At 72.2% G+C, this 55,841-nt stretch carries 55 protein-coding genes (1 of these 55 running past the window's edge); 35 read left to right on the forward strand and 20 right to left on the reverse strand.

Annotated elements, in window-relative coordinates; genetic code table 11:
- The first annotated feature begins 119 nt into the window (after positions 1-119).
- Both ABZY33_RS18650 and ABZY33_RS18655 read left to right on the forward strand, forming a co-directional pair.
- Positions 120-455, forward strand: a complete 336-nt coding sequence (locus ABZY33_RS18650; RefSeq protein WP_356492684.1) for a hypothetical protein — start codon at positions 120-122, stop codon at positions 453-455.
- A gap of 112 nt (positions 456-567) precedes the next feature.
- Positions 568-1,692: an amidohydrolase family protein gene (locus tag ABZY33_RS18655; protein ID WP_356492685.1), complete on the forward strand. Its 1,125-nt coding sequence runs from the start codon at positions 568-570 to the stop codon at positions 1,690-1,692.
- A gap of 30 nt (positions 1,693-1,722) precedes the next feature.
- On the opposite strand, the gene ABZY33_RS18660 is transcribed toward ABZY33_RS18655, so the two are convergent.
- The 3 genes from ABZY33_RS18660 to ABZY33_RS18670 all read right to left on the reverse strand — a co-directional run bounded on the left by ABZY33_RS18660 (position 1,723) and on the right by ABZY33_RS18670 (position 4,505).
- Positions 1,723-2,727: a COX15/CtaA family protein gene (locus tag ABZY33_RS18660; protein ID WP_356492686.1), complete on the reverse strand. Its 1,005-nt coding sequence runs from the start codon at positions 2,725-2,727 to the stop codon at positions 1,723-1,725.
- A gap of 90 nt (positions 2,728-2,817) precedes the next feature.
- Positions 2,818-3,585 (reverse strand): ABC transporter permease, encoded by a 768-nt coding sequence (locus tag ABZY33_RS18665; RefSeq protein ID WP_356492687.1) that lies wholly within the window; start codon positions 3,583-3,585, stop codon positions 2,818-2,820.
- Positions 3,582-4,505: an ABC transporter ATP-binding protein gene (locus ABZY33_RS18670; RefSeq protein WP_356492688.1), complete on the reverse strand. Its 924-nt coding sequence runs from the start codon at positions 4,503-4,505 to the stop codon at positions 3,582-3,584. Before ABZY33_RS18670 ends, ABZY33_RS18665 begins: the two co-directional genes overlap by 4 nt.
- A 212-nt stretch (positions 4,506-4,717) precedes the next feature.
- Between ABZY33_RS18670 and ABZY33_RS18675 the strand changes: the two genes are divergently transcribed.
- The 12 genes from ABZY33_RS18675 (at position 4,718) to dapD (ending at position 14,946) form a co-directional block, all read left to right on the forward strand.
- Positions 4,718-5,506 carry an ArsR family transcriptional regulator gene (locus ABZY33_RS18675; protein ID WP_356492689.1) on the forward strand — a complete coding sequence of 263 codons (789 nt, stop codon included), beginning with the start codon at positions 4,718-4,720 and terminating at the stop codon, positions 5,504-5,506.
- Positions 5,503-6,927, forward strand: a complete 1,425-nt coding sequence (sufB, locus tag ABZY33_RS18680; protein ID WP_356492690.1) for a Fe-S cluster assembly protein SufB — start codon at positions 5,503-5,505, stop codon at positions 6,925-6,927. Before ABZY33_RS18675 ends, sufB begins: the two co-directional genes overlap by 4 nt.
- Positions 6,928-7,075: 148 nt before the next feature.
- The gene (gene sufD, locus ABZY33_RS18685) at positions 7,076-8,209 is read left to right on the forward strand and encodes a Fe-S cluster assembly protein SufD (RefSeq protein ID WP_356492762.1); all 1,134 of its coding nucleotides are present in this window, start codon (positions 7,076-7,078) and stop codon (positions 8,207-8,209) included.
- Complete coding sequence (locus ABZY33_RS18690; RefSeq protein WP_356492691.1) at positions 8,209-8,535, forward strand: non-heme iron oxygenase ferredoxin subunit; 327 nt, start codon at positions 8,209-8,211, stop codon at positions 8,533-8,535. Before sufD ends, ABZY33_RS18690 begins: the two co-directional genes overlap by 1 nt.
- A 7-nt stretch (positions 8,536-8,542) precedes the next feature.
- Positions 8,543-9,307, forward strand: a complete 765-nt coding sequence (gene sufC, locus ABZY33_RS18695) for a Fe-S cluster assembly ATPase SufC (RefSeq protein WP_356492692.1) — start codon at positions 8,543-8,545, stop codon at positions 9,305-9,307.
- The gene (locus ABZY33_RS18700; RefSeq protein ID WP_356492693.1) at positions 9,304-10,572 is read left to right on the forward strand and encodes a cysteine desulfurase; all 1,269 of its coding nucleotides are present in this window, start codon (positions 9,304-9,306) and stop codon (positions 10,570-10,572) included. Before sufC ends, ABZY33_RS18700 begins: the two co-directional genes overlap by 4 nt.
- A 19-nt stretch (positions 10,573-10,591) precedes the next feature.
- Positions 10,592-11,050, forward strand: coding sequence for a Fe-S cluster assembly sulfur transfer protein SufU (gene sufU / locus ABZY33_RS18705; RefSeq protein WP_356492694.1), 459 nt, complete (start codon positions 10,592-10,594; stop codon positions 11,048-11,050).
- Positions 11,047-11,385 (forward strand): metal-sulfur cluster assembly factor, encoded by a 339-nt coding sequence (locus tag ABZY33_RS18710; RefSeq protein WP_356492695.1) that lies wholly within the window; start codon positions 11,047-11,049, stop codon positions 11,383-11,385. The genes sufU and ABZY33_RS18710 overlap by 4 nt, the downstream gene beginning before the upstream one ends.
- A gap of 286 nt (positions 11,386-11,671) precedes the next feature.
- Positions 11,672-12,994, forward strand: coding sequence for a hypothetical protein (locus tag ABZY33_RS18715; protein WP_356492763.1), 1,323 nt, complete (start codon positions 11,672-11,674; stop codon positions 12,992-12,994).
- 46 nt (positions 12,995-13,040) lie between these two features.
- On the forward strand, positions 13,041-13,361 hold the full coding sequence (locus tag ABZY33_RS18720) for a multidrug efflux SMR transporter (protein WP_356492696.1): 321 nt from the start codon (positions 13,041-13,043) through the stop codon (positions 13,359-13,361).
- Positions 13,361-13,897 (forward strand): TetR family transcriptional regulator, encoded by a 537-nt coding sequence (locus ABZY33_RS18725; RefSeq protein WP_356492697.1) that lies wholly within the window; start codon positions 13,361-13,363, stop codon positions 13,895-13,897. Before ABZY33_RS18720 ends, ABZY33_RS18725 begins: the two co-directional genes overlap by 1 nt.
- Positions 13,898-13,956: 59 nt before the next feature.
- Entirely contained in the window at positions 13,957-14,946 is a 990-nt protein-coding gene (gene dapD / locus ABZY33_RS18730) for a 2,3,4,5-tetrahydropyridine-2,6-dicarboxylate N-succinyltransferase (protein ID WP_356492698.1), read from the forward strand.
- A 64-nt stretch (positions 14,947-15,010) separates the two neighbouring features.
- Here dapD and ABZY33_RS18735 read toward each other — a convergent pair whose 3' ends face one another.
- Positions 15,011-15,385 (reverse strand): cupin domain-containing protein, encoded by a 375-nt coding sequence (locus ABZY33_RS18735; RefSeq protein ID WP_356492699.1) that lies wholly within the window; start codon positions 15,383-15,385, stop codon positions 15,011-15,013.
- 70 nt (positions 15,386-15,455) lie between these two features.
- Between ABZY33_RS18735 and ABZY33_RS18740 the strand changes: the two genes are divergently transcribed.
- Positions 15,456-15,896 carry a MarR family transcriptional regulator gene (locus ABZY33_RS18740; RefSeq protein ID WP_356492700.1) on the forward strand — a complete coding sequence of 147 codons (441 nt, stop codon included), beginning with the start codon at positions 15,456-15,458 and terminating at the stop codon, positions 15,894-15,896.
- Positions 15,897-15,955: 59 nt separating this feature from the next.
- Here the strand turns inward: ABZY33_RS18740 and dapA are convergent, their stop codons facing one another.
- Positions 15,956-16,849 (reverse strand): 4-hydroxy-tetrahydrodipicolinate synthase, encoded by an 894-nt coding sequence (dapA, locus tag ABZY33_RS18745; RefSeq protein WP_356492701.1) that lies wholly within the window; start codon positions 16,847-16,849, stop codon positions 15,956-15,958.
- A 75-nt stretch (positions 16,850-16,924) separates the two neighbouring features.
- Positions 16,925-18,775 carry an endonuclease/exonuclease/phosphatase family protein gene (locus ABZY33_RS18750; RefSeq protein ID WP_356492702.1) on the reverse strand — a complete coding sequence of 617 codons (1,851 nt, stop codon included), beginning with the start codon at positions 18,773-18,775 and terminating at the stop codon, positions 16,925-16,927.
- Positions 18,776-19,014: 239 nt separating this feature from the next.
- Here ABZY33_RS18750 and ABZY33_RS18755 point away from each other — a divergent pair, with 239 nt between their 5' ends.
- Together ABZY33_RS18755 and ABZY33_RS18760 are read left to right on the forward strand one after the other, a co-directional pair.
- On the forward strand, positions 19,015-20,445 hold the full coding sequence (locus ABZY33_RS18755) for a hypothetical protein (RefSeq protein ID WP_356492703.1): 1,431 nt from the start codon (positions 19,015-19,017) through the stop codon (positions 20,443-20,445).
- Between the two features lie 316 nt (positions 20,446-20,761).
- Entirely contained in the window at positions 20,762-22,222 is a 1,461-nt protein-coding gene (locus tag ABZY33_RS18760; protein WP_356492704.1) for an alkaline phosphatase PhoX, read from the forward strand.
- Between the two features lie 11 nt (positions 22,223-22,233).
- Here ABZY33_RS18760 and ABZY33_RS18765 read toward each other — a convergent pair whose 3' ends face one another.
- Positions 22,234-23,667 (reverse strand): amino acid permease, encoded by a 1,434-nt coding sequence (locus ABZY33_RS18765; RefSeq protein ID WP_356492764.1) that lies wholly within the window; start codon positions 23,665-23,667, stop codon positions 22,234-22,236.
- 189 nt (positions 23,668-23,856) lie between these two features.
- Between ABZY33_RS18765 and ABZY33_RS18770 the strand changes: the two genes are divergently transcribed.
- Positions 23,857-25,095 (forward strand): TerD family protein, encoded by a 1,239-nt coding sequence (locus ABZY33_RS18770; protein WP_356492705.1) that lies wholly within the window; start codon positions 23,857-23,859, stop codon positions 25,093-25,095.
- 7 nt (positions 25,096-25,102) lie between these two features.
- On the opposite strand, the gene ABZY33_RS18775 is transcribed toward ABZY33_RS18770, so the two are convergent.
- The 7 genes from ABZY33_RS18775 to ABZY33_RS18805 all read right to left on the reverse strand — a co-directional run bounded on the left by ABZY33_RS18775 (position 25,103) and on the right by ABZY33_RS18805 (position 31,484).
- Positions 25,103-25,324, reverse strand: coding sequence for a hypothetical protein (locus tag ABZY33_RS18775; RefSeq protein ID WP_356492706.1), 222 nt, complete (start codon positions 25,322-25,324; stop codon positions 25,103-25,105).
- A gap of 42 nt (positions 25,325-25,366) precedes the next feature.
- Positions 25,367-26,356, reverse strand: coding sequence for a zinc-dependent alcohol dehydrogenase family protein (locus tag ABZY33_RS18780; protein ID WP_356492707.1), 990 nt, complete (start codon positions 26,354-26,356; stop codon positions 25,367-25,369).
- Positions 26,353-27,186, reverse strand: coding sequence for a carbohydrate ABC transporter permease (locus ABZY33_RS18785; protein ID WP_356492708.1), 834 nt, complete (start codon positions 27,184-27,186; stop codon positions 26,353-26,355). Before ABZY33_RS18785 ends, ABZY33_RS18780 begins: the two co-directional genes overlap by 4 nt.
- Positions 27,183-28,130 (reverse strand): sugar ABC transporter permease, encoded by a 948-nt coding sequence (locus ABZY33_RS18790; protein ID WP_356492709.1) that lies wholly within the window; start codon positions 28,128-28,130, stop codon positions 27,183-27,185. The genes ABZY33_RS18785 and ABZY33_RS18790 overlap by 4 nt, the downstream gene beginning before the upstream one ends.
- Positions 28,127-29,500 carry a sugar ABC transporter substrate-binding protein gene (locus ABZY33_RS18795; protein ID WP_356492710.1) on the reverse strand — a complete coding sequence of 458 codons (1,374 nt, stop codon included), beginning with the start codon at positions 29,498-29,500 and terminating at the stop codon, positions 28,127-28,129. The genes ABZY33_RS18790 and ABZY33_RS18795 overlap by 4 nt, the downstream gene beginning before the upstream one ends.
- 99 nt (positions 29,501-29,599) lie before the next feature.
- The gene (locus ABZY33_RS18800; RefSeq protein ID WP_356492711.1) at positions 29,600-30,361 is read right to left on the reverse strand and encodes a DeoR/GlpR family DNA-binding transcription regulator; all 762 of its coding nucleotides are present in this window, start codon (positions 30,359-30,361) and stop codon (positions 29,600-29,602) included.
- A gap of 268 nt (positions 30,362-30,629) precedes the next feature.
- Positions 30,630-31,484, reverse strand: coding sequence for an NAD(P)-dependent oxidoreductase (locus ABZY33_RS18805; protein ID WP_356492712.1), 855 nt, complete (start codon positions 31,482-31,484; stop codon positions 30,630-30,632).
- A 201-nt stretch (positions 31,485-31,685) separates the two neighbouring features.
- Between ABZY33_RS18805 and ABZY33_RS18810 the strand changes: the two genes are divergently transcribed.
- The 15 genes from ABZY33_RS18810 to ABZY33_RS18880 all read left to right on the forward strand — a co-directional run bounded on the left by ABZY33_RS18810 (position 31,686) and on the right by ABZY33_RS18880 (position 48,542).
- Positions 31,686-32,639, forward strand: a complete 954-nt coding sequence (locus tag ABZY33_RS18810; protein WP_356492713.1) for a 5-dehydro-4-deoxyglucarate dehydratase — start codon at positions 31,686-31,688, stop codon at positions 32,637-32,639.
- Positions 32,636-33,796 (forward strand): hypothetical protein, encoded by a 1,161-nt coding sequence (locus ABZY33_RS18815; protein WP_356492714.1) that lies wholly within the window; start codon positions 32,636-32,638, stop codon positions 33,794-33,796. The genes ABZY33_RS18810 and ABZY33_RS18815 overlap by 4 nt, the downstream gene beginning before the upstream one ends.
- Before the next feature lie 106 nt (positions 33,797-33,902).
- Complete coding sequence (locus ABZY33_RS18820; RefSeq protein WP_356492715.1) at positions 33,903-34,493, forward strand: TIGR03086 family metal-binding protein; 591 nt, start codon at positions 33,903-33,905, stop codon at positions 34,491-34,493.
- A 295-nt stretch (positions 34,494-34,788) separates the two neighbouring features.
- Positions 34,789-35,451 (forward strand): GntR family transcriptional regulator, encoded by a 663-nt coding sequence (locus ABZY33_RS18825; RefSeq protein WP_356492716.1) that lies wholly within the window; start codon positions 34,789-34,791, stop codon positions 35,449-35,451.
- The gene (locus tag ABZY33_RS18830; RefSeq protein WP_356492717.1) at positions 35,448-36,353 is read left to right on the forward strand and encodes a dihydrodipicolinate synthase family protein; all 906 of its coding nucleotides are present in this window, start codon (positions 35,448-35,450) and stop codon (positions 36,351-36,353) included. Before ABZY33_RS18825 ends, ABZY33_RS18830 begins: the two co-directional genes overlap by 4 nt.
- Complete coding sequence (gene araD / locus ABZY33_RS18835) at positions 36,350-38,089, forward strand: L-arabinonate dehydratase (RefSeq protein WP_356492718.1); 1,740 nt, start codon at positions 36,350-36,352, stop codon at positions 38,087-38,089. Before ABZY33_RS18830 ends, araD begins: the two co-directional genes overlap by 4 nt.
- A gap of 87 nt (positions 38,090-38,176) precedes the next feature.
- Positions 38,177-39,106, forward strand: a complete 930-nt coding sequence (locus ABZY33_RS18840; RefSeq protein WP_356492719.1) for a sugar ABC transporter permease — start codon at positions 38,177-38,179, stop codon at positions 39,104-39,106.
- 17 nt (positions 39,107-39,123) lie between these two features.
- The gene (locus tag ABZY33_RS18845) at positions 39,124-40,014 is read left to right on the forward strand and encodes a carbohydrate ABC transporter permease (protein ID WP_356492720.1); all 891 of its coding nucleotides are present in this window, start codon (positions 39,124-39,126) and stop codon (positions 40,012-40,014) included.
- Entirely contained in the window at positions 40,011-41,213 is a 1,203-nt protein-coding gene (locus ABZY33_RS18850) for a Gfo/Idh/MocA family oxidoreductase (protein ID WP_356492721.1), read from the forward strand. Before ABZY33_RS18845 ends, ABZY33_RS18850 begins: the two co-directional genes overlap by 4 nt.
- Before the next feature lie 8 nt (positions 41,214-41,221).
- Positions 41,222-42,070: a PmoA family protein gene (locus tag ABZY33_RS18855; RefSeq protein ID WP_356492765.1), complete on the forward strand. Its 849-nt coding sequence runs from the start codon at positions 41,222-41,224 to the stop codon at positions 42,068-42,070.
- The gene (locus tag ABZY33_RS18860; RefSeq protein ID WP_356492722.1) at positions 42,067-43,650 is read left to right on the forward strand and encodes a family 43 glycosylhydrolase; all 1,584 of its coding nucleotides are present in this window, start codon (positions 42,067-42,069) and stop codon (positions 43,648-43,650) included. The genes ABZY33_RS18855 and ABZY33_RS18860 overlap by 4 nt, the downstream gene beginning before the upstream one ends.
- A complete protein-coding gene (locus tag ABZY33_RS18865; protein ID WP_356492723.1) occupies positions 43,647-44,996 on the forward strand; it encodes a sugar ABC transporter substrate-binding protein in 1,350 nt (449 codons plus the stop codon). Before ABZY33_RS18860 ends, ABZY33_RS18865 begins: the two co-directional genes overlap by 4 nt.
- A 106-nt stretch (positions 44,997-45,102) precedes the next feature.
- Positions 45,103-45,927, forward strand: coding sequence for a rhamnogalacturonan acetylesterase (locus tag ABZY33_RS18870; protein WP_356492724.1), 825 nt, complete (start codon positions 45,103-45,105; stop codon positions 45,925-45,927).
- 145 nt (positions 45,928-46,072) lie between these two features.
- On the forward strand, positions 46,073-47,344 hold the full coding sequence (locus tag ABZY33_RS18875; RefSeq protein ID WP_356492725.1) for a polysaccharide lyase family 1 protein: 1,272 nt from the start codon (positions 46,073-46,075) through the stop codon (positions 47,342-47,344).
- Between the two features lie 79 nt (positions 47,345-47,423).
- Entirely contained in the window at positions 47,424-48,542 is a 1,119-nt protein-coding gene (locus tag ABZY33_RS18880) for a pectinesterase family protein (protein ID WP_356492726.1), read from the forward strand.
- A 7-nt stretch (positions 48,543-48,549) separates the two neighbouring features.
- Here the strand turns inward: ABZY33_RS18880 and ABZY33_RS18885 are convergent, their stop codons facing one another.
- From ABZY33_RS18885 to ABZY33_RS18910, 6 genes are all read right to left on the reverse strand, one after another.
- Positions 48,550-48,789, reverse strand: coding sequence for a hypothetical protein (locus ABZY33_RS18885; RefSeq protein WP_356492727.1), 240 nt, complete (start codon positions 48,787-48,789; stop codon positions 48,550-48,552).
- A gap of 156 nt (positions 48,790-48,945) precedes the next feature.
- Positions 48,946-49,782: a pectate lyase gene (locus tag ABZY33_RS18890; RefSeq protein ID WP_356492728.1), complete on the reverse strand. Its 837-nt coding sequence runs from the start codon at positions 49,780-49,782 to the stop codon at positions 48,946-48,948.
- A 78-nt stretch (positions 49,783-49,860) separates the two neighbouring features.
- Positions 49,861-50,619: a hypothetical protein gene (locus ABZY33_RS18895; RefSeq protein WP_356492729.1), complete on the reverse strand. Its 759-nt coding sequence runs from the start codon at positions 50,617-50,619 to the stop codon at positions 49,861-49,863.
- On the reverse strand, positions 50,616-51,185 hold the full coding sequence (locus tag ABZY33_RS18900; RefSeq protein WP_356492730.1) for a SigE family RNA polymerase sigma factor: 570 nt from the start codon (positions 51,183-51,185) through the stop codon (positions 50,616-50,618). The genes ABZY33_RS18895 and ABZY33_RS18900 overlap by 4 nt, the downstream gene beginning before the upstream one ends.
- A gap of 140 nt (positions 51,186-51,325) precedes the next feature.
- Positions 51,326-52,786 carry a penicillin-binding transpeptidase domain-containing protein gene (locus ABZY33_RS18905; RefSeq protein ID WP_356492731.1) on the reverse strand — a complete coding sequence of 487 codons (1,461 nt, stop codon included), beginning with the start codon at positions 52,784-52,786 and terminating at the stop codon, positions 51,326-51,328.
- 88 nt (positions 52,787-52,874) lie between these two features.
- The gene (locus tag ABZY33_RS18910) at positions 52,875-53,681 is read right to left on the reverse strand and encodes an IclR family transcriptional regulator (RefSeq protein WP_356492732.1); all 807 of its coding nucleotides are present in this window, start codon (positions 53,679-53,681) and stop codon (positions 52,875-52,877) included.
- Positions 53,682-53,809: 128 nt separating this feature from the next.
- Between ABZY33_RS18910 and ABZY33_RS18915 the strand changes: the two genes are divergently transcribed.
- Positions 53,810-55,342, forward strand: a complete 1,533-nt coding sequence (locus tag ABZY33_RS18915) for an aldehyde dehydrogenase (NADP(+)) (RefSeq protein ID WP_356492733.1) — start codon at positions 53,810-53,812, stop codon at positions 55,340-55,342.
- Positions 55,343-55,347: 5 nt separating this feature from the next.
- Positions 55,348-55,841, forward strand: the 5' portion of a protein-coding gene (locus ABZY33_RS18920; RefSeq protein ID WP_356492734.1) for a DUF1349 domain-containing protein. It continues 118 nt past the right edge of the window; only the first 494 of its 612 coding nucleotides appear in the window; the start codon lies at positions 55,348-55,350; its stop codon lies beyond the right edge, outside the window.

The following is a 55,841-nucleotide window of genomic DNA, read 5'->3' on the forward strand; positions in this document are numbered from 1 at the left end:
GGTAGCCGTCGCCCGGCATGACCACGCCGTTCTCGCCCTGGATCGGCTCGATGATGACGAAGGCGGGCCACGCGCCCCACCCATCGCTTGTTCGGCTACTCGTCGGTAGCATCCTGCTCATGGCAGAGACTCAAGCGGTTGAGACGCCCCGCCGGGCGGCGAAGGACGAGCGCCGGGCGGCCCGGCTGGCCAAGGAGATCGGCGCGTTCGCCCGGGCGCACGGCGGCGCCGAGGGCCAGCTGGCCTACCTCGGGGAACGCGGCACCCGGATCGTCCTCGTCGGCGCGGACGGCGGCTGGGGCGACCTGGTGGCCACCACGTACGAGGTCGCCCAGAAGGCGGTCGAGCAGGCCGGCGTCACGGTCCACGAGAACTTCGACGGCGAGTTCGCCGCGAAGGTGGAGACCGGCCCGTACGAGTGGAAGCGGATGGCGGGCATCCAGCTCGGCGGCTGACGCCCGCGCGCGGGGCGATGGGCGCAGGTGTACGACGCGCGGCGGAGCAACACCCGGCGCCCGTCCACCCGTTAGGACTGACAGGAGTACGGTCCGTCAACGGGAGCCCCGGATGATCGAAACGCCGTCCCTGGTGGATCAGTACTGCCACGGGGTGCTGCGGACGGAGCTGGGTCTCGGCACGTTCGAGGCCCACCTCGGCCGGGGCGAGGGGCCGCCCGCCGCCGGCACCACCTTCTTCGACACCCAGACCGGCTTCGCGGTACGCCGCTGGTGCCCGCCCCTGCTCGGCCTGGAGCCGCACTGCGCCCCCGCCCACTACCTGGCCCGGCGCCGCGAACTCGGCGTCATGGAGGCCGGGCGGCGGCTGCTGCGCGGCAGCGGTATCACCACCTTCCTCGTCGACACCGGGCTGCCCGGCGATCTGACCGGCCCCGGCGAACTGGCCCGCGCCGCGGCGGCGGACGCGCACGAGATCGTCCGCCTCGAACTGCTGGCCGAGCAGGTCGCGGACACCTCGGGAACCGTCGAGTCCTTCCTCGCGAACCTCGCCGAATCGGTGCACGCCGCGGCCGCGGGCGCGGTCGCCTTCACCTCGGTCGCCGGCGTACGCCACGGGCTCGCCCTCGCGCCGCAGCCGCCGGGCCCGGGCGAGGTGCGGGGCGCCGCGGGCCGCTGGCTCGCGGGACGCATGGTGGGCGGCAGCCTCAGGGACCCGGTCCTGCTGCGCCACCTGCTGTGGATCGCGGTGGCCTCGGGCCGCCCGCTCCAGCTCCACGCGGGGCTCGGCGGGCCCGGCCCGCGCGCCGCGGGGACGGACCCGGTCCTGCTGACCGACTTCGCCCGCGCCACGGCCGGTCTGGGCACCGACCTCGTCCTGCTGCACGGCTACCCCTACCACCGGCACGCCGCGCACCTGGCCGGACTCTTCCCGCACGTCTACGCGGATCTGGGCCCGGCCCTCGCCCGGACCGGGGCCCGGGCCGCGGCCGTGCTAGCGGAGGTCCTCGAACTGGCCCCGTTCGGCAAGCTGCTGTTCTCCAGCGGGGCGCACGGCATCCCGGAGCTGCACGTGGTGGGCGCCCGCCTCTTCCGCGACGCGCTGGCCCGGGTGCTCGGCGGCTGGGTGGCCGAGGGCGCCTGGTGCCTCGGGGACGCGCAGCGGGTGGCGACGATGATCGCGGCGGGGACGGCGGGCCGGGTCTACGGGCTCGACGTCACGGGCCCGGGCGGCTGACCGCCGGGCGGGGCGGGGCGGCGCACCGCGTCAGACGGCCGAGAGCTCCGGGTCCGACTGCGCCGGGATCTCCGCCGTGGTGCGGGGGCGCTCCCGCAGCGACAGCGCGATGCGCAGGACGCCGATCCAGACCAGCGCCGAACCGAGCATGTGCAGGCCGACCAGGACCTCGGGCAGATCCGTGAAGTACTGGACGTAGCCGATGACGCCCTGTGCGAGCAGGATCAGGAACAGGTCGCGGGTGCGGTGCAGCGGCCCCTTGGGGGCGTCGACGGCCTTCAGGACGAACCAGAGGGCGAAGGTCAGCGTCACCACGATCCAGGCCAGGACCGCGTGGCCCTTGGCGACCGTCTCCCAGTCCAGCGGCATCCGGTGGACGTCGCTGGAGTCGCCGGCGTGCGGGCCGGCGCCGGTCACCACGGTGCCGACGGCGACGAGCAGGGCGGTCGCCGCGAGCAGGAACCAGACGAGCTGCTTGATCGCGGCGCCGACCAGCGGACGCGGCGCCGTGTCGCCCTCCTGGGTGCGCTGCCACATCACCACAGCGACCGTGAGGAGGGCCGTCGTCAGGATGAAGTGGGCGGCGACCGTGTAGGGGTTGAGGCCGACCAGGACGACGATGCCGCCGAGCACCGCGTTGCCCATGACGATCCAGAACTGGGCCCAGCCGAGCCGGGTCAGCGAGCGCCGCCACGGCTTCTCGGAGCGGGCGGCGATGATGGCCCAGCCGACCGCGGCGCACAGCACGTAGGTCAGCATGCGGTTGCCGAACTCGATGGCTCCGTGGAAGCCCATCTCGCTCGTCGCGGTCAGCGAGCCGTCGGTGCACTTGGGCCAGGTCGGGCAGCCGAGGCCCGATCCGGTCAGGCGCACCGCGCCGCCGGTCACGACGATGACCACCGTCATGACGACGGCGGAGAGCGCCGCCCGCCGGACGGTCCGCGGCGTGGGGGTCCAGCGCGCGGCGATGAAGGCGAGCGGGTTGCGGATCGCCTGGACGGCGTCGGCGCGGGTCACGTTTGGCACGCGCCCCATCGTAGGGGGCCGCTTGTGCACCGCTTCACGAGGGGGACGTAAGTGCGCCAACTGTGACGCCCGTTACGGCCCGTACGGGCGCGCGAGCGCTCACTCCCAGCGGAAGAACCAGCCCGCCGCGCCGAGGCCCACGACCGCCCAGACCGCCAGGATGCCCAGGTCGCCCCAGGGCAGGGCGGCGCCGTGCTGGAGGACGTCGCGCAGCCCGTCGGAGAGCGCGGAGATGGGCAGCAGGCCCAGCACCGACTGGACGGTGCCGGGAAACTTGTCGAGCGGCACGATGACGCCGCCGCCCACGAGCAGGAGCAGGAAGACCAGGTTGGCCGCGGCGAGCGTGGCCTCCGCCTTGAGGGTGCCGGCCATGAGCAGGCCGAGACCGGAGAAGGCGGCGGTGCCGAGGACCAGCAGAAGCAGCACCGCGAACGGGTTGCCGTGCGGCGACCAGCCGAGCGCGAGGGCGATGACCGTCAGGAGGACGACCTGGAGGACCTCGGTGACCAGGACCGAGAGCGTCTTGGCGGTCATCAGGGCCCAGCGGGGGAGCGGGGAGGCGCCGAGCCGCTTGAGGACGCCGTAGCGGCGCTCGAAGCCGGTGGCGATGGCCTGGCCGGTGAAGGCCGTCGACATCACGGCGAGCGCGAGGATGCCCGGCGCCAGGAAGTCGACCGCCTTGCCGGAACCGGTGTCCACGATGTCGACCGCGGAGAACAGGACCAGCAGGAGGGTGGGGATGACGACCGTGAGCAGCAGCTGCTCGCCGTTGCGCAGCAGCATCTTCGTCTCGAACGCCGCCTGCGCCGCGATCATGCGGGGGAGCGGGGCGGCTCCGGGAGCGGGGGCGTACGTACCGGCGGTCATCCGCGCAGCTCCTTGCCGGTCAATTCCAGAAAGACGTCTTCGAGGGTGTGCCGTTCGACGGAGATCCGGTCCGGCATCACGCCGTGCTGGGCGCACCAGGAGGTGACTGTCGCGAGGAGCTGCGGGTCGACCTTGCCGGCCACGCGGTACGAACCCGGGGTGAGTTCGACGGCGGCGGAGTCGGCGGGCAGGGCCTTGAGCAGCGAGGCCACGTCCAGGCCGGGGCGGCCGGAGAAGCGCAGTGTGTTCTCGGCGCCGCCGCGGCACAGCTCCTCCGGGGTGCCCCGGGCGATGACCTTGCCGGCATCGACGATGGCGACGGCGTCGGCGAGCTGTTCGGCCTCGTCCATGTGGTGGGTGGTCAGGACGGCCGAGACCCCGTCGGCGCGCAGCTCCCGGACCAGGTCCCAGGTGGCACGGCGGGCCTGCGGGTCGAGCCCCGCGGTCGGCTCGTCGAGGAAGACCAGCTCGGGCCGGCCGACCACGGCCATCGCCAGGGCGAGGCGCTGCTGCTGGCCGCCGGAGAGCCGCCGGTAGGCCGTACGGCCGCAGCCGCCGAGCCCGAGGCGCTCGATGAGGGCGTCCACGTCGAGGGGGTGGGCGTGCAGCTTCGCGATGTGGCGGAGCATCTCGTCGGCGCGGGCGCCGGAGTAGACGCCGCCGGACTGGAGCATCACGCCGATCCGGGGACGCAGCTCGGCGGACTGTTTCACCGGGTCGAGACCGAGGACGCGGACGGTGCCGGAGTCCGGCCTGCGGTAGCCCTCGCAGGTCTCGACGGTGGTGGTCTTGCCCGCGCCGTTCGGGCCGAGGACGGCCGTGATGCCGGGGCCGGTCTCCAGGTCGAGGCCGTCGACCGCGGTCTTGTCTCCGTACCGCTTCACCAGACTCGTGATCCGGACGACGGGATCGCTTCGCATGGTGGGCAAGTCTAGGGACGGCCCGCCGCTCGCGGGTCGCCGGGTCGACCGGACCCGAAACCTGCGCAGGCCGGCGGCGGTCCGATCGATCAAAGATCGTTTGCGCAGGTCACACCCCGTACTTACTTAGGTTCGCCTAAGTGATGTACGGCACCGGGGGTTGATCAACACTCCGCTTGTCAGGCTCTGAGGAATTACGCAACAATGGCGTTGTGAAATACGTCGGCGAGACTCAGGAGGCACCCATGGGGGCTCCTCAGGAAGAGCTCGCGGCAGGGCTGCGCTCGGACCGCTCGACGCGCAACCGTGTCGCGCGGTCCATCCTGGACCACGGCCCGTCCACCGTCACCGATCTCGCCGGCCGCCTCGGGCTCACCCAGGCCGCCGTCCGCCGCCATCTCGACGCCCTCGTCGCCGACGACGTCGTCGTGGCACGGGAGCAGCGGGTCTACGGAGCGCGCACGCGCGGGCGCCCCGCCAAGGTGTTCGCCCTGACCGACTGCGGCCGCGACGCCTTCGACCAGTCCTACGACAAGCTCGCCGCGGACGCGCTGCGCTGGATCCAGGAGCAGCCCGGCGGGGACGGCGCACTCGTCGCCTTCGCCCGCGCCCGCCTCGCCGCCCAGGCCGCCGGATACCGCGCAGCGGTCGAGGGCGCGCCGCCCGGCGGCCGCACCGCGGCGCTGGCCAGGGCGCTGAGCGCGGACGGGTACGCTGCTACGGCGCGCAGCGCGCCCCTGCCGCAACAGGGCGAGCAGCTCTGCCAGCACCACTGCCCGGTCGCCCACGTCGCCGAGCAGTTCCCGCAGCTGTGCGAGGCCGAGACGGAGATGTTCTCGCAGCTCCTCGGCACGCACGTGCAGCGGCTTGCCACCATCGCCCACGGCGACGGCGTCTGCACGACGTTCATCCCGCAGAGCGGTGTGACGAACGCTGTGGAGACCACCCCTAAGACCGATACCAACGCATCTGCACGCACCGCCGGGAGGAACCCCGCATGACGCTCCCCATCGAGGAGACTGCCCACCCCGAGCTCGAGGGTCTGGGCAAGTACGAATACGGCTGGGCGGACTCCGACACGGCCGGTGCCTCTGCCAGGCGCGGTATCAACGAGGACGTCGTCAAGGACATCTCCGGCAAGAAGTCCGAGCCGGAGTGGATGACCAAGCTCCGCCTCAAGGGCCTCAAGCTCTTCGGCAAGAAGCCCATGCCGAACTGGGGCTCGGACCTGTCGGGGATCGACTTCGACAACATCAAGTACTTCGTGCGCTCCACGGAGAAGCAGGCGGAGTCCTGGGAGGACCTGCCCGAGGACATCAAGAACACGTACGACAAGCTCGGCATCCCCGAGGCGGAGAAGCAGCGCCTCGTCGCCGGTGTCGCGGCCCAGTACGAGTCCGAGGTCGTCTACCACCAGATCCGTGAGGACCTGGAGGAGCAGGGCGTCATCTTCCTCGACACCGACACCGCCCTGAAGCAGCACCCGGAGCTCTTCAAGGAGTACTTCGGGACCGTCATCCCGGCCGGCGACAACAAGTTCGCCGCGCTGAACACCGCCGTGTGGTCGGGTGGCTCCTTCATCTACGTGCCGAAGGGCGTGCACGTGGAGATCCCGCTCCAGGCCTACTTCCGTATCAACACGGAGAACATGGGCCAGTTCGAGCGGACGCTGATCATCGTCGACGAGGACGCCTACGTCCACTACGTCGAGGGCTGCACCGCGCCGATCTACAAGAGCGACTCGCTGCACTCCGCGGTCGTCGAGATCATCGTCAAGAAGGGCGCCCGCTGCCGTTACACGACCATCCAGAACTGGTCGAACAACGTCTACAACCTGGTCACCAAGCGCGCCGTGGCGTACGAGGGCGCGACCATGGAGTGGATCGACGGCAACATCGGCTCCAAGGTCACCATGAAGTACCCGGCCGTCTACCTGATGGGCGAGCACGCCAAGGGCGAGACCCTGTCCATCGCCTTCGCGGGCGAGGGCCAGCACCAGGACGCCGGCTCCAAGATGGTCCACATGGCGCCGAACACGTCGTCGAACATCGTCTCGAAGTCCGTGGCGCGCGGCGGCGGCCGTACCTCCTACCGCGGTCTCGTCGAGATCGGCGAGGGCGCTGCGGGCTCGAAGTCGAACGTGCTGTGCGACGCGCTGCTCGTCGACACCATCTCCCGCTCCGACACCTACCCCTACGTCGACGTCCGCGAGGACGACGTCTCCATGGGGCACGAGGCGACCGTCTCCAAGGTCTCCGAGGACCAGCTCTTCTACCTGATGAGCCGCGGCCTGAGCGAGTTCGAGGCCATGGCGATGATCGTGCGCGGCTTCGTCGAGCCGATCGCCAAGGAGCTGCCCATGGAGTACGCGCTCGAGCTCAACCGGCTGATCGAGCTCCAGATGGAGGGATCGGTCGGCTGACCTCGGCCGCCTGATCCACCCGTCAAGCCACTTACGTAAGAAAGCGAGCACTACGACAGCCATGGCTGAGGCTCAGAACTCCCCCAAGCTCTCGAATGGACTCGAGCAGGGGGGACCCCCATCCGCGGGGTCCACGGCCGCGGGCGCCATCGCGGTGGCCGCCGAGTCGACCGTCGCCACGCGCATGAGCGCGCCCCCCTCCTTCGACGTGCAGGACTTCCCGGTCCCGCACGGCCGTGAGGAGGAGTGGCGGTTCACCCCGCTGGAGCGGCTGCGCGGCCTGCACGACGGCACCGCGACCGCCACCGGCACCGGCGTCAAGGTCGACGTGGAGGCGCCGGCCGGCGTCTCCGTGACGGCCGTCGGCCGGGACGACGCGCGGGTCGGCAAGGCGGGCACGCCCGTCGACCGCGTCGCCGCGCAGGCCTACTCCTCGTTCGAGCAGGCGTCCGTCGTCTCCGTGCCCAAGGAGACGGTGCTCTCCGAGCCGATCCGCATCCGTGTGCACGGTGAGGGCGGGGTGGCCTACGGCCACCAGGTCATCGAGCTGGGCGCCTTCGCCGAGGCCGTCGTCGTCATCGACCACACCGGTGACGCGGTGCTCGCCGCCAACGTCGACTACCTCCTCGGCGACGGCGCCAAGCTGACCGTCGTCTCCGTCCAGGACTGGGACGACAAGGCCGTCCACGTCGCCCAGCACAACGCGCTGGTCGGCCGGGACGCCTCCTTCAAGTCCGTCGTCGTCACCTTCGGCGGCGACGTGGTCCGCCTGCACCCGCGCGTGCGGTACGCGGCCACCGGCGGCGAGGCTGAGCTGTTCGGCCTCTACTTCACCAACGCGGGCCAGCACCAGGAGCACCGCCTCCTGGTCGACCACAACACCCCGCACTGCACGTCGAACGTCGTCTACAAGGGCGCGCTCCAGGGCGAGGCCGCGCACGCCGTGTGGATCGGCGACGTCCTCATCGAGGCCGCCGCCGAAGGCACGGACACCTACGAGATGAACCGGAACCTGGTTCTGACCGACGGTGCCCGCGTCGACTCCGTGCCGAACCTGGAGATCGAGACCGGCGAGATCGTCGGCGCCGGTCACGCCTCCGCCACCGGCCGCTTCGACGACGAGCAGCTGTTCTACCTGATGGCCCGCGGCATCCCCGCCGACGAGGCGCGCCGCCTGGTCGTGCGCGGCTTCTTCGCCGAGCTGGTCCAGCAGATCGGTGTCCCGGACATCGAGGAGCGGCTGCTCGCGAAGATCGCCACCGAGCTGGAGGCGTCGGTCTGATGACGGACCCGACCTTCCTGCGCGCCTGCGGGCTGAGCGAGCTGGAGGACTCCACCCCCAAGCGGGTGGAGCTCGACGGCACGCCGGTCTCGGTCGTCCGCACCGAGGGCGAGGTGTTCGCGATCAACGACCTCTGCAGCCACGCGAACGTATCGCTCTCCGAAGGCGAGGTGGAGGACTGCCAGATCGAGTGCTGGCTGCACGGCAGCGCCTTCGACCTCCGCACCGGCAAGCCGTCCGGCCTTCCCGCGACGCGCCCCGTCCCCGTATACCCCGTAAAGATCGAAGGGGACGATGTGCTCGTCTCCCTCACCCAGGAGTCCTGAGGCACCCATGGCAACGCTTGAAATCCGAGACCTGCACGTCACCGTCGAGGCCGACAACGCCACGAAGGAGATCCTCAAGGGCGTCGACCTCACCGTGAAGCAGGGCGAGACGCACGCCATCATGGGCCCCAACGGCTCCGGCAAGTCGACCCTCGCCTACTCCATCGCGGGTCACCCCAAGTACACGATCACGCAGGGCACCGTCACCCTCGACGGCGAGGACGTCCTGGAGATGTCCGTCGACGAGCGCGCCCGCGCCGGCATGTTCCTCGCCATGCAGTACCCGGTCGAGGTCCCCGGCGTCTCGGTCTCCAACTTCCTGCGCTCCTCGGCGACCGCGATCCGCGGCGAGGCCCCCAAGCTGCGCACCTGGGTGAAGGAGGTCAAGGGTGCGATGGAGACGCTCCAGATGGACCCCGCCTTCGCCGAGCGCAACGTGAACGAGGGCTTCTCCGGCGGTGAGAAGAAGCGCCACGAGATCCTCCAGATGGAGCTTCTCAAGCCGAAGATCGCGATCCTCGACGAGACCGACTCCGGCCTCGACGTCGACGCCCTGCGCCAGGTCTCGGACGGCGTCAACCGCGTCCGCGACACCGGCGAGGTCGGCACCCTGCTGATCACGCACTACACGCGCATCCTGCGCTACATCAAGCCGGACTTCGTGCACGTCTTCTCGGCGGGCCGCATCGTCGAGTCCGGCGGCCCCGAGCTGGCCGACACCCTCGAGGCCGAAGGCTACGAGAAGTACACGAAGGGTGGCGCATCCGCGTGACAGTGGCCCACCAGGGGCTTTCCGGCCTCCTCGACACCGAGGCGATCCGCAAGGACTTCCCGATCCTGGATCGCACGATCCACGACGGCAAGAAGCTCGTGTATCTGGACAACGCGGCGACGTCCCAGACGCCGCGCCAGGTGCTCGACGTGCTCAACGAGTACTACGAGCAGCACAACGCGAACGTCCACCGAGGCGTGCACGTCCTCGCCGAGGAGGCCACGGCGCTCTACGAGGGCGCCCGCGACAAGGTGGCCGCGTTCATCAACGCGCCCAGCCGCGACGAGGTCATCTTCACGAAGAACGCCTCGGAGTCGCTCAACCTGGTCGCGAACATGCTGGGCTGGGCGGACGAGCCGTACAAGGTCGACCACGAGACCGAGATCGTCATCACGGAGATGGAGCACCACTCCAACATCGTTCCGTGGCAGCTGCTCTCGCAGCGCACCGGCGCGAAGCTGAAGTGGTTCGGCCTGACCGACGACGGCCGGCTCGATCTGTCGAACATCAACGAGATCATCACCGAGAAGACGAAGATCGTCTCGTTCGTGCTCGTCTCGAACATCCTCGGTACCCACAACCCGGTCGAGGCCATCGTGCGCCGCGCCCAGGAGGTGGGCGCGCTCGTCCTCGTCGACGCCTCGCAGGCCGCGCCGCACATGCCGCTGGACGTGCAGGCGCTCCAGGCCGACTTCGTGGCCTTCACCGGCCACAAGATGTGCGGCCCGACCGGCATCGGCGTGCTCTGGGGACGCCAGGAGCTCCTGGAGGACCTGCCGCCGTTCCTCGGCGGCGGCGAGATGATCGAGACCGTGTCGATGAACTCGTCGACGTACGCGCCCGCGCCGCACAAGTTCGAGGCCGGCACACCGCCGATCTCGCAGGCGATCGGCCTCGGCGCGGCGATCGACTACCTGAGCGCGATCGGCATGGAGAACGTCCTGCGGCACGAGCAGGCGCTCACCGAGTACGCCGTGCGGCGCTTCCACGAGGTCCCGGACCTGAGGATCATCGGCCCGACGACGGCCGAGGAGCGCGGCGCCGCGATCTCCTTCACGCTGGGTGACATCCACCCGCACGACGTGGGCCAGGTCCTGGACGAGCAGGGCATCGCGGTCCGGGTCGGCCACCACTGCGCGCGGCCGGTCTGCCTGCGGTACGGAATTCCTGCGACCACGCGGGCGTCGTTCTATCTGTACTCCACGCCGGGCGAGATCGACGCTCTGGTCGACGGCCTGGAGCACGTACGGAACTTCTTCGGGTAGCGGGCAGGACGGGTCACTGATGAAGCTGGATTCCATGTACCAGGAAGTCATCCTGGACCACTACAAGCACCCGCACGGGCGTGGCCTGCGCGACGGCGACGCCGAGGTGCACCACGTGAATCCCACGTGCGGCGACGAGATCACGCTGCGTGTGAAGTACGCCGGCGAGACCATCGAGGACATCAGCTACGAGGGGCAGGGCTGTTCGATCAGCCAGGCGTCGGCCTCCGTACTGAACGACCTGCTGGTCGGCAAGGAGCTGCCGGACGCGCGGAGGGTCCAGGAGACCTTCCTGGAGCTGATGCAGTCCAGGGGGCAGATCGAGCCGGACGACGCGATGGAGGAGATCCTCGACGACGCGGTCGCGTTCGCCGGGGTCTCCAAGTACCCGGCCCGAGTCAAGTGCGCCCTCCTGAGCTGGATGGCGTGGAAGGACGCGACGGCGCAAGCTTTCGCGGAGGAGGCGAAGAGCGCATGAGTGAGAGCACAGCAGTGGAGATGAAGCCGGCCTCCGAGGAGGAGGTCCGCGAGGCGCTGTACGACGTCGTCGACCCCGAGCTGGGCATCGACGTCGTGAACCTGGGCCTGATCTACGGCATCCACGTCGACGACGCGAACATCGCGACGATCGACATGACGCTGACGTCGGCGGCCTGCCCGCTGACCGACGTCATCGAGGACCAGGCCAAGTCCGCCACCGACGGCATCGTCAACGAGCTGCGGATCAACTGGGTCTGGATGCCGCCGTGGGGCCCGGACAAGATCACCGACGACGGTCGCGAGCAGTTGCGCGCGCTCGGCTTCAACGTCTGATCCAGCGCCGCCAGGAGCGCGGGGAACCGCGCGCTCGGCCCACGAAGAGCCGCGGACGCGTCTGCTCATGTCACGAGCGGACGCGTCCGCGGCTTTCTGTGGCTGAGCGCGCGGTTCCCCGCGCCCCTGGCCGCGCTCTGTTCGGCCCCCGTACGCACGCTCGACACTCCCCGTTGGCACGTGGAGCGGAGCCTTCCGTCGACAGCAGGTCGACGAAGGAGTCCCAGTGCCGCACCCTTTCCCGCATCCGCGCCGCACGGCACTCGCCGCCACCGGTGGCCTGCTCATGCTGGCCGTCGGCCTCCCCGCAAGCGCCGCCGTCTCCGCCACACCGACCATCTCCCTGTCGGCCGCTTACCTGAGCGGAGCGGTCGGCGGGGTCGCCGACCCGGCCGTCACCGTGAAGATCGCCCAGAGCGGCACCGACGCCTCCGCGCTGACCGTCACCGCGACCGCCAGCAGCAGGACGTCCGTCGCCCAGACCGGTGACGTGACCGTCAGCGGCACCGGGGCGACCCGCACCGTGTCGGTCGCCGCCCGCGGCCAGGGCTACACCGACCTGACGCTGAAGGTGACCGGATCCGGCGGGGCGTCGGCCACCACCAAGCTGCACTACGCGGCCTCGAAGGCGGTGCAGAACGCCGCAGCCGCCCGCTACCTCACGGGCACCAGCGACGCGTCCGCCGCCGTCGACGTGGGCGGCGGCTACGTCGTCGTGGCGGACGACGAGTCGAACGTGCTGCGGCTGTACGACGGCGCGGTCTCCGGCGCCCCGGTGAAGACCTGGGACCTGTCCGCCAAGATCGGCGCGGACAAGGAGATCGACATCGAGGGCGCCACCCGCGTCGGCAACCTCATCTACTGGACCGGCTCGCTCGGCAACAACAAGGACGGCGAGTACAAGGCCGACCGCGACACCGTCTTCACGACGACGGTCAGCGGCTCCGGCACCGGAACGCAGCTCACCTACGCGCACGCCTACAAGAAGTTGCGGGACGAACTCGTCGACTGGGACGAGGAGAACGACGACCACTACGGGTTCGCCGCCGGGACCGCGGACGGCGAGGCGCCCAAGCAGATCGACGGGTTCAACGTAGAGGGCCTGGAGTTCGCGCCCGGCTCCACCACCACCGCGTACGTCGGCTTCCGCGCGCCGCTCGTCCCGCCGAAGGGCGGTGGCAAGGGGCTGATCGTGCCCGTCACCAACATGGACAAGGTGGTGGCGAGCGGGGCGTCCCCGGTCTTCGGTACGCCCATCGAACTGGACCTGGGCGGGCTCGCCGTGCGCGACATTCGCAAGAACGCGGCGAACCAGTACCTGATCGTGGCCGGCAGCTGGGCCGCCGACGACAACTCCGACCCCTACGCCCTGTACCGGTGGGACGGCGTCGCCGGGCACACGCCCGTCAAGGCCCTCGACCTGCCCACCACGGACCCGGGTGGCTGGGAGGCGGTCGTCTCGGTGCCGGACCTCTCCGTGCCCGGTCAGCGCGTTCAGCTGATCACCGACAGCGGCTCCGCCGATCTGTACGGCGACGGCACCGAGGCGAAGGACCTCGACCACGACGAGTGGAAGAAGTCGCGGGCGGCGTGGTTCACGCTCCCGTAGGCGCCGTTATGTACGGGTGTACGCAACGATAGGTACACTCGTACGCATGGGATACGTGCTGCTTGCGGGGGCCATCGCCGCGGAGGTGGCCGCCACGACCGCCATGAAGTACAGCGAGGGCTTCAGCAGGCTGTGGCCCTCGCTCGTCACCGTCGCCGGGTACGTGATCGCGTTCGCGCTGCTCGCGCAGACGCTGAAGACCGTGCAGATGGGGACCGCGTACGCGATCTGGGCGGGCGCCGGCACCGCTGTCATCGCCGCGATCGGCATGATCTTCCTCGGGGAGGGGCTCAGCGTCGCCAAGGTCGCCGGGATCGTCTGCGTCATCGGCGGCGTCGTGCTGCTGAACCTGGGCGGAGCCCACTGATGCCCCGGCGCTACGACCCCGAGCGGCGCCAGCGGATCATCGACGCCGCGATCCGGGTGGTGGGGGCGAAGGGGCTCGGCGGGCTCAGCCACCGCAGCGTCGCCGCCGAGGCCGATGTACCGCTGGGGTCGACGACGTACCACTTCGCGACGCTCGACGAGCTGATGGTGGCCGCGCTGCGCCAGGCCAACGAGGGGTTCGCCAAGGTCGTCGCCGCGCGCGGCGCCTTCCAGGAGCCGGCGCGCGATCTGGCCGACGAGCTGGCCGGGCTGCTCGGCGAGTGGCTGGCGGGGGAGCGGATCGGCGTGGAGCTGGAGTACGAGCTGTACCTCGCGGCCCTGCGCCGCCCCGCGCTGCGGCCGGTCGCCGCCGAGTGGTGCCAGGACCTCGCGGGCCCCCTGGCGGAGCGCACGGACCCGGTCACGGCCCGCGCGCTGGTCGCCCTCATGGACGGGATCTGCTTGCAGGTGCTGCTGACGGGCGGGGAGTACGACGCGGCCTACGCGCGCGAGATGCTGGGCCGGCTCATTTCGTAGCCCGAGACGCGACGGGGGTGGGTTGGCCTCGGTGACCCCGGGCCGGTTAGGTTGCCCTCATGACCGACACGACTGCTACTCGTTCCACCGGCGCCGTCGCCGCAGGCCTGGCCACCGTCGCCGCCGACGGCACCGTTCTCGACACCTGGTTCCCCGCGCCCGAGCTGGTGGCCGAGCCCGGCCCGGCCGGGTCCGAGCGGCTCTCCGCCGAGCGGGCCGTCGAGCTGCTCGGCGAGGGTGCCGCCAAGGCGGTCGGGCCGGACGCCCGGCGCGGTGTCGAGGTCGTGGCCGTGCGCACGGTCATCGGCTCCCTCGACGACAAGCCGCTCGACGCGCACGACGTGTACCTGCGCCTGCACCTGCTCAGCCACCGCCTGGTCCAGCCGCACGGCCTGAACCTGGACGGCCAGTTCGGCTTCCTCGCCAACGTGGCCTGGACCTCGCTCGGCCCGGTCGCCGTCGACGACGTCGAGAAGGTCCGCCTGAACGCCCGTGCCGAGGGGCTGCACCTCCAGGTGACGTCCGTCGACAAGTTCCCGCGGATGACCGACTATGTCGTCCCCAAGGGCGTGCGCATCGCCGACGCCGACCGGGTCCGTCTCGGCGCGCACCTCGCCGCGGGCACCACGGTCATGCACGAGGGCTTCGTGAACTTCAACGCGGGCACGCTCGGCACGTCGATGGTCGAGGGCCGCATCTCCGCGGGCGTCGTCATCGGCGACGGTTCCGACATCGGCGGCGGCGCCTCCACCATGGGCACGCTCTCCGGCGGCGGCAACGTCCGCATCGTCATCGGCGAGCGGTGCCTCATCGGCGCCGAGGCGGGGGTCGGCATCGCGCTGGGCGACGAGTGCGTGGTCGAGGCGGGCCTCTACGTCACGGCCGGCACCCGCGTGACGATGCCCGACGGCCAGATCGTCAAGGCCCGCGAACTCTCCGGCGCGTCCAACATCCTCTTCCGCCGGAACTCGGTGACGGGCACGGTGGAGGCTCGTCCGAACAACGCGGTGTGGGGCGGGCTGAACGAGATCCTGCACAGCCACAACTAGGGCCCGTCCGGCACTTCCCGTCGCCGCCCCGCGCGTTTCGCAGGGCTGCGGCGACCGCGGCACGTCACCGCGCCCACGGTGGTGCGAGCGTGCTGCCGTCGGGCAGTTCCGCGGTGAGGCCCGCCCGGGTCGTGACCCAGATGTGAGCGGGCTGGTCGCCGGGGTTGGCGACTCCGAGTGCGGAGCCGGCGGGTGCCACCGCCGCGTCCCCGGCGCTGAGTTCGGCGGCCTCGCCGTCGATGGTGAGCCGGAAGCGGCCGGTGAGGACGTAGAACGTCTCCTCGGCGCTGATCGTGTGGGTCGGCCCCGACATGGCGGCCGGGAGTTCGACGCGCCAGGCGGCGAGGTCCCGGCTGCCGGTGGCCGGGCGGACGTAGGAAACGAACCGGCCGCCGTGGATCTCGTGCACGACGGCCTCGGCGCTGCGAATGAAGGGCATGTCTCCGCCTCGATCTCGACAAGCTGCTTGTCCATGTAGACAAGCAGCTTGTCGGGTTATAGTCAAGGTCATGGACGACGCCCTGGTTTTCTCCGCGCTGGTGCTGGCTCTCTCCGGACAGCTCGTGCAGGAGATCCATACCGCTGTGGCCCAGCAGGGGTACGAGGAGCTGCGACCCGCGCACGGGTTCGCCTTCGCCCGCATCTCCGCGGGCGGCGCCACCACGGCCGACCTGGCCGCGCACCTGGGCGTGACCAAGCAGGCCGCCGCCCAGCTGGTCGAGGAGCTGGTCCGCAAGGGGTATGTGGAGCGGCAGCCGCATCCGCACGACGCCCGTGCCCGCCTCCTGGCGCTGACCGAGACCGGCCGGGCCGCCACGCGCGCCGCCGACCGCGCGGCCCGGGCCGCCGTCGCGCCGTGGCGCGAGGCGCTGGGCGAGGCCCGCTTCGGCGAACTGGTCGCCGACCTGACCCGCCTCGCGCCGCAGGGACCCGTCCGCCCTGCCTGGTAGCCGCCGGCCCCGGAGCCGTCAGGCCGGAGCGCCCGGTCCCGCTGCCTTGTGCCTGCGGCTCACGCCGCGCTCACCAGTGCGTCGTGGGCCGCCCGCAGCCGCGTCACCGTCGGCGCGTCGGCGGGGAGGAGCGGGGCACGGACCGGGCCGCCGCCCGGGAGGGACAGGTCGGCGAGGAGGGCCTTGGCGGTGACCGCGCCCGGCAGGCCCGCGGACATCATCAACTCCGTCAGGGGGATCGTGAGTTGTTGGTGGCGGGCGGCCAGGGCCGTGTCGCCCGCGTCGTACGCGTCGATGATCGCCCGGAACGCGCCGGGCACCGCGTTCGCGACCGTCGAGACGTACCCCGCGCCGCCCAGCGCGTAGAGCGCGAGGACGTACTCGTCGCAGCCCGTGTAGTACGCGAGGTCCGTCGCGGCCATGACCTTCTGGGTGCCCAGCAGGTCGTACGCGCAGTCCTTGACCGCGGCGATGCGCGGGTGCGCGGCCAGGCGCAACAGCGTGTCCGGCTCGATGCGGACGCCGGTGCGGGCGGGGATGTCGTAGACCATCACCGGCAGCTCCGTGGCGTCCGCCAGCGCCCACAGGTGCGCCGCGATCGCGTCCTGCGGCGGGCGGCTGTAGGCGGGCGCGGTCGCCAGCAGGCCGTCCGCACCCGCCCGTTCGGCCGCGCGCGCCAGGTCGAGCGTGTGGCGGGTGTCGGACGTGCCGACGCCGGTGAGGACGGACGCCCGCCCGTCGACCGCCTCCCGCACCGCCCGCACCAGCTCCGTCTTCTCCGTGTCCGACGTGGTGGGGGACTCGCCCGTGGTCCCGGACAGCACGAGGCCGTCGCAGCCCTCGGTGACGAGCCGGTCCGCCAGCTTCTGCGCGGCGTCCAGGTCGAGGGCGCCGGTCCCGGTGAAGGGCGTGACCATGGCGCACAGGGCGCGGCCGAGGTTCGTGTTGCTCATGGAAGCAGTGTCGGCCGCCCCACCGTGCGGCTCCACTTAAATCTGCTACAGCGTCAGGCGGAGCAACGCTGAAGGTTACGGACGCACCCGCAGCACCTGCGGGTCGTGGTCGCTGATCTGGTCGTGGAACTCGCTGTTGATATGCACGCTGTCGTAGCGGAACGCGCCCTTCTTGCGGATCGACGGGCTGATCAGGATCTGGTCGAGGACCTGGCTGTTGCCCTGGTAGTCGTAGGTGTACCGCTCCTCGCGCGGCAGGGACTTGATCGCCGACCAGAGCGCGCCGCCCGCCTCCAGGCGCTGCGCCGTACCGGAGAACTCGAAGTCGTTGATGTCGCCGAGCACGATGACGTCGGCGCTCCGCTGGACCTTCAGGACCGACTTCACGAAGGAGTTCACGGACTCCGCCTGCGCGTGGCGCTGGGTCTCCGAGCTGCGCGCCGGCGGCTGGTACTGCGAGGTCAGGCCCTGGTCGCCGCCCTTGGAGGCGAAGTGGTTGGCGACGACGATGACGTGCTTGCCCCGGAAGGTGAACTCGCCCGCAAGCGGCTTGCGGCTGTTCAGCCAGGCCGCGTTCGCCGGGTCGATCCGGCCGGGCGAGGCGGTGAGCGCGGCGCGGCCGTGCTCGCGGGTCACGCCGACGGCCGTGGTGGCGTCGCCGCCCGCGCGGTCCGTGAAGGAGACGCGCTCGGGGTTGAAGAGGAACGCCTGGCGGATGTTGCCGCCGGGCTCGCCGCCGTCCTGCTTGTCCTGGGGGTCGATGGAGCGCCACGCGTAGCGGGGCCCGCCCGCCGCGACGATCGCGTCGGTCAGCTTGGTGAGCGTCACGTCGGCGGCGACCGTGCCGTCGTCCTTCGCGCCGTTGTTGTCCTGGATCTCCTCCAGGGAGACGATGTCGGGCGACTTCAGGTGGTCGACGATCGCCGCCGCGTGCTCCTCGAAGGTGGCGTCGGTCGGGTCCAGGTTCTCGACGTTGTACGTCGCCACGGCCAGCTCGCCGCGCCCCTGCGCCCGGGTCGTCTCGCGGCCTGGGCCGGTCTCCCGCAGCGTGCCCATCTCCCGTGCCACCAGCGTGTATCCGCCGAACTGGTTGAAGTCGAGCGGCCCCTCGGTCCGGCCGGCCAGCACGTCGCCGACGTCCGCCGCGGGGAAGTCCGCGACCGCGCCGAGCGACTGGATCTGGAGGCGGCCGGTGTTCTGCGAGGTGTACGAGCCGTACCGGGTGCCGCCGCGGGCGGTCGGGTGCTCACCGGGCTTGACCGTGACCCACAGCTCCGCGTACGGGTCGGTGGCGGTGACCACGCGCGAGGAGCCGATGCGTATGTTCTCGCCCTCCAGGGACTCGTAGTAGTCCAGGGCGTACTTCGTGGGCCGCAGGGTCAGACCGTTGACCGAGCCGCCGGCCGCCGGGTCGCCGGCGGGCGCGTAGGCGGCCGGGACCGACTGCGCGTCGACCGTCGTCACCGGCACCTCGTTGCCGGTGGAGACCACGGTCACCGTCGGCTTGGTGAGCTCGGTGAGCGACTGGTTGCCGGACGAGGCGCCGCCGGGCACGTACTCGGAGACCGTGCCCGCCACGGTCACCGCGTCGCCCGGGCGCACGGCCGGGGACGAGCCGGTGAAGACGAAGACGCCCTCACTGGTGGCGGGGTCGTCGTCGGGCGCGGTGTCCTGGAGCCAGAAGCCCCGGGAGGAGCCGTACGTCCTGACCGCGGTCACCACCCCGGCCACGCCCGCCACCTGCTGACCGGCGAGCGGGGAGGTCCGGGTGGTGCCCTGGATGTCGTGGACGGCGACGGTGGCCGCGTGCGCCGGACCCGTCACCGCCACGGCGTAGGAGGCGCAACACGCGGTGGCGACGGTGAGCGCGGCGAGGCGGGAGCGGGAGAACACAGCGGACGCGGGGTGCGCGGACTTGCTCGGCAAGGGAATCCCTCCGGGGACGTGCGAGTGGCGAGCGCCGGGACGAGGGGCGGGCTGCCTGGTTCTCCAGGCTCGGTACGCTTTCTACGCGCGTCAATCTCTGTCCTGAGCCCGGGAGTTGTCAAGGTTTCGCGGGCGACCTGGGGGCGACCGGAACCTGACGGGTACATGAACCGGACGACACCGGGCCGAATCCGTCTAGGCTGAGCGGTCGCACCGTATGTCCTGAGGAGATTCAGCCGATGTCAGACAGCTCCCCCCTGCCGCCGGTCCGGCTGCCCGCCGAAGCGGAGCTGGCGCGGGACGCCCTCGCCACCCCGCTCCTGTCCCGCGCGGTGCGGCTCGCCCGCTGGGCCGGGCCCGCCACCCGGGTCGGCGCCGGCGGCGAACTCGCCGAGGAGCAGCTGCCCGCCGCCGTGGCCGAGCTGGGCCTGACCGACGACGAGGACGGTGACGCGTACGCGAGCGAGGCGTGGAACGTCGCGGTCGACACCGGTCTGGTCGAGGTCGTGGACGAGGAGGAGGGCACCGTCACCGCAGGCGAGGAGCTCGCCACCGTCACCGACGGCACACCCGCGGACGTGCTCGCCCTGTGGCTCGGCGCGCTCGACACGGCCCTGGCCGACGCCACCGTGCCCGACCTCGACGACCTCGCGGACGTCCTGGAGGAGAGCGGCGAGATCGACTTCTCGCAGCTCGACTGGGACCCCGAGGCGGAGGCCGAGTTCCTGGAGGGCGTGCTCGGCAATCTGTACCTGCTGACCGTCACCGAGGGCGGCGCGGCCGACGGACCCGTGCCGCTGCCCGCGCTCGCCGCGTCGATGATCGTCCCTGACGACATGGGGGAGCCCAGCGACGACATCCTGGAACAGGTCTCGGACGCGATGATGCGGCTCGACGACCAGTTCCGGCTGCTCGAACCGGTGGGCCTCGTGGAGTTCCAGCCGGTCGACGAGGCGCTGCTGGCCGAGGCCGACGAGCCGGCCGCCGAGCCCGTCGACGAGTCCGACGTCGCCCGGTACGGCATGGTGCGGCTCACCCCGCTCGGCCTGTTCGGCATCCGCTCCCGGCTGCTGGAGGCCGGCGTGGCCGCCCCGGCCGTCGGCGACCTCGTCGACAAGGGCGCGGACGCGCTGCTCGACGGCGTCTCCGCGTTCCCGCAGGCGGCCGCGCAGGCCGAGATCGAGCAGTGGCTGGCGCGGCGCGAACCGCTGGACTCGGCGCGGGAGTTGCTGGCCGCGGCCCGCGGCGCCGACGCGGGCGCGCCGCTGCGCAGGCTCCGCTGCCAGCAGGCGCTCTCGCTGGCCGGCCCGGCGGCCGAGCCGGCGCTGCGCGAGGTCCTCGACGACGCCGAGCTGGGCGGCCTCGCCCGGGTCTGGCTCGCCGAGCACGGCGCGGCGGACGTGCCCGCGCCCTCGCAGGACCTGGTCTTCTGGCTGACCGTCGACACGATCGCCGCGCAGCTCGCCCTGGAGGGCAACTCGGACGAGCTCCAGGGCCTGGTCGAGGGGCTCGCCGCACAGCACAGCGGGTTCTTCTCGGCGGCCTGGCGGGTGGAGCACCCCGCCACGGCCGACGTCCTGGAGGCGATGGGGCGCCTGCACCCGGACAAGAAGGTGGCCAAGGAGGCACGTAAGGCGGCCTTCAAAGCGCGGTCCGCCTCCGGCGGTTGAGCGGCTCCCTGGGAAGGGGCGTCGAGGAGCGCCCGGTTCAGGGGCGCGGGGAACTGCGCGACCAGCCACGTACGAGCCGCAGGCGCCGTGTGACCTCACGAGGCAAGGGCGTCCGCGCACCGGTGGGGCTGAGCGCGCCGTTCCCCGCGCCCCTTTCGGGGTCCCCGCGGGTTCACGGATGTCATGGAAGCGGGTCCCTCGACGTCGGGCGGTGTTCAACCGCCGTTCAGACGCGGACGGGAACGTGTGGCCGGAAACAGGGTCCGTGACCCCACCCGGCCCCGCCCCCGTTCACCGTCAGCAGGAGACAGCCACCATGTCACTCACTCGCAGGGACTTCGCCGTACGCTCCGCCGCCACCGGCGCGGGCGTCGCCCTGGCCGGGTCCGTCGGCGCCCTCGCCACGGCGCCGGGCGCGCTCGCCGCCACCGACGACGCGGACCGCCACGGCGACCACGGCGACCACGATGGCCACCACGGGGGGCACCACGGCGCCGGGTACGGCCCGCTGCGCTCCGACCCCAAGAGCATCCTCGCGCTGCCCGCCGGATTCTCGTACAAGATCATCACGTACTGCGGGAAGACAAAGTTGGAGTCCGGCGAGTTCACGCCGTCCAACCACGACGGCACATCCACCTTCGAGGGGCCGCGCGGCACCACCCTGCTCGTCAACAACCACGAGCTGGCCGGCGCCCGCGCCGACTGGCCGCACCCGGTGCCGCTCACCGAGGGCCTGGTCTACGACCCCATGGCGGCGGGCGGCTGCACCGTCGTCGAGGTCCGCCGCGGCGGCGAGGTCGCCGAGTGGGTCGGCATCGCCGGCACCGCGACCAACTGCGCGGGCGGCAACACCCCCTGGGGCACCTGGCTGACCTGCGAGGAGACCGAGGACAAGGCCGGCAAGAACGGCTTCACCAAGGACCACGGCTACGTCTTCGAGGTCGACCCCGCCGACCGCCGCGCCAACCGCGCCCCGAAGCCGATCAAGGCCCTGGGCCGCTACGCCCACGAGGCCGTCGTCGTCGACCCCAAGCGCGGCCACCTGTACCTCACCGAGGACGCCTCGGGCCCCAACGGCCTGCTCTACCGCTGGGTGCCGCCGCACGGCTTCCACCACGGCCGCGGCAAGCTGCGCACCCTCGCCGACGACGCGGGCGTGCTCCAGGCGTTCAAGTGCTTCGACTCCGGCGGCCGGTTCGTCGACGACCTCTCCCGCGCCACGAAGACCGGCACCGTCTACGGCGTGGACTGGGTGGACGTCCCCGACCGCGACGCGAAGGCGGTCTCCACGCGCAAGCAGTTCAAGGACGGCGAGGTCACCCGCGCCCGCAAGCTGGAGGGCATGTGGTGGGCCGACGGCGGCACCTACATCGTCGCCTCGTTCGCCCGTGACGAGAGCCCCGTCGCCCACGACGGACAGGTCTGGTTCTACGACCCCAAGCGCCGCACCCTCACCCTGAAGGTGCTGCTCGGCGTCAACCCCGACCCCTCCGTGGACGGCGCCCTCGACGGCCCGGACAACATCACCGTCTCTCCCTACGGCGGCCTGGTCATCGCCGAGGACGGCGAGGGCGTCCAGCACCTGTTCGGCGCGACCGAGCGCGGCACGACGTACCCGATCGCGCGCAACGAGCTGAACATCGGCACCGCGGAGGACCCGGAGTACAGCGAGTTCACCGGCGTCACCTTCTCGCCCGACGGGCACACCCTCTACGCCAACATCCAGACGCCCGGCATCATGCTGGCCATCACCGGCCCCTGGAAGCGCCAGCGCTGACGGACGGGGTCTCAGCCCAGCGGGTCCACCGGAGGCGCCTCCCGTTCGGCGGCGATCCGGTGGACCCGTCGCCGTACCAGGAACCAGCCGCCCGTCAGGGCGAGCGCGACGGGGACCAGGAGCAGGACCGTGTCGCGGCCCGCGCCGTCCGTGTCGAACCACATCATCACGAGCACCGCGAGCAGGAACGCGATCGTCACCAGCTCGATCCACGGCGAGCCCCACAGCCGGAACGCGGGCCGGTGCACGAGCCCCTCCTTCGAGCGGCGGACGAACACCAGGTGGCAGAGCATGATCATGCACCAGGCGGAGATGACACCGAGCGAGGCGACGTTCGTGACGATGCCGAAGGCGTCGTCGGGCAGCCACGCGTTCAGGGCGACGCCGAGCAGCGCCACCGTCGACGTCAGCAGGATGCCCGCGTACGGCACGTGGCTGCGGCTCATCCGGGCGGTGAAGGAGGGCGCCGAACCGGCCATCGCCATCGAGCGCAGGATGCGGCCGGTCGTGTAGAGGCCGGAGTTGAGCGAGGACATCGCGGCCGTCAGCACGACCAGGTTCATGATGCCGCCCGCCGCCGGCACCCCGATCTTCGACAGCACCGTCACGAACGGGCTCTGGTCCGCCGAGTACGCCGTCCACGGCAGCAGCAGCGTCAGCATCACCACCGAGCCGACGTAGAAGATGCCCACCCGCCACATGATCGAGTTCACCGCCTTGGGCACCACCGTCCCCGGGTCGGCCGTCTCGCCCGCCGTCACGCCCACCATCTCGACCGCCGAGTACGCGAAGATCACCGTCTGCGTGATCAGGACGACGGGCAGCACCCCCAGCGGGAACCAGCCGCCGTGGTCGCTGATGAGCGACAGGCCGGGCGCCTGGCCCTGGATCTCCGCGGGAGAGGCCAGGTAGAAGACGCCGATCAGCAGGAACGCGACGATCGCGGTGACCTTGACGATGGCGAACCAGAACTCCATCTCGCCGAAGCTCTTCACGGAGATCAGGTTCACGGTGAGCACGATCGCCAGCGCGATCGCCGCGAGCACCCACTGCGGCACCGACGTGAACATCGACCAGTAGTGCACGTACAGCGCGATCGCGGTGATGTCGGCCATCCCGGTGGTCGACCAGTTCAGCACGTACATCCAGCCCGCGACGTACGCCCCCTGCTCGCCCAGGAACTCGCGGGCGTAGCTGACGAACGAACCCGACGAGGGGCGGTGCACGACGAGCTCACCCAGGGCCCGCACCACGAAGAAGGCGAAGACACCGCAGACGGCGTACGCGATGGCCAGCGCGGGCCCCGCCTTGGCGAGGTTGCCGCCCGCACCGAGAAAGAGACCCGTGCCGATCGCGCCGCCGATCGCGATCATGCTGATGTGCCGCGGTCTGAGCGCCTTGCTGTACCCGAGGTCACCCGCGTCGGCGACGCCTTCGGCGGTGATCGGATCGTCCGGCGGTACGCCATGGGGGGTGCTTTTGTGCGGATTCACGCCGGAAACTCTCGCATCGGACGGCGCCGCACCGGCCCCGCCCGTGGGCGATCCGTGCGGTGTCGCTCGTACGGGTGAGCCGGGACGGGAAAAGGTTCTGGGTAAGGGAACGGCAAAGCGGAGCCGCTCGTTACCCCTGGCATGACAGCTATGACCCCAGGTTCGAACATCCCGCTCACGGCGGTGCGGGTGGCGGTGGACGTCTCCGCCCCCGTGCGGCTCGACGTGTCGGGCCTGCTGCTCACCGCCGACGGCAAGGTGCGCTCGGACGACGACTTCATCTTCTACAACCAGCCGGCCGGCCCCGGTGTCACGTACACGTCGGGCGGTGGCACGAGCCCCGACGCGATCACGGTGGACACGGCCGCCGTGCCGCCGGGCATCGAGAAGATCGTCGTCACCGCGAGCCCCGACGCCGCGGGCCAGACCTTCCAGGGCATCGAGCCGACGGCCACGGTGCGCGACGCGGACGACGGGTCGGTCCTCGCCACGTTCACGCCCCCGCAGCTCGGCGCGGAGACGGCGCTGGTCGTCATGGAGGTCTATCTGCGCGGCGGCGCGTGGAAGGCCCGCGCGGTCGGCCAGGGGTACGCGGACGGCCTCGCCGGGATCGCCACCGACTTCGGCGTATCGGTCGAGGAGCCGGCCGCGCCCGCCGCCCCGCCTGTCGCCGCCCCGGCGGCGAGCCCGGCCGCCGCCATGCCCGCGCCGACCACCCCGCCGGTCGACCCGCGCCTCGCCCCGCCCCCGCCGCCCGCCGCGCCCCCGGCCGCCGCGCCCGCCGCCCCCGCGCCCGGCGCCGGGAAGATCAACCTGGACAAGGGCCGCGTCTCCCTCCAGAAGAACCAGACGGTCTCCCTGGTCAAGGGTGGCAAGCCGCTGCTGAGCCAGGTCAAGATGGGGCTCGGCTGGGAGCCCGCCTTCCGCGGCAAGGACATCGACCTGGACGCGTCGGTCATCGCGTACGGGCCGCAGCGCAACCACGTGGACAGCTGCTACTTCGGCAAGCTGTCGATCGTGAACGGCGCGATCAAGCACTCCGGTGACAACCTCACGGGGGAGGGCGCCGGTGACGACGAGGTGATCGTCGTCGACCTCGGCCGGCTGCCGCAGGACGTCACGGGCCTGGTCTTCACGGTGAACTCGTTCTCGGGCCAGAAGTTCACGGAGGTCGCCAAGGCGTACTGCCGTCTGCTGGACGCCGCGACCGGCGAGGAGCTGGTCCGCTTCGACCTGACGGGCGCGGAGCCGCAGACCGGCGTGATGATGGCCAAGCTCATCAAGCAGTTCTCCGGCGAGTGGGAGATGACGGCGATGGGCGACTTCGTCAAGTCGCGCACCGTGCGCGGCATGGTCAAGCCGGCCGCCCAGGCGCTCTGAGGTCCGGCTACCGCTGGTTGCGCGGATGGGAGCGGGCCCGGCGCTCGTTCCCGTGGCGGTAGTTCCCGGTCCAGCGGGCCATGACCAGCTGAGCGTCCCCGGCGGTCACCTCGGCCAGGAACCGCGCGGCCCGCGCGCCGCGCAGCACGCCGGCGTCGCGCCCGGCGTGGCTGAGGGTGACGCTGCCGTCGGCGCGCTCGCAGTAGGTGAATCCCTGAGGTCTCGGCACGGTCGGGAGCGTAGCGCCGACCGTGCCGGGACCGACACCGGATTACGGTACGACGACGATCTTGCGGCCCACCCCGGACGCGAACTGGTCGAGCGCCTGCGGGTACTGGTCGAGCGGGAGCCGGTCGCTGATGAAGACCTCCGGGTCGAGGACCCCGCCCGCGAAGAGTTCCGCGGCCCGCTCGTAGCTGTGCAGCACCGCCATCGAGCCGGTGATGGTGATCTCCTGGTTGTAGATGCGGTACGGGTCGATCTCCACCCGGGTCGCGTAGTCCGCGACGCCGAACTGGAGGAAGGTGCCCGCCTTGGCGACCCGGCCGAGGCCGTCCTGGATCGCCGCCGCGTTGCCCGTCGCGTCGATCACCACGTCCCAGCCCTCGGGCCGGTCCAGCTCGTCCGGGCCCGCGGCGGACGCCGAGACCCCGAGCTGCTTGGCCGTCGCGAGCCGCTCCGGGTTGAGGTCCACCACGTCGACCGTGGCCGCGCCGGTCCGCTTGGCCAGCTCCAGCATCATCAGCCCCATGGTCCCCGAGCCGTAGATGAGCACGTGCGAGCCGAGCCGGGAGCGCAGCACGTCGTAGCCGCGCACCGCGCAGGACAGTGGTTCGATGAGGGCCGCGTCCTGGGTGCGGACGTGGTCGGGCAGGCGGACGCAGTTGGCGACGGGTGCCAGCGCGTACTGGGCCGCGCCGCCCGCCGTGGTGACGCCGATCGCCGCCCAGCGCTCGCAGAGGTTGCCGCGTCCTGCCCGGCAGAAGCGGCACTCGTGACAGTGGAGCGAGGGGTCGACCGCGACCCGGTCGCCGACCCGCACCTCGGTGACGGCGCTGCCGACCTCGGCCACCGTGCCCGCGAACTCGTGGCCCGGCACCACCGGCAGCGTGGGGGCGAACTCGCCCTGGCGGATGTGCAGATCCGTGCCGCACAGGCCGCAGGCCGCCACCTCCACGACGACGTCCCGGGGGCCCGGCGTGGGATCGGGCACCTCGCCGACGACGACCTTGCCGACGGACTCGACGATCGCGGCCTTCATTTCACAGCTCCCAACGAGAGGCCCTGGACCAGCTTGTCCTGGGCGGCGAACCCCGCGGCGAGCACCGGCAGGGAGATCACGAGCGACGCGGCGCACACCTTCGCCAGGAACAGCCCCTGACTGGTGATGAAGCCGGTCAGGAAGACGGGCGCGGTCTGGGCGACGACACCCGTGAGCACCCGCGCGAAGAGGAGTTCGTTCCAGCTGAAGATGAAGCAGATCAGCGCGGTCGCCGCGATGCCGGGCAGCGCGATCGGGGCGACGACCCGGGTGAGGACCGTGGGCAGCCGCGCCCCGTCGATCTGGGCCGCCTCGATGACCGCGACCGGCACCTCCGCGAGGAACGACTGCATCATCCACACCGCGATCGGCAGGTTCATCGACGTGTAGAGGATGACGAGCAGCCAGATGTTGTCCAGGAAGTCGGTGTTCTTCGCGAACAGGTAGATGGGGAGCAGGCCCGCGACGACGGGGAGCATCTTCGTGGAGAGGAAGAAGAACAGGACGTCCGTCCACTTCTTCACCGGGCGGATCGACAGCGCGTACGCCGCGGGCAGGGCCAGGAGCAGGACGAAGAGCGTCGAGGCCAGCGAGGCGACCGTGGAGTTGATCAGCGCGGGCCAGGGGCTCGCGCCGCCGCCCGCGCCGAAGAAGTCGCGGTAGCCGTCGAGGGTGAGCGAGGCGGCGAAGGACGGCGGGTTGGTCGCCGCGTCCTCCTCGGTGTGGAAGGAGGTCAGGGTCATCCAGGCGATGGGCAGGAAGAAGACGATGCCCAGCAGCCAGGCGGCCAGGCCGAGGCCCTTGCTCCGGAAGAAGCCGGTGAACGTCATCCGCGTGACACCTCCTCACGGAACAGGGACGACACGACGCGCAGCGCGAAGGTCGCGATGATGAGCGAACCGATGACGACCAGGACGCCGGCGGCCGAGGCGAGGCCGTTCTCGTGGGCCTGGTAGAAGCTCTGGTAGACGGTGTAGGGCAGGTTGGCGGTGCCCAGGCCGCCCGAGGTGAGGGTGAAGACCGCATCGAAGTTCTGCACGATGTAGATCGAGCCGAGCAGCGCGCCCAGTTCGAGGTAGCGGCGCAGGTGCGGCAGCGTGAGGTGGCGGAAGACCTGCCAGGGGCCCGCCCCGTCCATCCGGGCCGCCTCGATGAGTTCGGGGGAGCGCGACTGGAGCCCCGCCAGCAGGATCAGCATCATGAACGGCGTCCACTGCCAGATCAGCGACATCTCGACCGCGAGCAGCGGGGTGTTGGAGATCCAGTCGGGCTGCGGTCCGCCGACGTAGTGCAGCAGGCCGTTGAGCAGCCCGTACTCGGGGTTGTAGAGGACGTGCTTCCACAGCAGGGCGGCCGCCACCGGCACCACCAGGAACGGCGCGATGAGCAGGGTGCGGACCAGGCCGCGCCCCTTGAACTTGCGGTCCAGGAGCAGCGCGAGGCCGAGCCCGGCGACGAGGCTCACCAGGACGACCGTGGCGGTCAGGACGATGGTGGTCAGGACGGACTTGCGCAGGTCGGCGTCGGTGAGGACCTCCGCGTAGTTCCCGAACCAGGTGAAGTGCCGGGCGTCCGGGTACAGCGCGTTCCAGTCGAAGAGGGAGATCACCAGCGTGGCCACGAACGGCAGCTGGGTCACGACGATCATGAAGACCAGGGCGGGCAACAGCGGGGCCCGGGTGGCCCAGGCGCGCAGCCGGTGGGGCGTCGGCCGGGAGGCGGGCGCGCGGGTCCGGGCGAGGGTGGCCGGGGGCGCGGTCGGTGTGGTCGTCATCGGCCCTCGTACTCCTTCGTGATCTCGGAGGCGAGTTTCTGGGACTTCTTCAGGGCCGAGCCGACGGACTGGCGTCCGGCGACGGCCGCGCTGATCTCCTGCGAGACCTTGGTGCCGAGATCGGTGAACTCGGGGATGCCGACGAACTGGATGCCGGGCGCGGGCCGCGGCTGCACGCCCGGGTCGCGCGGTTTCGCGCCCTCGATGGCGGTGCGCGTCACGTCCACGAAGGCGGCGGCTTCGGAGCGGTAGGCGGGGATCTCGTACGTCGAGGCGCGCTTGCCGGCGGGCACGTCGGACCAGCCGACCTTCTCCCCGACGAGCTTCTCGTACTCCTTGCCCGACGCCCAGGAGATGAATTTCCAGGCCTTGTCGGGGTGGGGGGAGGCTTTCTGCAGGCCCCAGGCCCAGGTGTAGAGCCAGCCGCTGTTCTCCGTCTTCTCGACGGGCGCGGAGACGTAGCCGATCTTGCCCTTGACCGGGGAGTTGGCGGACTCCAGCGAACCGGCCGCCGAGGTCGCGTCGTACCACATGGCGGTCTTGGACTGGGTGAGGTTGTTGAGGCACTCGGCGAAACCGGACTGGGCGGCGCCCGACTCGCCGTGCTCGCGCACGAGGTCCACGTAGAACTTCGTGGCGTCTTTGAAGCCCTTGTCGTCCAGGCGCGCGGTCCAGTCCTTGTCGAACCAGGTGCCGCCGAAGGTGTTCACGACCGTCGTCAGCGGCGCCATCAGCTCGCCCCAGCCGGGCAGGCCGCGCAGGCAGATCCCCTTCATGCCGGACTGCGCGCCGTCCACCTTCGCCGCGAGGTCCGCGACCTGCCGCCAGGTCGGGTGCGCGGGCATCTTCAGGCCCTTCTCGGCGAAGACGTCCTTGCGGTACATGAGGAACGAGGACTCGCCGTAGAAGGGCTCCCCGTAGAGCTTGCCGTCGTCACCGGTGAGCGACTCGCGCATGGGTTCCAGGATGTCCTGCTGGTCGAAGCGGGCGTCCTTGCGCGCGTACGGGCCGAGTTCACGCAGCCAGCCGTTGCGGGCGTAGATGGGGATCTCGTAGTTGCTGAGCGTCGCCACGTCGTACTGGCCGGCCTGGTTGGCGAAGTCCTGGCTGATCTTGTCGCGGACGTCGTTCTCCGGCAGGACCGTGAAGTTCACTTTGATACCGGTCTCGCGGGTGAAGTAGCGGGCGGTGAGCTTCTGCAACTCGGTCATCTGCGGGTTGTTCACCATCAGTACGTTGATGGCGTCGCCGCCCGTACCGAGCCCGCCCGCGCCGGCCCAGCAGCCGGACAGGAGGGGGGTGAGCAGCGTCCCTGCGGCGGCCGTCGCGAGCAGGGCGCCCGGTGGCCTCCGTCGGCTCTGGGTTCGCATCGAAGCTCCTGGACTTGTCGAGCGTACGGGGAGAAAAAGGGCATGCCTGGGGGACCGGCTGCCCGACAGGTGGTGCGGTGCGTGCGGTGGGGCGGCGGGTCAGACGCGGATGACCTGCGGGCCCATGAGCGAGTACCGGTGCGCCTCGGAGGTGGGCAGCTGGCTGCCCGTGACGATCGCCTCCAGCGCGCCGACCGGTGCGAACCGGCAGAAGCTGACCGCGCCGAACTTGGTGTGCACGCCCGCGAAGACCGTGCGCCGCGCGGCCCGGATCGCCTGTGCCTTCACCTCGCTGACCGCCGGGTCGGGGGTGGTCAGGCCATGGTCGCGGGAGATGCCGTTGGCGCCGATGTAGGCGAGGTCGAGGACGAAACCGGCCAGCATCTTCGTCGTCCAGTGGTCGACGGTGGCGAGCGTGCCGGCGCGGACCCGGCCGCCGAGCAGCAGCACGGTGGTGTTGTCGGCCTCGGCGAGCGCGCCGGCGGTGGCGAGGGAGGCGGTGACGACGGTCAGCGGCCGGTCGCGGGGGAGCGCCTCGGCGATCAGCTGCGGGGTGAACCCCTCGTCGACGAAGACCGTCTCGGCGTCCCCGAGCAGATCGGCGGCGGCCGTCGCGATCCGCCGCTTCTCCGGCACGTGCATCGTGGTGCGGAAGGCGAGCGTCGTCTCGAACCCGGCGCTCTCCACCGGATACGCCCCGCCGTGGGTGCGCCGGACCAGGCCGTGGTCCTCCAGTGCGCGCAGATCGCGGCGGACGGTCTCCTTCGCGACGCCCAGCTCGACGGCGAGTTCCGTGACGTCGACGGAGCCGGTGCGGCGTGCCGTGCGCACGATCTCCCGCTGGCGTTCCTCCGCGCTCATGCCGTTTCGCCTCCCTGGACCGGCCCCGTTGCCCGTTCGGGCCCTGAACGGCCCGCACCGGAAGTTCTACCGGCGCCGGGCGGTGGTGACCAGGTCTGTCGCGGACTCGATACTGCCCGTCTGGGCCCGTTCGGAGTTCCCGCTGACCGCCGCGGACCTGCGGGGAAGCCCGCGGACGTGTGGGTTCGGGCGCCGCGGATGCCCGAACACGGCGGCGGGCGGGCCCGTTTCGGGCCCGCCCGCCGTCCTCACCGGGTGATCGGGGTGGTCAGTGCGGCCAGATCGGCGGGTCGTTGACGAAGCGGCCGCCCATGTACAGGTGGGCGGGGTTCTCGTCGCTGAGGGGGCCGAACTCGGCGAGCAGCTTCGGCGCGTACTCCTCGGAGTCGTCCTGCGGTGCGTAGCCGAGGGCGCGGGCGCTCGACAGGTCCCACCACAGGCGGGTGTTGGCCGAGGAGCCGTAGACGACGGTGTGGCCGACGCCCTGGGCGCTCAGGGCCGCGTGGAAGAGGCGGGCCCCGTCCGCCGGGCTCAGCCACACCGACATCATGCGCACGTCGGTCGGCTCCTTGAAGCAGGATCCGATCCGCACCGACACCGTCTCCTGGCCGAACTTGTCCCAGTAGAACTGGGCGAGGTCCTCGCCGAACGACTTCGACAGGCCGTAGTACGTGTCCGGACGGCGCGGCGTCTCCACCGGGACCAGCGGCGCGCCGTCCTCGGTGCGCGGGCGCGGGGTGAAGCCGATCGCGTGGTTGGAGGAGGCGAAGACGACCCGGGGCGCGACGCCGTCCGCCCGGCTGTCCGCCTCGGCGCGCAGCGCCTCGTACAGGTGGTAGGTGCCCTTGATGTTCGACTCGAGGATCTTCTCGAAGGTCGACTCCAGGGAGATGCCGGCCAGGTGCAGCACGCCGTCGACGCCGCGCACGGCCTCCCGCAGCGCCTCCGTGTCGTTCAGATCGGCGACGATGGCGTCCGGCGCGTCCGGGACCGGGCGGACGTCGAGCAGCCGCAGCGCGTATCCGTACTCGGGCAGCAGCTCGCGCATCAGGGTGCCGAGACCGCCGGCGGCGCCGGTGAGCAGAAGGGTGCGGGGTCCGGGGGGCGGCGGGGACACTGGCATGTACGTGATCTCCGTGTCTGTGAGCTGCATTCACATTCGTGGTCGCGGACGAAACGCTAAGGAGCGGCGTCCTGGCCCGTCAAGGGTCGGGTGCCCGCGGTGAGTTCGGATGCTTGACCGTCCCCTTTGGGGCGGCTTACGGTGAGCGCGTTCAGAAATATAGACGCGGATCATAAACGTGCACATGCTCAGGGAGAGCCCGTGACGACGCCCCCTCAAGACCCCCTCGCCGCCCGCCTCAGCGTCCCCAGCGGGCCGCTGTTCTTCCCCGTGACCGCGTACGGACCCGACGGCGCCCTCGACCTCGACACCTACCGCACCCATGTGCGGCGCGGCGTCGAGGCCGGGGCCGCCGCCGTCTTCGCCTGCTGCGGCACGGGGGAGTTCCACGCGCTCGCCCCCGAGGAGTTCGAGGCCTGCGTCGCGGCCGCGGTCGAGGCGGCCGGGGGCCGGGTGCCGGTCGTCGCCGGCGCGGGGTACGGCACGGCGCTCGCCGTCCAGTTCGCGCGCCGCGCGGAGCGGGCGGGCGCCGACGCCCTGCTCGCCATGCCGCCCTACCTCGTGGCCGCCGGCCAGGAGGGACTGCTGCGGCACTACACCGAGCTGGCCGAGGCGACCTCGCTCTCCCTCATCGTCTACCAGCGGGACAACGCCGTCTTCACGCCGCCGACCGTCGTCGCCTTCGCCCGCCACCCCAAGATCCTCGGCCTCAAGGACGGCCTCGGCGACCTCGACCTGCTCCAGCGCATCGTCAGCGCCGTACGCACCGAGGCGCCAGGAGACTTCCTCTACTTCAACGGCCTGCCGACCGCCGAACTGACCGGCCCCGCCTACCGGGCGCTCGGTATCACCCTCTACTCCTCCGCCGTCTTCTGCTTCGCGCCCGACCTCGCCCAGGCCTTCCACAAGGCGCTGCGCACGGGCGACGACGAGACCGTGCGGCGGCTGCTCGACGGCTTCTACCGGCCGCTCGTCGAACTGCGCAACCAGGGCAAGGGGTACGCGGTCTCCCTGGTGAAGGCCGGGGTCCGGCTGCGCGGGCTCGACGTCGGCGAGGTGCGCCCGCCGCTCCAGGAGCCGACCGAGGAGCACATCAAGCAGCTGACCGAACTCATCGAGCGCGGCCAGACCCTGCTGGAAGGGGGCGGCGCGTGAAGACCTCCGCGTTCGTCTATCCCTGGGACGTCGTCGGCGACCCGGACGCCGCCCGCCGCATCGCGGACCTCGGCGTCCAGCAGGTCACCCTCGCCGCCGCCTACCACTCCACCCGCGCCCTCACCCCGCGCCACCCGCGCCACCGCATCGTCACCGCCGAGCACGCCGCCGTGCTCTACCCGGCCGGCGAGGAGCGCTGGCGGGGCCGGGAGCTGCGGCCCTACGCGGCCGGCGACTGGGCCCCGGGGGACGCCTACGGGGAGGCGGCCGCCGCACTGCGGGACGCCGGGCTCTCCGTCCACACCTGGGTCGTCCTCGCCCACAACTCCCGGCTCGGCGCCGAACACCCCGCCACCTCGGTCCGCAACGCCTACGGTGACCGCTACCCCTGGGCCCCCTGCATCGCCCAGGCCGCCACCCGCGCCTACCTCGTCGACCTCGCCGCCGAGGCCGCCACCCGGCCCGGCGCCGACGGCACCGAGCTGGAGTCGCTCGGCTGGTACGGCCTCGCCCACCTGCACGCCCACGACAAGACCGCGGGCGTCGGCCTCGGCGAGGCCGGGCAGTACCTGATGTCGCTGTGCTTCTGCGCCGACTGCCACCAGGGGTACGCCGGGCACGGCCTGGACGGGGACGAGCTGGCGCGGGCCGTGCGCGCCGCCCTGGAACCCCTGTGGCGCGGCGAGGCCGGCGACGACGGCTGGGCGACGGTGGAGAAACTGCTCGGCGCCGCGACCGCGACCGCCACCCGCGCCTACCGCGACGCCACCGCCCGGGGCCTCCAGGAGGCCGCCGTGGCCGCGGTCCGGGCGGCGGCACCGGCCGGATTCCAGGTGCTGCTCCACGCCGACCCCGTCTCCTACCACTGCGGCGCCAACGTGGGCGTCGACCCCGCCCACATCCTGTCCGTCGCCGACGGCGTCGTCGTCCCGTGCACGGGCGGCGCCGCTCTGGTACGCCCCTTCGCCGAGCAGGGCACGGGCGTCGTCGCCGCGAACCTGACCGTCGTACGCGGCATGGGCGGCAGCCCCGCCACCCTCGCCGAGGATGCCCGCGCCGCCCGCGACCTGGGCGCCGACCAGCTGCGTCTCTACCACGCGGGGCTCGCCTCGGACGCGGACCTGACGGCGGTGCGGGAGGCGCTGGGACAGCTGTGAGAGGGCGGCGCGCAGCGGAGGACCCGCCGCGCCGATGAGTTCCGGGCCGCGCACCGGTCTGCACCGGTGAAGCACTCCGCACTCACCGGAAGGGTCACCGTTCGCCATGAGTGACACCACAGTCGACCTCGGCCCGCAGGCCCGTGTCGTCGCGCGCCTCGCCGACGCCGTCCGCGACGACCAGCTCGGGCTGCCCACCCCGTGCCCCGACTACGCCGTGCGGGAGCTGCTCGGCCACCTCGTCGGCCTGGCCGCCGGGCTGCGTGCCGCCGGACGCAAGGAGAGCGCGGGGACCGCGACGGACCCCGGCGCCACGCTGCCCGAACTCGGCCCGGACTGGCGCGCCGCGCTGCCCGAGGCGCTGGACGAGCTCGTCGCCACCTGGCGCGCGCCCGCCGCCTGGCAGGGCATGACGCGGGCCGGCGGCCTCGACCTGCCCGGCGCCGTCGCGGGCCTGGTCACCGCCGACGAGCTGGTCGTGCACGGCTGGGACCTGGCCCGCGCCACCGGGCAGGCGTACGCGCCCGACGAGGCAGCGCTGAAGGCCGCCCACGGCCTCCTCGCCCCGGCCGCGCCCGGCGAGGGCGGTGAGGGCGGTGACGGCCTGTTCGGGCCGGTCGTGCCGGTGCCCGCCGGTGCCTCGCTCCTCGACCGCGTCATCGGCCTCGCCGGCCGCGACCCGGCCTGGACGCCCTGACCCGCCCCACCCCGCATCACCCCAACTGCCCTCTGCCCGCGCGCCCTTGGCCGCCCGCAGGGGGCAGTCGCCGGTTCCGGAAGTCGTCCGGACTTCTTTTGTCGGAAGCGTTGACGTCGAGGCGCGGTGCTTCTAGCTTCATCGCGTCGTACTTCGTACGTCATATATGAGACGCGATACGCGATACGTCATACCCGATACGCCACACCCCGCTACGTCGTACCGGATACGCCATACGCGATCCGCCACCACGCGATCCGCACCACGCGAGACGACACAGAACCGAGAGGCGCGCATGACGTCAGTGCCCACTCCGATCCCCTCCCGTACGCAGTACGTTCAGGACGAGATCAAGCACCGCATCCTGACCGGACAGCTGAGCCCGGGACAGGCACTGGTGGAGAGCGACCTCGCCGCGCAGTTCGGGGTCTCCAAGACGCCGGTGCGCGAGGCGCTCAAGACCCTGGCCGGGACCGGACTCGTCGTGATGAGCCAGTACAAGGGCGTCACGGTGCGGATGGTGGACGCGGACATGGCCCGCGAGGTCTACGACGTGCGGCTGCTGCTCGAACCGGAGGCGCTGCGCCGCACCGTGCACCGCCGCGCCTCCCTCGACGCCGCCCGCGAGGCCCTGGAGAGCGCCGCCACCGCCACCGACACCGCCCAGCGCTCGCTGGCCAACCGGGAGTTCCACCGCGCGCTCTACGTGCCGTGCGGCAACCCGCTGCTCGGCAAGATGCTCGACGAGGTCCGCGACCAGGCCGCCCTGGTCTCCGCGGTGGCCTGGGCGGCGCACCCGTCCTGGGAGCGGGAGGCCGCCGAGCACCGCGAGATCCTGCAACTCGCCCTCGCCGGCGACGCGCAAGGTGCCTCGCGGGCGCTGCGGGACCACATCGCGTCGTTCGTGCGGCGGGCCTTCCCCGAGGTCCGGGACGACGAGGGCGGGCAGCGCTCATGACCGGGTTCGAGACCCAGCGGGCCGCGCTGGCCGAGGTCGTCGCGATCCCCGTGACCCCGTTCGCCGCGGACGGTTCGATCGACGAAGCCGCGTACACGGCCCTGCTGGAGCGGCTCGTCGGCGCCGGGGTGCGCACCCTCACGCCGAACGGGAACACCGGCGAGTTCTACGCCCTGACCCCGCGGGAGCGGCGCCGGGTCACCGAGCTGACCGTGGCCGCGGCGGGGGAGCGGGCCGCGGTCCTGGTCGGGGTCGGCCACGACGTGCCGACCGCCGTCGAGGCCGCCCGCCACGCCCGCGACCTGGGCGCCCACATGGTGATGGTGCACCAGCCCGTGCACCCGTACGTCTCCGACGGCGGCTGGGTCGACTACCACCGCGCCATCGCCGAGGCCGTGCCCGAGACCGGCGTGGTCCCGTATCTGAAGAACGCCGCGCTGCCCGGCGCCCGCCTGGCCGAACTCGGCGCGGCCTGCCCGAACGTGATCGGCGTCAAGTACGCCGTCCCGGACGCGGCCCGGTTCGCGGCCTTCGCCCGGGACGCGGGCCTGGACCGGTTCGTCTGGGTCGCCGGCCTCGCCGAACCGTACGCGCCGTCCTACTACTCGGCCGGCGCCACCGGCTTCACCTCGGGCCTGGTGAACGTCGCCCCCGGCGTCTCGCTGTCCATGATCGAAGCGCTTCGATCCGGCGACTACCCCAAGGCCATGAAGGTCTGGGAGCAGATCCGCCGCTTCGAGGAGCTGCGCGGCGCCGACGCCTCCGCCAACAACGTCACCGTCGTCAAGGAAGCCCTCGCCTCGCTCGGCCTGTGCCGCCGTGACGTCCGGCCGCCCAGCCGCGAGCTGCCCGAGGCGGAGCGCGCCGAGGTGGCCGCCATCGCGGCGGGGTGGTCGATATGACCGGCGCCCGCCCCCGGCTCGCCCCCGAGGACCTGCGCTCGCACCAGTGGTTCGGCACCGAGGGCGCCCTGCGCACCTGGTCGCACAATGCCCGCATGCGCCAGCTCGGCTACGAGGCCGAGGAGTACCGGGGCCGCCCGGTCATCGCCGTCCTCAACACCTGGTCCGACATCAACCCCTGCCACGTCCACCTGCGCGAGCGCGCCGAGGCCGTCAAGCGGGGCGTGTGGCAGGCGGGCGGCTTCCCGATGGAGTTCCCCGTCGCCACGCTGTCGGAGACGTACCAGAAGCCGACCCCGATGCTCTACCGCAACCTGCTCGCCATGGAGACCGAGGAGCTGCTGCGCTCCTACCCGGTCGACGCGGCGGTCCTGCTCGGCGGCTGCGACAAGTCGACACCCGCGCTGCTCATGGGCGCCACCTCCGCCGACGTCCCCGCCCTCTTCGTGCCCGCCGGGCCGATGCTGCCCGGCCACTGGCGCGGCGAGACCCTCGGCTCCGGCACCGACATGTGGAAGTACTGGGACGAGCACCGGGCCGGGAACCTCACCGACTGCGAACTGCGGGAACTGCAGGGCGGGTTGGCGCGCTCACCCGGGCACTGCATGACCATGGGGACCGCCTCCACGATGACCGCCGCGGCCGAGGCGCTCGGGATGACGCTGCCCGGCGCCTCGTCGATCCCCGCGGTCGACTCGGCGCACGAGCGGATGGCCGCCGCCTCCGGACGGCGCGCCGTCGAGATCGCCTGGACCGCGCTGAAGCCGTCCGAGATCCTCACGGCCGACGCCTTCGAGGACGCCGTCACCACCGTGCTCGGCCTCGGCGGCTCGACCAACGCCGTGATCCACCTGATCGCCATGGCGGGCCGGGCCGGGGTCCGCCTCGCGCTCGACGACTTCGACCGGATCGCGCGCACCGTGCCCGTCCTCGCCAACGTGCGGCCGGGCGGACAGACGTACCTGATGGAGGACTTCTACTTCGCCGGCGGCCTGCCCGCCTTCCTCTCGCGCATCCCCGACCTGCTCCACCTGGACCGGCCGACGGTCAACGGCCGCTTCGGCGAGCAGATCGCGGGCGCCGTCGTCCACGACGACGACGTCATCCGCACCCGCGCCGACCCCCTCGCGCCCGAGGGCGGCGTCGCCGTGCTGCGCGGCAACCTCTGCCCCGACGGCGCCGTCATCAAGCACATCACCGCCGCACCGCACCTGCTGAAGCACACCGGCCCCGCTGTCGTCTTCGACGACTACAAGACGATGCAGCGCACCATCGACGACCCGGACCTCGGCATCACCGCCGACACCGTCCTCGTCCTGCGCGGCTCCGGCCCCAGGGGCGGCCCCGGCATGCCGGAGTACGGGATGCTGCCGATCCCCGGCCACCTGCTCAAGCAGGGCGTCCGCGACATGGTGCGGATCTCCGACGCCCGGATGAGCGGCACGAGCTACGGGGCGTGCGTGCTGCACGTCGCCCCCGAGTCGTACGTCGGCGGCCCCCTCGCGCTGGTCCGCACCGGCGACAGCGTCACCCTCGACGTCGAGGCCCGCGTCCTGCACCTCGACGTCGACGACGCGGAGCTGGAGCGCAGGCGGGCCGAGTGGACCGCGCCGCCCGAGCGCTTCGAGCGCGGCTACGGGGCGCTCTACAACGAGCAGATCACGCAGGCCGACACCGGCTGCGACTTCGCCTTCCTGGCCAGGCCGGGCAAGGTCCCCGATCCCTACGCGGGCTGACCCCCTCTAGCACCGCCACCGCCACCGCCCCGCGCCCAGACCCACCGCACCCTCTCTGGAAAGCGCTTTCACGAACGGAGTCCAGTCATGGCCCAAGCCACTGCCGTGGCGAAAGCCCCGCCCGCCCGGCGCCGCACGTCGGCCACCCCGCGCCGGCTGCCGTACCTGCTGATCGCGCCCGCCGGGCTGCTGATGCTGGGCTTCATCGCGTACCCCGTGCTCAGCGTCTTCTACTACAGCCTCCAGCACTACAACCCCACCAAACCCTGGCGCAACGGCTTCGCGGGCCTGGACAATTTCGTCACCGCCTTCACCGACGATCCCGACTTCTGGAGCACGCTCGGCTTCAGCCTCCAGTGGGTCGTCGTGCAGGTGGTGCTCCAGCTGCTGCTCGGGCTCGGCCTCGCGCTCGTCGTCAACCAGACGTTCGTGGGCCGGGCGATGGCCCGCGCGCTGGTCTTCTCGCCCTGGGCCGTCTCCGGCGTGCTCACCTCCGCCGTCTGGATGCTGCTCTACAACTCCCAGACAGGCGTCACCCGTTACCTCGCCGACCTGGGCGTGGGCAGCTACGGCACCTCGTGGCTCTCGGACACCGCCACCGTCTTCCCGGCCGTCGTCACCGCCGAACTCTGGCGCGGCGTCCCCTTCTTCGCCATCCTCATCCTCGCCGACCTCCAGTCCGTCTCCAAGGACCTGTACGAGGCCGCCGAGGTCGACGGCGCGAGCCGCTTCCGGCAGTTCCTGCACATCACGCTGCCGCACCTGAAGGACGCGATCATCCTGTCCACGCTGCTGCGCGCGGTCTGGGAGTTCAACAACGTCGACCTGCTGTACACCCTCACCGGCGGCGGACCCGCGGGCGAGACGACCACCCTGCCCCTGCGCATCGCCTCCATCGCCGTCGACAGCCACGACTTCGGCTACGCGTCCGCGCTGACCTCCATCGCCTTCGTGATCCTCCTGTTCTGCTCGATGGTCTATCTGCGGCTGAGCAAGTTCGGGGGCCAGGAGAAGTGACCGTCAAGGAAGCCCCGATGACCACCACCGCACCCGCCGCCACCACGGCCGGCGGCCGGCACCGCCTCGCACCCCTCCCGCCCGGGAAGGGCCGCTCCTACGACGACGTGCCGCGCTGGCAGATCTACGTGCCGCTCGGCGTCTACCTCCTCTTCACGCTCGTCCCGTTCTACTGGATGCTGCTCTTCGCCTTCCGGCCCACCGGCTCCACCTCGCTCGTGCCGTGGCCGCTGACCTTCGACCACTTCGACAAGGTCTGGAACGAGCGCGCCTTCGCCACCTTCTTCCAGAACAGCCTGCTGGTCGGCGTCGCCTCGATGCTGATGACCACCGTCGTCGCGCTGGCCGGCGGCTACGCCCTGGCCCGCTTCGACTTCAAGATCAAGCAGGGCTTCATGCTGGCGCTGCTCTGCTCGCAGTTCATCCCCGGCGCCCTGATGCTGGTCCCGCTCTTCCAGATCTTCGCCAACCTCCAGATGATCAACTCGCTCGGCAGCGTCATCATCGCCGAGACCGTCTTCCAGCTGCCGCTCACGATGATCCTGATCAGCGGGTTCATCAAGAACGTGCCGCCCTCCCTGGAGGAGGCCGCCTGGGTCGACGGCTGCGGCCGCTTCCGCGCCTTCTGCGCCGTCGTCCTGCCGCTGCTGCGGCCCGGCCTCATCGCGGTGGGCTCCTTCGCCTTCGTGCACAGCTGGAACCACTTCCTGTTCGCGCTGATGTTCCTCTCCGACCAGGACAAGCAGACGATCCCCGTCGGCCTCGCCACGCTGATGGGCGCCGACTCCGTCGACCTGGGCGCGCTCGCCGCCGGCGGTGTCGTCGCGGCCGTGCCCGTGGTGATCGTCTTCGCCTTCATCCAGAAGTGGCTGGTCACGGGCTTCAGCGCCGGGGCGGTGAAGGGATGAGCGCCCCGCACGCCACGGAACCGGTCCCCGTCGTCCTCGCCGGGGCACGCGGCCACGGCCGCTGGCACCTGAACAACCTGCGCCGGCTCGCCGACGCGGGCCGCGTCAGCCTCGCCGGCGTCTGCGAGCTGACACCGCTGGACGCGGAGGAACTGGCCGGGTTCGGCGCCCCGCACCCGCCCGTCGCACAGGGCGACGACCTCGGGGCGCTGCTCGACGCGACCGGCGCCCGTGTCGCGATCATCTGCACCCCGATCCCCACCCACACCGACCTGGCCCTGACCGCCGCGCGCCGCGGCGTGCACCTGCTCCTCGAGAAGCCGCCCGCGCCGTCCTTCGCCGAGTACGAGCGGCTGGCCCGCGGCGTGGCCGAGGCGGGCGTCGCCTGCCAGATCGGGTTCCAGTCACTCGGCTCGCACGCGCTGGAGCCCATCCGCGACCTGGTACGCGAGGGCCACATCGGCGAACTCCTCGGCATCGGCGCCGCCGGGGCCTGGGTGCGCGACGAGGCGTACTTCCGCCGCGCCCCCTGGGCCGGCCGCCGCCGCCTCGACGACGGCACCGGACGGCGGACCGACGTCGTCGACGGCGTCCTCACCAACCCCCTCGCCCACGCCGTCTCCACCGCCCTCGCCCTCGCCGGGGCGAGCGGCGCCGACGACCTGAGCGCCCTGCGCACCGAGCTGTTCCGCGCCCACGCCATCGAGGCCGACGACACCTCCTACGTGGAGATGAGCACCCGGACCGGCACGCGCGTCACCGTCGCCGCGACGCTCTGCGCCGACCGGGCCGACGAACCGTACGTCCTCGTGCACGGCAGCCGCGGCCGCATCACCTTCTGGTACAAGCAGGACCGCGTCCTCGTGCAGCGCGCGGGACACGGGCCGCAGGAGACCGTGCACGGGCGCACCGACCTGCTGGAGAACCTCCTCGACCACCTGACGGCCGGCGCGGAACTCCTCGCGCCGCCCGCCACGACGGGCGCCTTCATGCGCGTCGTCGAAGCGGTCCGGCGCGCCCCCGACCCGGTGGCCCTGCCCGCGCAGGCCTGGCGCACCGCCCCCGGCACGGGCGACGGCGCCGTCCGCCGGATCGTGCACGGCATCGACGGACTCGTCGCCGCGAGTGCCGACTCCCTCACCGGCTACGCCGGGCTCGGCGCCGCCTGGGCCCGGCCAGGACTGGAGGCAGCATCGTGAGCCACCTCATGCGCCAGGTCACCGCCATGCCGACCCTGAACTGCGCGGGCCGCCCCGTCGCCCGCTACGACCTGCGCCCCGACGTGGGGCCCGGCCACGCGCCGCGCCCCAGCCTGCACCCCGTCAGCACGCTCGGCGGCACCCCGGTCACCGAGTCCGCCCCCGCCGACCACCTCCACCACCTCGGGGTGAGCGTCGCGGTCCCGGACGTCGCCGGGTACAACTTCTGGGGCGGTCGCACCTACGTCCGCGGCCGGGGCCCCACCGCCCTGGACAACCACGGCGAGCAGCGCCACCTCGCCTTCAAGCTGTGCGACCCCGACGGCTTCGTCGAGGACCTGGAGTGGACCGCCGGCGGCGGCCTCCTGCTGCGCGAGCGGCGCACCGTCGCCGCGTCCCCGCTGGGCCCGGACGCCTGGGCCCTGGACCTCACCTTCTCGCTGACCAACCCGGGTACCCAGGAGCTGAGCATCGGCAGCCCCGCCACGAACGGCCGCCCCGGCGCCGCCTACGGCGGGTTCTTCTGGCGCGCGCCCAAGGAGCGCCGGGCGCCCGCCGTCTTCACCGCCGCCCACCAGGGGGAGGCCGCCGTGCACGGCCGCACCGCTGACTGGCTGGCCCTGGCCGGTGGGGGCTGGACCCTGGTCTTCGCCGGCGCCACCGCCGAGACCCGCCGCGACCCCTGGTTCGTCCGCGCGGCGGAGTACCCGGGCGTCGGCTCCTCGCTCGCCTGCGACGCGCGGCTGCCGATCGCCGCGGGGGCCACCGTCGTGCGCCGCGTCGTCACGGTCGTCGCCGACGGCCGCCTGGACCGGGCCCGCGCCGCCGCCCTGGTCCGCCGGGCGGTGACCGCGTGAGCGCGCCGCGGCGCACCGGCGACCTGGGCGACGGGACGTACCGCAACCCGGTCCTCGCCGCCGACTGGTCCGACCCCGACGTGCTGCGCGTCGGCGACGACTTCTACCTCACCGCCTCCAGCTTCGGCCGCGCCCCGGGGCTGCCGCTGCTCCACTCCCGCGACCTCGTCAACTGGACCCTGCTCGGCCACGCCCTGGAGCGGCTCGAACCCGCCGAGGCGTTCACCGCGCCGCGCCACGACTGCGGCGTCTGGGCCCCTTCGCTGCGCCACCACGCGGGCCGCTTCTGGATCTTCTGGGGCGACCCCGACCACGGGGTGTTCCAGATCAACGCCCCCGCGATCAGGGGCCCGTGGAGCGCGCCGCACCTGCTCAAGGCGGGCAAGGGCCTGATCGACGCCTGCCCCCTGTGGGACGAGGAGAGCGGGGAGGCGTTCCTCGTGCACGCCTACGCCAAGTCGCGGGCCGGCGTCAAGAACCGGCTCACGGGTCACCGCATGAGCCCCGACGGCCGCGAACTCCTGGACGAGGGACGGGTGTTGATCGACGGCGACCAGCTGCCCGGCTGGTTCACCCTCGAAGGCCCGAAGGTGTACCGGCACGACGGCCACTACTGGATCTTCGCGCCCGCGGGCGGTGTGGAGAGCGGCTGGCAGGGCGCGTTCCGATCCCGTTCCTTCTTCGGCCCCTACGAGGAGAGGGTGGTGCTCGAACAGGGCGCAACCGGCGTCAACGGCCCCCACCAGGGCGGCTGGGTGCGCACCGGCGCCGGTGAGGACTGGTTCCTGCACTTCCAGCAGCGCGGCCCCTACGGACGCGTCGTGCATCTGCAGCCGATGCGCTGGGACGCGTCCGGCTGGCCGGTGCTCGGCGCCGGCGGCACCCCCGTCGACGTACACGCCAAACCCGCGCTGCCCGCGCAGCCGGTGACCGCGCCCGCCACCGACGACGACTTCCCCGGCGGCCGCTTCGGACGGCAGTGGCAGTGGACCGCCAACCCCCGCGACGGCTGGGCGAGCGCGCACGCGGGGGACGGGCTGCGGCTCACCTGCGTGCGCTCCCCGGACGGGGTGCGCGACCTGCGGCGCGTACCGCATCTGCTCACCCAGCGGCTGCCGCTGCGGCCGTCCCGGATCGAGGCCGGGCTGCGGCTCGCCGCCCCGGCCGCCGGCGCCAGGGCGGGGCTCGCGGTGCTCGGCGACGCCTACGCCTGGATCGGCCTGGAGCGCGCCGAGGACGGCACCGCCCGGCTCGTGCACCGGTTCGCCGAGCGGGCCGCCGACGCCGAACGCGCCGCCGCCACCGCGCGCCCGGCCCCGGACGGGACGGTCCGGCTGCGCGTCGACATCACCGACGGGGCGCGGTGCCGCTTCCGCGCCGACACCGGCGACGGCGCCGGTTTCCTCCCCTCCGGCCAGGTCTTCGCCGCGACGCCGTGGCGCTGGGTCGGCGCGCTGCTCGGCCTGTTCGCGGCGGCGCCGCCCGGCCCCGGTCCCGCCGGGACCGCTCTGTTCACGCACTTCAGGGTCGTCCCCGACCCCCACTCCCCGCTGGATCCAGAAGAAGAGAGCCGAACATGAACATCCGTACGCGCAGAGGCGCCTTCCGCACCGGCACCGCCCTCGCCGTGACCACCGTCCTCGCGCTCACCGCGACCGCCTGCGGCGACGACGGCAGCGGCGCGGGCGGCGACAAGGGCGACGAGGGCTCGGGCAAGGGCCGGATCACCTTCTGGGACAACAACACGGCCGTGCGCCGCGACGTCTGGATGGAGATCATCAAGGACTTCGAGAAGGCCAACCCCGACATCGAGGTCAAGTACGTCGGCATCCCCGCCGAGAACGTGCAGTCCAAGTACGACACCGCGATCCAGGGCGGCGGCCTGCCCGACGTCGGCGGCGTGGGCACCGCGATGCTCGCCGGGATCGCCGCGCAGGGCGCCCTCGAACCGCTCGACGACCGCCTCGCCACCAGCTCCCTCAACGGCAAGCTGAACGACGCCTTCGTGGACTCCGTGCAGGCGGCCGGCGGCTCGGGCTCGAAGCTGTTCACCGTCCCCACCTCGGCCAACAACGGCGTCCTGTACTACCGCACCGACCTGTTCAAGACGGCCGGCCTCCAGGCGCCGACGACGTGGACGAAGTTCTTCACCGCGGCGCAGAAGCTCACCGACACCGGCAAGAACCGGTTCGGCTACACCATCCGCGGCGGCGAGGGCTCCATCGCGCAGGCCCTCGACGTGATGTACGGGCAGAGCGGCATCACGTCCTTCTGGGACGAGAGCAACAGCAAGACGACCGTGAACGACCCGAAGAACGTCGCGGCGCTGGAGAAGTACGTCGGGCTCTACAAGAAGGCCACACCGGCCGCGGACGTCAACAACGACTTCACCAAGATGGTCGCGCAGTTCGACAGCGGCCAGATCGGCATGCTCAGCCACAACCTGGGCTCCTACGGCGACCACGTGAAGGCGTTCGGCGACAAGTTCCGCGGGCTGCCCAACCCGACCGGCGACGACGGCACCCGCGTCCAGGTCTCCAACCCCGTCGACGGACTCGCCCTGTTCAAGTCCGGCAAGAACAAGCAGGCCGCGTGGAAGTTCATCGAGTTCGCCGCCTCCCACGCGCAGAACAGCAAGTGGAACGAGTCGGCCAAGCAGATCCCGGCCAACACCGAGGCCGCCCAGGACGACTGGGTCCAGAAGTCGGAGCCGACCCGGCTCGCCGCGAAGGCCCTCTCCTCCGGCTCCACCAAGATCGTGCAGCTGCCCTACTACCTGCCGGACTGGAACACCGTCTCCAAGGCCGACAACGAGGACGACCTGCAGAAGGTCATGCTCGGCAAGGAGACGGCGAAGGAATTCCTCGACCACCTCGCCGACCAGCTGAACAAGGCGCAGGACGAGTGGAAGGCGCAGGCCAAGTAGGCGCCCCCCGACCGGTCCGGCGGCGGGATGTCACCCGCCCCGCCGCATCTCCCGCCGCCGGACCCACCATCCGTCTCCGGACGTTCACGAAAGGACGGCCCCCGCCGTGCCCACCACCCGCAGAACGGCCCTGGCCGCGTTCGGCGCACTCCCGCTGGCCGCGGCCGCCCCCACGCCGGCCACGGCCCGGCCCGCGCACGACGGCCGCCGGACCCTGTTCCTCGCGGGCGACTCCACCGCCGCCCAGAAGTACGCGGACGCCGCGCCGGAGACCGGGTGGGGCATGGCCCTGCCGTTCTTCCTCTCCGCGCGCCTCACGGTCGCCAACCACGCGGTCAACGGCCGCAGTTCGAAGAGCTTCGCCGACGAGGGACGCCTCGACGCGCTCCTGACCGCGGTGCGCCCCGGCGACCTCCTGCTCATCCAGTTCGCGCACAACGACGAGAAGAGCGCCGACCCGGCCCGCTTCACCGAACCCTGGACGACGTACCAGGAGTACCTGCGGCGCTACATCGACGGAGCCAGGGCCCGCGGCGCCCGCCCGGTCCTCGCCACCCCTGTGGAGCGCCGCAGGTTCGACGCCGCCGGCACCGCGCTGCCCACCCACGGCGACTACCCGGCGGCGATGCGGGCCCTCGCCGGGCAGGAGGGCGTCGCGCTCCTCGACATCCAGGCGCTCTCCCTCGCGCTGTGGCAGCGGCTCGGCGTCGAGGAGACGAAGACCTACTTCAACTGGACCGCCACCGAACAGGACAACACGCACACCGACCCGCCCGGCGCGATCGCCGTCGCCCGGCTCGTCGCCACCGAACTGCTGCGCCGGCGGGTGCTGCCCGCGCGTGACGTGCGCCGCCTCGGTGACGAGACCGACGCGCTGTCACCGCGGTGGCGGTCCCGGCTCAGCTGGCTGCCCGGCGCCACACCGGCGTGAGCGCGGCCCCGCACGGCGTCTCGTCCCGCACCTCCCGAACCCCGCGATTCCCGAACCCCCACCCTCCGAGATCCCGCCCCCGAAATCCCGCAAGGAGCGCCCAGTGAACTCCCGTAGATGTCATGATCGCGTCATATTCGGCGTCATGGGCTGCACCGCCCTCGTCCTCGCCACCACCGCGCTCGCCACCGGCACCGCCCAGGCGCATGGCCGGGACACCGCCCGCCAGACCCTGGCCCGCGGCGACGGCTGGGCCTCGGCGACCACCGGCACCACGGGCGGCGCGGCCGCCGAGCGGGTCTTCACGGTCACCACCTGGGCCGGCTTCAAGGCGGCCCTCGCCGAGGCCGGCACCGCCCCGCGGATCATCAAGGTCAGGGGCACGCTCGACGCGGACGGCGCGGACTGCTCCGATTTCGCCGCCGACGGCTATGACTTCGCGCGGTATCTGGCCGACTACGACCCGGCGGTCTGGGGCTACGACACGGACCTGGAGGCCGAGAAGGCGACCGCGGGCACCCAGGAGTACCTGCGCGACCGGTCCGCCGCCGCCCAGGCCAAGGCCGTCAAGGCGGCCGTCCCCGCCAACACCACGATCATCGGCGTCGGCCGCGGCGCGGGCATCACCGGCGGCAGCCTCCAGATCAACGGCGTCGACAACGTCATCGTGCGCGGCCTGACCCTGGAGTCCCCGCTCGACTGCTTCCCGCAGTGGGACCCGACCGACGGCGACACCGGCAACTGGAACTCCGAGTACGACGCGGCCGTGGTCTACAACGCCACCCACGTCTGGCTCGACCACAACACCTTCACCGACGGCGACCACCCCGACTCCACGCTGCCCGCGTACTACGGCCGCCTCTACCAGCAGCACGACGGCGAACTCGACGTCGTCAAGGGCGCCGACCACGTGACCGCGTCCTGGAACGTCTTCGAGGACCACGACAAGACGCTGATGATCGGCAACAGCGACGGCGCGGGCGCCACCGACGAGGGCAAGCTGCGGGTCACCCTCCACCACAACCTGTTCAGGAACCTCGTCGAGCGCGCCCCGCGCGTGCGCTTCGGACAGGTCGACGCCTACAACAACTCCTACGTCGCGAACGGCGACTTCGGGTACGCCTTCGGCATCGGCTTCAGATCGCAACTCGTCGCCGAGAAGAACGCGTTCACGCTGCCACGGGGCATCGGCGCCGGGACGGTCCTGCACCGGTGGAACGACTCCCCGGTCACCGCGGAGGGCAACCTGGTGAACGGTGTGCCGACCGACCTCGTCGCGGCGTACAACGCGGCGAACCCGGCGGCCCCGCTCTCCTCGGGCGCCGGGTGGAAGCCGGTGCTGCGCACGCAGGTGGACCCGGCGCGCGTGGTGACCCGGGTGGTCGCGCGCGGGGCCGGGGCGCAGCAGCTCCGCTGAGGTGACGTCGTCGTTCGGGCGCGGGGGCGCGCGGTCGCCCGCGCAGTTCCCCGCGCCCCTGGCCGGATGGAGTACCGCCATGTTCTCTCCCCACCCCCGACCTGGTTCGTCGCGACGGACCTTTCTCGTCGCCGGCGCGGGCGCCGCGCTCGCCCTCGGGGCCGCCGCCACGCCCGCCCGCGCCCGGCCGGGCCCCTTCGGGCCCTACGGATCACCCGCCCGCCGGCTGACCCCGGCCACCCTCTACGTCGACCCGCGCGGCGCCGGTGACTTCACCACCGTCCAGGCCGCCGTGAGCGCGGCCACCGGCACCGGTCGCACCCTCGTCCTCGCCCCCGGCGTCTACCGCGAGACGGTCGCGGTGGCCGCCACCGCCACCGGCATGACCTGGATCGGCGCGGCCGGCGACCCGCGCCGGACGGTCGTGGTGCACGACAACGCGGCGGGCACGCCGAAACCCGACGGATCGGGCCCGTACGGCACCACGGGGTCGGCGACGGTGACCCTGCACGGCGACGGGTTCACCGCCCGGGGCCTCACCTTCGCCAACGACTGGCTGCGCGCGGACCATCCGGGGACCACCGGGACCCAGGCCGTCGCCGTCAAGGTCACGGGGGACCGCTCGGCCTTCTACGGCTGCCGCTTCCTCGGCCACCAGGACACCCTGTACGCGGACTCGCCCGCGCCGGCCGCCCGCGCCCGCCAGTACTTCCGCGACTGCTACGTCGAAGGGGATGTCGACTTCGTCTTCGGCCGCGGCACGGCCGTCCACGACCGCTGCCACTTCCACACGCTGACCCGCACCGATCTGGCCGGCGCCCCGTACGGGTTCGTGTTCGCGCCGTCCACCGCCGGTACCACCCCGCTCGGCTTCCTGGTCACGCGCTCCCGGATCACCTCCGAAGCTCCGGACGCGTACTACAAGCTGGCCCGGCCGTGGGTGCCGAGCTCCGACACCACGGCCCGCCCGATGCTCGTCGTCCGGGACACCTGGCTGGGCCCCGGCATCGACGCCGTCGCTCCGTACGCGAACATGTCGGACGCCTTCCCGTGGCAGAGCCAGCGGTTCGCCGAGTACCGCAACCGCGGCGCCGGGGCCCGCGTCCCGGTGCCCGCGAACCGGCCACGGCTCAGCCCCGCCGAGGCCGCCCGGCACACCCGCGCGCACTACCTCGGCGACTGGCGCCCCGTCGGCTGAGGGGCCGTCAGCCCCACTGCCACAGCGCGTAGACGATGCCCAGCAGGACGACACCGACGACGGCCAGCACCACCCCGAGGAACCGCAGCTGTCCGGCGGGCCAGGAGCGCCGGACAGCGCATCCGCGTATGTCGAGAGCCCAGCTCAGCCCCGCCCACAGGGCGACGACGCCGCCCACGGCGAAGACGGTGAGCAGCAGGGGGGACTGGCCGTGCGACGACGCGGCGGCGGTGAACTGCTGGGGCACGGGGGTTCCTTTGCGCGGGGCGCACCCGCCGCACGGTCCGCCCGTCGGCCCGGGTGCCCGACGAGCCTAGGACGGCCCGCTCCAAGCCCAGGTCAAGCCGCTGCCATACCTGAGCAATGGTTTCGGCCGCGCGAGTCTGCGCTCCCGCGCGCCGGCTCAGTCGTAGGTCAGATCGGAGGCGGTGTACTTGCAGTACGTGCCGTCGGGGCCGCTGCCGGTCTCGGTGGGCTCGTCGCCCGAGCTGTTGCCCTTGTAGCGCACGCACGGCCTGATCTTCTTGCCGCTGTCGCCGTGGATGCGGACGCCCCGCAGGGCGGCCGTGTCGCCGTAGTTGGAGTTGATGCCGACGATCGCCTTGCCCGGCGCGGTGACGTCGACATCGTCGACGACGATGTTCCGGTTCTTGTACTGCGTCGAGCAGTTGCCGCAGGAGCGGACCAGCTTGCCGAAGTCCGACACCTGGAACTTGGTGACGACCAGCTTGCCCGCGCCGTTGAACTGGAAGACCTTGTCGGACGCCTTCCGCGCGCCGCCGCCGTACACGGTGTACACGGAGGAGGCGGACTTGCCCTTGAAGGTGGCGGCGTCCTCGCCGACATCCTCCCACCAGACGTTCTGCAGGGTGCAGCTGCCCGCGCAGTGCACGCCGTCGGCGGCCGGCGAGCCGATGATGACGTTCTTGAGGGTGGCGCCGTCCTTGAGGTCGAAGATCGGGTCCTGCCCCTCGTCCTGGCCGTCGCCGCCGAGGTCGCCGGAGCCGTAGAACCGCTGGTACCCGCCGTCGTAGCTGCCTGATACCGAGATGGTGCCGCTCACGGCCCGGGTGCCGGTGGCCGTCGGCCAGGCGGTCGCGGCGTCCGCCGTGCTCAGCATGCCGGTCGTCGCGAGGGCGGCACCGGTGAGGGTGAGCGCGGCGAGGCCGCCGAGGGTGGCCCGGCGGCGGGCGACGCGGCGCCGGTGGAGGTGCGGGGATCGCTTGGCTTGGTTGGTCATGCCCGGTAGTCGCCGGGCCGGGAGGAAAGGTTGCCGCCCCGCCCGGCGGACACAACCGGAAGGCGCCGAGGCTCCGGGCTACGCGAAGTCCCCGCCCACGATTGCCTGTTCGCCCTCGGTGGTGCGCCCTGTCACCCGGTAGGTGTCCGCGCCCGCGTCCCGCCTGCCCGGCGCGTGGTTGTACTGCCCGGCGAAGACGTACTCGCCCACCGGCACCGTCCGGCCGTCCTTCAGGACCCACCGGTAGACCAGGAACCCGTCCCGCTCGGTGACGGAGACCGTGAAGTCCTCGGCGGACAGGGAGCGCCAGTTGCCGGTGTCGGAGACCTTGCCCGTCCGGGCGACCCGCAGCTCGACCGTCAGCGCGCTCAGCCGGCGCTCCGTCTTCAGCGTGATGTCGCTCTGGGCCCAGTAGTCGTTCGAACCGGGGTCGACGGACCCGTCCGACCACAGCGGCCCGTCGGCGACCGAAGGGACGGCGGGCGGCGCGGCGGGCGCACTGGCCTCGCCCGGCGGGGTGCGGGAGGGGCGCGGCGTGCGCGAAGGGGCGTCGGCGCTCGGCGTGGCCGCGGGCGTCGGGGTCACGGCGACGGTCTGCCGCGGGCCCGTGTCCTGGTGCAGCGCCGCGCCCACCACGAAGCCGCCCACGGCGAGCGCCCCGGCGACCCCGGCGGTGGCGCCGGCGATCCGCACCCAGCCGGCGGCGGGCCTTGGCCGCTCGGCGGGCGACGGGTGCGGGTCGGACATGCCGCGCTCGATCCGCGCGAGCATCCGCTCGCGGTCGGGGCGGTGCGCACCGGCGGCGTCGCGCAGCCGCCGCCGCACTTCGTCGTTCACCGCCGGCCCCCTTCCACCGTCGCGCCGACCGCCCGGACCCGGCCCGGCGTCCGCCCGCCCCGCTCGCCCGGGCCGAGCCGCCGTTCCAGCTCCGCCAGCCCCTTCGAGGTCTGACTCTTCACGGTACCCACCGAGATCCCGAGGGTGAGCGCGGTGTCCTTCTCGGAGAGGTCGAAGGCGTGCCGCAGCACCACGCACGCCCGCTTGCGGAACGGGAGTTCGCGCAGGGCGCCCTGTACATCGACCACGGCCGGCACGTCGGGATCCTCGCTCCGCTCGTCGCGGCCGGACCAGAACAGAGCGACGCGCCGCCGCTCGCGGACCGCGCTGCGGATGCGGGTGCGGGCGAGGTTCGCGACGACGCCCCGGGCGTACGCCACCGGATAGTCGGCGTCCCTGACCCGGTCCCAGCGGTGCCAGAGCGCGAGCAGCGCGTCCGCCGCGAGATCGTCGGCGGCGTCCGGCTCGCCCGTCAACAGGTGGGCGAGCCGGGCGAGTTCGGCGTGATGCCGTTCGAAGAAGGCGTGGAACTCGGCGGAGGCGTCGTCGTCCACCACGGTGCTCACGCGGTTCCCTCCCCTCACTGTCGGCCCGACGGGATGCGAGAGCGTACCGCGTTCCGTACGGCCTTTCGAAGGGTGTGCGGGATTTCGTACCGCACGGAAGGGAAGCTTCCGCAGGGCGGAAACCCGGGCCGCAGCGGTGGCTACTTCTTCAGTGCCGCCGCCATCATCGCCTTGGCGATCGGCGCCGCCAGACCGTTGCCGCTGACCTCCGAGCGGGCCGCGTCCGACTGTTCCACCACCACGGCCACCGCCACCTTCTTCCCGCTGGAGTCGTCCGTCGCGTACGACGTGAACCAGGCGTACGGCGTCTGGCTGTTGTTCTCGCCGTGCTGCGCCGTGCCCGTCTTGCCGCCCACGGTCGCCCCGCCGATCCGAGCGTTCGTCCCCGTGCCCTTCGCCACCACGGTCTCCATCGCCGAGCGCAACTGCGCCGCCGTCGACTCGCTGACGACCCGCTCGCTGTCGGAGTCCGGGTAACTCGTGACCGCGTCCCCGTCCGCGTTCGTCACCTCGGACACCATGTGGGGCGCGGCCTGCTCGCCGCCGTTGGCGAGCGTCGCGGAGACCATCGCCATCTGCAGCGGCGTGGCCGTCACGTCGAACTGGCCGATGGCGGAGAGCGCGGTCTGCGCCTTGTCCATGCCGGAGGGGTAGACGCTCTCGGCGGCCCGTACCGGCACGTCCCGCTTCTTGTCGTCGAAGCCGAACTTCTCGGCCATCGCCCGGACCTTGTCCTGGCCCAGCTCCACGGCCATCTTGCCGAACACGTTGTTGCACGAGTACTGCAGAGCGGTGCGGATGGACGCGTCCTCGCACGGCGCGCTCGCGCTCTCGTTCTTCAGATACGTGTGGGTCCCGGGGAGCAGGTACGGGTTCGGGGAGTCGGTCCGGTCGTCGACCGACCCGTACAGCCCGTCCTCCAGGGCGGCCGCGGCCACCACCAGCTTGAACGTCGAGCCCGGCGGCAGCGCCTGCTTCAGGGCCCGGTTCAGCGTGGGCACGTCCTTGTCGGCCGAGAGCTTCTTCCAGGCCCGCGCGTCGGACGGTCCCGAGCCGGTGATCGCGGACGGGTCGTACGACGGCGACGAGACCATGCCGAGGATCCGCCCGGTGTCCGGGTCGAGGGCGACGGCGGCGCCCTTCTTGTCGCCGAGCGCCCGGGACGCCGCCATCTGGACGGCCGGATCGATCGTCGTGACCACGTCACCAGGGGCCGCGTGCTTGCCGGTGACCGTGTCGACGGGGTTCTTCAGCCGGTGGTCGCTGCCGTCGAGCACGTCCTGGTAGAGCGCCTCCAGTTGCGTCGAGCCGTACACCTGCGAGGTGAAGCCGGTCACCGCCGCGTACAGGGAGCCGTCCTTGTAGGTCCGCTTGTACGTCAGGTCGCTGCCGCCACCTGTCTTCGCCGAGCCCGTCACCGCCTCTCCGCCCACGATGATGTCGCCGAGCGGATACGCGTACTGCGCGATCGTCTTCCGCCGGTTCTTGTCGTTGTCCGCGAGGGCCTTGCCGTCGTAGAACTGCACCCACGTCGCCCTGACCAGCAGAGCGAGGACGAGGAGCAGACTGAAGACGGAGGCGCGCCTGATCGTCTTGTTCATCCCGCCGGTAGGACGAGCGGCCAGGGGTGAATCGTTCCGTTGACCCCGTTTTCTCAGAAAGCTCTCATCGGCGGGGCCCGGCCGGGCCTCAGAGCCGGCGCGTGGCGAGCGTCAGCCGGTCGCGGGCGTCGAACAGCGCGTCCTTGACCATCTGCTCGTGCGCGGGCGTCAGGCGCGCCACCGGCACCGAGCAGGAGATCGCGTCCCGGGCCGGCGTGCGGTAGGGGACGGCGACGCCGAAGCAGCGCAGCCCCAGCGTGTTCTCCTCGCGGTCCACCGCGAACCCCTGCTCGCGCACCGCGTGCAGCTCCTCGATGAGCCTCTCGCGGTCGGTGATCGTGTGCTCGGTCAGCGCGGGCAGCGTCTCGGGCAGCATCTTGCGGACCTGCTCGTCGGTGTGGGTGGCGAGCAGCGCCTTGCCCAGCGAGGTGGAGTGCGCGGGCAGCCGCCGCCCCACCCGCGTGAAGGGCCGCAGGTAGTGCTGCGACTGGCGGGTGGCCAGGTAGACCACGTTCGTGCCGTCGAGCCGCGCCAGGTGGATGGTCTCCGTGGTGTCGTCGGAGAGCCGGTCCAGTGTGGGCCGCGCCGCCGCCACCACCTCGTCGCCGTCGATGTACGACGTGCCGACCAGCAGCGCCCGCACCCCGATCCCGTACCGCGTGCCGGTCGCGTCCGTCTCCACCCAGCCCAGCTCGACCAGGGTGCGCAGCAGCATGTAGAGGCTCGACTTCGGGTACCCGACGGCCTCCTGGACCGCCGCCAGGGAGTGCATGCCGGGGCGCCCGGCGAAGTATTCGAGGAGTTCGACCGTGCGTACCGCCGACTTGACCTGCGCGCCACCCGGCGCGGCCCCCGTCGCGGTGCCCGCACCAGCCCCCGTCTCGCCTGCCGACATCGCCCTTGACCCCTTCGTTCTACGAGAAATAGTCTCCATACAGTTCACCGATAGAGACAGCGTTCAGTATATCGAACGACCCTCGTGGCCCGTCCGGCGAGCCGCGAGAAAAGCTGGAGGAATTCGCCGTGGCAGCAGCACCAGTCTGGAGTGTCGACCCCCGAACCGGGAAGCAGCGGGAGCAGGTCGCGGTCGAGGCCACGGCCCAGGAGGTGGACCAGGCGGTCCGCGCCGCCGAGGACGCCCGGCCCGCGCTCGCCGACCGCACCGTGCGCGCCGCCTTCCTGCGCACCGCCGCCGACCTGCTCGACGAGGCCAAGGACCACCTGGTGGAGGCCGCCGACGCGGAGACCGCGCTCGGCCCCGTCCGCCTCACCGGCGAACTGGCCCGGACCAGCTTCCAGCTGCGCGCGTTCGCCGGGATCGTCGACGAGGGCGCCTTCCTCGGCGTCGTCATCGACCACCCGGACGACACGGCGACCCCGCCCATCCCGGACCTGCGCCGCTACAAGATCCCGCTCGGCGTCGTCGCCGTCTACTCCGCGTCGAACTTCCCCTTCGCCTTCTCCGTGCCCGGCGGCGACACCGCGAGCGCGCTCGCCGCGGGCTGCCCCGTCGTCGTCAAGTCCCACCCCGACCACCCCGCCACCTCCGAACTGGTCGCCTCCGTGATCCGCCGGGCCGCCGTGCAGCACGGCATCCCGGAGGGCGTGCTCGGTCTCGTGCACGGCTTCGAGGCCGGCGTCGAGCTGGTCAAGCACCCGCTGGTCGCGGCGGCCGGATTCACCGGCTCCGTCCGCGGCGGCCGCGCGCTCTTCGACGCGGCCGCGGCGCGCCCGGTGCCGATCCCCTTCCACGGCGAGCTGGGCTCGCTCAACCCGGTCGTGATCACCGAGGCGGCCGCCGCCGAGCGCCCCGAGCAGATCGGCACGGGCCTCGCGGGCTCCATGACCCTCGGCGTCGGCCAGTTCTGCGTGAAGCCGGGCCTGGTCTTCGCGCCGAACGGCCCGGCGGGCGACACCCTCGTCAAGTCCCTCACCGCCGCCGTCAGCTCCACCGCCGCCGGCGTGCTGCTCGACCACCGCATGCGGGACAACTTCGTCGCGGGCGTCGCCGAGCGCGCCGAACTCGTCGACGTCGAAGCCCCGGTCACCCCCGGCGCCGGGGGACAGCACACCGTCTCGCCCGGCTTCCTCACGGTCCCGGCCACCCACCTCGCCATCGAGGGCGGAGCACACGACCTCCTCCTGGAGGAGTGCTTCGGCCCGGTCACCGTCGTCGCGCGGTACGAGAGCACCGACGAGGTCAGCGCCGTCCTCAGCCGCCTGCCCGGCAACCTGACGGCCACCCTCCAGCTCTCCGAGGGCGAGGCCGCGGGCGAGGGCCGGGGCGCCAAGCTCCTCGCCGAGCTGACCCCCCTCGCCGGCCGCGTCCTGGTCAACGGCTGGCCGACCGGCGTCGCCGTCGCCCCCGCCCAGCACCACGGCGGCCCCTACCCGGCGACCACCTCCACCTCCACCTCGGTCGGCGGCACCGCGATCGAGCGCTGGTTGCGCCCGGTCTCGTACCAGACGACCCCCGAGGCCCTGCTCCCCGCGGAGCTGCGCGACGACAACCCGCTGGGCCTGCCGCGCCGCTACGACGGCCGCCTGGAGAACTGACCGCCGTGAAAGAACTGCACCTGCCCGAACTGCCCTTCCCGCTGCGCCCGTACGGCCCCGAGGGGCACTGGGCGTACGCGGACGGGGCACTCACCGGCCGGGCCGGCGCCCGCCAGGACCGCTTCGTGCCGCCGGCCGGCGACGCGCTGGAGCCCGCCTCGGACGCGCCCCGCCTGCTCGGGGCGCCGGAGGGCGACTTCCAGCTGATCGCCCGGGTCACCGTCGGCTTCGCCGCGGCGTTCGACGCGGGCGTCCTCTACGTGCACGTGGGGGAGCGGGAGTGGGCCAAGCTCTGCTACGAGCGCTCCCCGGACGAGCCCACCATCTGCACGGTCGTCACCCGCGGCCGCTCCGACGACGCGAACTCCTTCGTGGTGCCGGGGTCCACCGTGTGGCTGCGGATCAGCCGCACCGGCCGGGCCTTCGCCTTCCACGCCTCCACCGACGGCGAGCGCTGGACGTTCGTGCGCGTCTTCTCCCTCGGCGACGAGGAGTCCGC

Source organism: Streptomyces sp. NPDC006552, assembly GCF_040611655.1.
In the GTDB taxonomy this organism is placed as follows: Bacteria; Actinomycetota; Actinomycetes; order Streptomycetales; family Streptomycetaceae; genus Streptomyces.

What these genes read in the sequence shown, in the direction of transcription:
- ABZY33_RS18650 (WP_356492684.1), top strand. Translation starts at nt 120, where the DNA reads ATGGCAGAGACTCAAGCGGTTGAGACGCCCCGCCGGGCGGCGAAGGAC.
- ABZY33_RS18655 (WP_356492685.1), top strand. Translation starts at nt 568, where the DNA reads ATGATCGAAACGCCGTCCCTGGTGGATCAGTACTGCCACGGGGTGCTG.
- ABZY33_RS18660 (WP_356492686.1), bottom strand. Translation starts at nt 2,727, where the DNA reads ATGGGGCGCGTGCCAAACGTGACCCGCGCCGACGCCGTCCAGGCGATC.
- ABZY33_RS18665 (WP_356492687.1), bottom strand. Translation starts at nt 3,585, where the DNA reads ATGACCGCCGGTACGTACGCCCCCGCTCCCGGAGCCGCCCCGCTCCCC.
- ABZY33_RS18670 (WP_356492688.1), bottom strand. Translation starts at nt 4,505, where the DNA reads ATGCGAAGCGATCCCGTCGTCCGGATCACGAGTCTGGTGAAGCGGTAC.
- sufB (WP_356492690.1), top strand. Translation starts at nt 5,503, where the DNA reads ATGACGCTCCCCATCGAGGAGACTGCCCACCCCGAGCTCGAGGGTCTG.
- ABZY33_RS18690 (WP_356492691.1), top strand. Translation starts at nt 8,209, where the DNA reads ATGACGGACCCGACCTTCCTGCGCGCCTGCGGGCTGAGCGAGCTGGAG.
- sufC (WP_356492692.1), top strand. Translation starts at nt 8,543, where the DNA reads ATGGCAACGCTTGAAATCCGAGACCTGCACGTCACCGTCGAGGCCGAC.
- sufU (WP_356492694.1), top strand. Translation starts at nt 10,592, where the DNA reads ATGAAGCTGGATTCCATGTACCAGGAAGTCATCCTGGACCACTACAAG.
- ABZY33_RS18710 (WP_356492695.1), top strand. Translation starts at nt 11,047, where the DNA reads ATGAGTGAGAGCACAGCAGTGGAGATGAAGCCGGCCTCCGAGGAGGAG.
- ABZY33_RS18715 (WP_356492763.1), top strand. Translation starts at nt 11,672, where the DNA reads ATGCTGGCCGTCGGCCTCCCCGCAAGCGCCGCCGTCTCCGCCACACCG.
- ABZY33_RS18720 (WP_356492696.1), top strand. Translation starts at nt 13,041, where the DNA reads ATGGGATACGTGCTGCTTGCGGGGGCCATCGCCGCGGAGGTGGCCGCC.
- ABZY33_RS18725 (WP_356492697.1), top strand. Translation starts at nt 13,361, where the DNA reads ATGCCCCGGCGCTACGACCCCGAGCGGCGCCAGCGGATCATCGACGCC.
- dapD (WP_356492698.1), top strand. Translation starts at nt 13,957, where the DNA reads ATGACCGACACGACTGCTACTCGTTCCACCGGCGCCGTCGCCGCAGGC.
- ABZY33_RS18735 (WP_356492699.1), bottom strand. Translation starts at nt 15,385, where the DNA reads ATGCCCTTCATTCGCAGCGCCGAGGCCGTCGTGCACGAGATCCACGGC.
- ABZY33_RS18740 (WP_356492700.1), top strand. Translation starts at nt 15,456, where the DNA reads ATGGACGACGCCCTGGTTTTCTCCGCGCTGGTGCTGGCTCTCTCCGGA.
- dapA (WP_356492701.1), bottom strand. Translation starts at nt 16,849, where the DNA reads ATGAGCAACACGAACCTCGGCCGCGCCCTGTGCGCCATGGTCACGCCC.
- ABZY33_RS18755 (WP_356492703.1), top strand. Translation starts at nt 19,015, where the DNA reads ATGTCAGACAGCTCCCCCCTGCCGCCGGTCCGGCTGCCCGCCGAAGCG.
- ABZY33_RS18760 (WP_356492704.1), top strand. Translation starts at nt 20,762, where the DNA reads ATGTCACTCACTCGCAGGGACTTCGCCGTACGCTCCGCCGCCACCGGC.
- ABZY33_RS18770 (WP_356492705.1), top strand. Translation starts at nt 23,857, where the DNA reads ATGACAGCTATGACCCCAGGTTCGAACATCCCGCTCACGGCGGTGCGG.
- ABZY33_RS18780 (WP_356492707.1), bottom strand. Translation starts at nt 26,356, where the DNA reads ATGAAGGCCGCGATCGTCGAGTCCGTCGGCAAGGTCGTCGTCGGCGAG.
- ABZY33_RS18785 (WP_356492708.1), bottom strand. Translation starts at nt 27,186, where the DNA reads ATGACGTTCACCGGCTTCTTCCGGAGCAAGGGCCTCGGCCTGGCCGCC.
- ABZY33_RS18790 (WP_356492709.1), bottom strand. Translation starts at nt 28,130, where the DNA reads ATGACGACCACACCGACCGCGCCCCCGGCCACCCTCGCCCGGACCCGC.
- ABZY33_RS18795 (WP_356492710.1), bottom strand. Translation starts at nt 29,500, where the DNA reads ATGCGAACCCAGAGCCGACGGAGGCCACCGGGCGCCCTGCTCGCGACG.
- ABZY33_RS18800 (WP_356492711.1), bottom strand. Translation starts at nt 30,361, where the DNA reads ATGAGCGCGGAGGAACGCCAGCGGGAGATCGTGCGCACGGCACGCCGC.
- ABZY33_RS18805 (WP_356492712.1), bottom strand. Translation starts at nt 31,484, where the DNA reads ATGCCAGTGTCCCCGCCGCCCCCCGGACCCCGCACCCTTCTGCTCACC.
- ABZY33_RS18820 (WP_356492715.1), top strand. Translation starts at nt 33,903, where the DNA reads ATGAGTGACACCACAGTCGACCTCGGCCCGCAGGCCCGTGTCGTCGCG.
- ABZY33_RS18825 (WP_356492716.1), top strand. Translation starts at nt 34,789, where the DNA reads ATGACGTCAGTGCCCACTCCGATCCCCTCCCGTACGCAGTACGTTCAG.
- ABZY33_RS18830 (WP_356492717.1), top strand. Translation starts at nt 35,448, where the DNA reads ATGACCGGGTTCGAGACCCAGCGGGCCGCGCTGGCCGAGGTCGTCGCG.
- araD (WP_356492718.1), top strand. Translation starts at nt 36,350, where the DNA reads ATGACCGGCGCCCGCCCCCGGCTCGCCCCCGAGGACCTGCGCTCGCAC.
- ABZY33_RS18840 (WP_356492719.1), top strand. Translation starts at nt 38,177, where the DNA reads ATGGCCCAAGCCACTGCCGTGGCGAAAGCCCCGCCCGCCCGGCGCCGC.
- ABZY33_RS18845 (WP_356492720.1), top strand. Translation starts at nt 39,124, where the DNA reads ATGACCACCACCGCACCCGCCGCCACCACGGCCGGCGGCCGGCACCGC.
- ABZY33_RS18850 (WP_356492721.1), top strand. Translation starts at nt 40,011, where the DNA reads ATGAGCGCCCCGCACGCCACGGAACCGGTCCCCGTCGTCCTCGCCGGG.
- ABZY33_RS18855 (WP_356492765.1), top strand. Translation starts at nt 41,222, where the DNA reads ATGCGCCAGGTCACCGCCATGCCGACCCTGAACTGCGCGGGCCGCCCC.
- ABZY33_RS18865 (WP_356492723.1), top strand. Translation starts at nt 43,647, where the DNA reads ATGAACATCCGTACGCGCAGAGGCGCCTTCCGCACCGGCACCGCCCTC.
- ABZY33_RS18875 (WP_356492725.1), top strand. Translation starts at nt 46,073, where the DNA reads ATGGGCTGCACCGCCCTCGTCCTCGCCACCACCGCGCTCGCCACCGGC.
- ABZY33_RS18880 (WP_356492726.1), top strand. Translation starts at nt 47,424, where the DNA reads ATGTTCTCTCCCCACCCCCGACCTGGTTCGTCGCGACGGACCTTTCTC.
- ABZY33_RS18890 (WP_356492728.1), bottom strand. Translation starts at nt 49,782, where the DNA reads ATGACCAACCAAGCCAAGCGATCCCCGCACCTCCACCGGCGCCGCGTC.
- ABZY33_RS18905 (WP_356492731.1), bottom strand. Translation starts at nt 52,786, where the DNA reads ATGAACAAGACGATCAGGCGCGCCTCCGTCTTCAGTCTGCTCCTCGTC.
- ABZY33_RS18910 (WP_356492732.1), bottom strand. Translation starts at nt 53,681, where the DNA reads ATGTCGGCAGGCGAGACGGGGGCTGGTGCGGGCACCGCGACGGGGGCC.